The 55295-nt window shown below is 57.4% G+C and carries 64 protein-coding genes (2 of these 64 running past the window's edge); 20 read left to right on the top strand and 44 right to left on the bottom strand.

What is annotated here, in order from left to right; all coding sequences use genetic code 11:
• From AABC73_RS01850 to AABC73_RS01775, 16 genes are all read right to left on the bottom strand, one after another.
• Positions 1–2648 carry the 5' end (the start) of a tape measure protein gene (locus tag AABC73_RS01850; RefSeq protein ID WP_341522214.1) on the bottom strand. The gene continues 3829 nt to the left of window position 1, outside the view, so only the first 2648 of its 6477 coding nucleotides appear in the window; it begins with the start codon at positions 2646–2648; the stop codon falls past the left edge of the window.
• A 65-nt stretch (positions 2649–2713) separates the two neighbouring features.
• On the bottom strand, positions 2714–2935 hold the full coding sequence (locus AABC73_RS01845) for a hypothetical protein (RefSeq protein WP_341522213.1): 222 nt from the start codon (positions 2933–2935) through the stop codon (positions 2714–2716).
• Positions 2936–2976: 41 nt separating this feature from the next.
• A complete protein-coding gene (locus tag AABC73_RS01840) occupies positions 2977–3348 on the bottom strand; it encodes a hypothetical protein (protein ID WP_341522212.1) in 372 nt (123 codons plus the stop codon).
• A 76-nt stretch (positions 3349–3424) separates the two neighbouring features.
• Complete coding sequence (locus AABC73_RS01835) at positions 3425–3898, bottom strand: phage tail tube protein (RefSeq protein ID WP_341522211.1); 474 nt, start codon at positions 3896–3898, stop codon at positions 3425–3427.
• A 56-nt stretch (positions 3899–3954) separates the two neighbouring features.
• On the bottom strand, positions 3955–4341 hold the full coding sequence (locus AABC73_RS01830; protein ID WP_341522210.1) for a DUF3168 domain-containing protein: 387 nt from the start codon (positions 4339–4341) through the stop codon (positions 3955–3957).
• Positions 4338–4772, bottom strand: coding sequence for an HK97-gp10 family putative phage morphogenesis protein (locus tag AABC73_RS01825; RefSeq protein WP_341522209.1), 435 nt, complete (start codon positions 4770–4772; stop codon positions 4338–4340). The genes AABC73_RS01830 and AABC73_RS01825 overlap by 4 nt, the downstream gene beginning before the upstream one ends.
• A gap of 2 nt (positions 4773–4774) precedes the next feature.
• Positions 4775–4954 carry a hypothetical protein gene (locus AABC73_RS01820; RefSeq protein WP_341522208.1) on the bottom strand — a complete coding sequence of 60 codons (180 nt, stop codon included), beginning with the start codon at positions 4952–4954 and terminating at the stop codon, positions 4775–4777.
• Positions 4955–4964: 10 nt separating this feature from the next.
• Entirely contained in the window at positions 4965–5285 is a 321-nt protein-coding gene (locus AABC73_RS01815; protein ID WP_341522207.1) for a phage head closure protein, read from the bottom strand.
• A 1-nt stretch (position 5286) separates the two neighbouring features.
• Positions 5287–5628 (bottom strand): head-tail connector protein, encoded by a 342-nt coding sequence (locus AABC73_RS01810; RefSeq protein WP_341522206.1) that lies wholly within the window; start codon positions 5626–5628, stop codon positions 5287–5289.
• Positions 5629–5817 (bottom strand): hypothetical protein, encoded by a 189-nt coding sequence (locus AABC73_RS01805; RefSeq protein ID WP_341522205.1) that lies wholly within the window; start codon positions 5815–5817, stop codon positions 5629–5631.
• A 42-nt stretch (positions 5818–5859) separates the two neighbouring features.
• Positions 5860–7053 (bottom strand): phage major capsid protein, encoded by a 1194-nt coding sequence (locus AABC73_RS01800; protein WP_341522204.1) that lies wholly within the window; start codon positions 7051–7053, stop codon positions 5860–5862.
• Between the two features lie 12 nt (positions 7054–7065).
• Positions 7066–7725: an HK97 family phage prohead protease gene (locus tag AABC73_RS01795; RefSeq protein WP_341522203.1), complete on the bottom strand. Its 660-nt coding sequence runs from the start codon at positions 7723–7725 to the stop codon at positions 7066–7068.
• Complete coding sequence (locus tag AABC73_RS01790; RefSeq protein WP_341522202.1) at positions 7722–8951, bottom strand: phage portal protein; 1230 nt, start codon at positions 8949–8951, stop codon at positions 7722–7724. The genes AABC73_RS01795 and AABC73_RS01790 overlap by 4 nt, the downstream gene beginning before the upstream one ends.
• Positions 8951–10687 carry a terminase TerL endonuclease subunit gene (locus AABC73_RS01785; RefSeq protein WP_341522201.1) on the bottom strand — a complete coding sequence of 579 codons (1737 nt, stop codon included), beginning with the start codon at positions 10685–10687 and terminating at the stop codon, positions 8951–8953. The genes AABC73_RS01790 and AABC73_RS01785 overlap by 1 nt, the downstream gene beginning before the upstream one ends.
• On the bottom strand, positions 10647–11114 hold the full coding sequence (locus AABC73_RS01780; protein ID WP_341522200.1) for a phage terminase small subunit P27 family: 468 nt from the start codon (positions 11112–11114) through the stop codon (positions 10647–10649). The genes AABC73_RS01785 and AABC73_RS01780 overlap by 41 nt, the downstream gene beginning before the upstream one ends.
• Positions 11115–11272: 158 nt before the next feature.
• Positions 11273–11470, bottom strand: a complete 198-nt coding sequence (locus AABC73_RS01775; RefSeq protein ID WP_341524160.1) for an HNH endonuclease — start codon at positions 11468–11470, stop codon at positions 11273–11275.
• Between the two features lie 219 nt (positions 11471–11689).
• On the opposite strand from AABC73_RS01775, the gene AABC73_RS01770 reads away from it, so the two are divergent.
• The gene (locus tag AABC73_RS01770; protein ID WP_341522199.1) at positions 11690–12094 is read left to right on the top strand and encodes a hypothetical protein; all 405 of its coding nucleotides are present in this window, start codon (positions 11690–11692) and stop codon (positions 12092–12094) included.
• A 250-nt stretch (positions 12095–12344) separates the two neighbouring features.
• On the opposite strand, the gene AABC73_RS01765 is transcribed toward AABC73_RS01770, so the two are convergent.
• The 17 genes from AABC73_RS01765 to AABC73_RS01685 all read right to left on the bottom strand — a co-directional run bounded on the left by AABC73_RS01765 (position 12345) and on the right by AABC73_RS01685 (position 22758).
• Positions 12345–12722, bottom strand: a complete 378-nt coding sequence (locus tag AABC73_RS01765; RefSeq protein ID WP_341524159.1) for a hypothetical protein — start codon at positions 12720–12722, stop codon at positions 12345–12347.
• Positions 12723–12727: 5 nt separating this feature from the next.
• Positions 12728–13054, bottom strand: a complete 327-nt coding sequence (locus tag AABC73_RS01760; protein ID WP_341522198.1) for a phage holin, lambda family — start codon at positions 13052–13054, stop codon at positions 12728–12730.
• A 129-nt stretch (positions 13055–13183) separates the two neighbouring features.
• Positions 13184–13618 (bottom strand): hypothetical protein, encoded by a 435-nt coding sequence (locus tag AABC73_RS01755; RefSeq protein ID WP_341522197.1) that lies wholly within the window; start codon positions 13616–13618, stop codon positions 13184–13186.
• 400 nt (positions 13619–14018) lie between these two features.
• Positions 14019–14381 (bottom strand): hypothetical protein, encoded by a 363-nt coding sequence (locus tag AABC73_RS01750; RefSeq protein WP_341522196.1) that lies wholly within the window; start codon positions 14379–14381, stop codon positions 14019–14021.
• Between the two features lie 114 nt (positions 14382–14495).
• Positions 14496–14996, bottom strand: coding sequence for a hypothetical protein (locus tag AABC73_RS01745; RefSeq protein WP_341522195.1), 501 nt, complete (start codon positions 14994–14996; stop codon positions 14496–14498).
• A gap of 151 nt (positions 14997–15147) precedes the next feature.
• The gene (locus AABC73_RS01740) at positions 15148–15633 is read right to left on the bottom strand and encodes a hypothetical protein (RefSeq protein ID WP_341522194.1); all 486 of its coding nucleotides are present in this window, start codon (positions 15631–15633) and stop codon (positions 15148–15150) included.
• 520 nt (positions 15634–16153) lie between these two features.
• Entirely contained in the window at positions 16154–16540 is a 387-nt protein-coding gene (locus AABC73_RS01735; protein ID WP_341522193.1) for an antiterminator Q family protein, read from the bottom strand.
• Positions 16537–16821, bottom strand: a complete 285-nt coding sequence (locus AABC73_RS01730; protein ID WP_341522192.1) for a hypothetical protein — start codon at positions 16819–16821, stop codon at positions 16537–16539. The genes AABC73_RS01735 and AABC73_RS01730 overlap by 4 nt, the downstream gene beginning before the upstream one ends.
• On the bottom strand, positions 16814–18211 hold the full coding sequence (locus AABC73_RS01725; protein WP_341522191.1) for a DnaB-like helicase C-terminal domain-containing protein: 1398 nt from the start codon (positions 18209–18211) through the stop codon (positions 16814–16816). The genes AABC73_RS01730 and AABC73_RS01725 overlap by 8 nt, the downstream gene beginning before the upstream one ends.
• A complete protein-coding gene (locus tag AABC73_RS01720) occupies positions 18208–19011 on the bottom strand; it encodes an ATP-binding protein (protein ID WP_341522190.1) in 804 nt (267 codons plus the stop codon). Before AABC73_RS01720 ends, AABC73_RS01725 begins: the two co-directional genes overlap by 4 nt.
• Complete coding sequence (locus AABC73_RS01715) at positions 18995–19720, bottom strand: helix-turn-helix domain-containing protein (RefSeq protein ID WP_341522189.1); 726 nt, start codon at positions 19718–19720, stop codon at positions 18995–18997. Before AABC73_RS01715 ends, AABC73_RS01720 begins: the two co-directional genes overlap by 17 nt.
• On the bottom strand, positions 19717–19953 hold the full coding sequence (locus tag AABC73_RS01710; protein WP_341522188.1) for a hypothetical protein: 237 nt from the start codon (positions 19951–19953) through the stop codon (positions 19717–19719). The genes AABC73_RS01715 and AABC73_RS01710 overlap by 4 nt, the downstream gene beginning before the upstream one ends.
• On the bottom strand, positions 19950–20558 hold the full coding sequence (locus AABC73_RS01705) for a hypothetical protein (protein ID WP_341522187.1): 609 nt from the start codon (positions 20556–20558) through the stop codon (positions 19950–19952). The genes AABC73_RS01710 and AABC73_RS01705 overlap by 4 nt, the downstream gene beginning before the upstream one ends.
• On the bottom strand, positions 20555–21310 hold the full coding sequence (locus tag AABC73_RS01700) for a Bro-N domain-containing protein (protein WP_341524158.1): 756 nt from the start codon (positions 21308–21310) through the stop codon (positions 20555–20557). The genes AABC73_RS01705 and AABC73_RS01700 overlap by 4 nt, the downstream gene beginning before the upstream one ends.
• Positions 21311–21312: 2 nt before the next feature.
• Positions 21313–21624 (bottom strand): hypothetical protein, encoded by a 312-nt coding sequence (locus AABC73_RS01695; RefSeq protein ID WP_341522186.1) that lies wholly within the window; start codon positions 21622–21624, stop codon positions 21313–21315.
• Positions 21621–21950, bottom strand: a complete 330-nt coding sequence (locus AABC73_RS01690; RefSeq protein WP_341522185.1) for a hypothetical protein — start codon at positions 21948–21950, stop codon at positions 21621–21623. Before AABC73_RS01690 ends, AABC73_RS01695 begins: the two co-directional genes overlap by 4 nt.
• A gap of 511 nt (positions 21951–22461) precedes the next feature.
• Positions 22462–22758 carry a Cro/CI family transcriptional regulator gene (locus AABC73_RS01685; protein WP_341522184.1) on the bottom strand — a complete coding sequence of 99 codons (297 nt, stop codon included), beginning with the start codon at positions 22756–22758 and terminating at the stop codon, positions 22462–22464.
• A gap of 86 nt (positions 22759–22844) precedes the next feature.
• On the opposite strand from AABC73_RS01685, the gene AABC73_RS01680 reads away from it, so the two are divergent.
• From AABC73_RS01680 to AABC73_RS01655, 6 genes are all read left to right on the top strand, one after another.
• The gene (locus tag AABC73_RS01680; RefSeq protein ID WP_341522183.1) at positions 22845–23624 is read left to right on the top strand and encodes a helix-turn-helix transcriptional regulator; all 780 of its coding nucleotides are present in this window, start codon (positions 22845–22847) and stop codon (positions 23622–23624) included.
• Between the two features lie 164 nt (positions 23625–23788).
• Positions 23789–24088: a LuxR C-terminal-related transcriptional regulator gene (locus AABC73_RS01675; protein ID WP_341522182.1), complete on the top strand. Its 300-nt coding sequence runs from the start codon at positions 23789–23791 to the stop codon at positions 24086–24088.
• Between the two features lie 135 nt (positions 24089–24223).
• The gene (locus AABC73_RS01670; RefSeq protein ID WP_341522181.1) at positions 24224–24898 is read left to right on the top strand and encodes a hypothetical protein; all 675 of its coding nucleotides are present in this window, start codon (positions 24224–24226) and stop codon (positions 24896–24898) included.
• Positions 24889–25092 carry a hypothetical protein gene (locus tag AABC73_RS01665; RefSeq protein WP_341522180.1) on the top strand — a complete coding sequence of 68 codons (204 nt, stop codon included), beginning with the start codon at positions 24889–24891 and terminating at the stop codon, positions 25090–25092. Before AABC73_RS01670 ends, AABC73_RS01665 begins: the two co-directional genes overlap by 10 nt.
• A 107-nt stretch (positions 25093–25199) precedes the next feature.
• A complete protein-coding gene (locus AABC73_RS01660) occupies positions 25200–25406 on the top strand; it encodes a DUF4224 domain-containing protein (protein ID WP_341522179.1) in 207 nt (68 codons plus the stop codon).
• Positions 25403–26551 carry an integrase gene (locus tag AABC73_RS01655; RefSeq protein ID WP_341522178.1) on the top strand — a complete coding sequence of 383 codons (1149 nt, stop codon included), beginning with the start codon at positions 25403–25405 and terminating at the stop codon, positions 26549–26551. The genes AABC73_RS01660 and AABC73_RS01655 overlap by 4 nt, the downstream gene beginning before the upstream one ends.
• Before the next feature lie 497 nt (positions 26552–27048).
• Here the strand turns inward: AABC73_RS01655 and AABC73_RS01650 are convergent, their stop codons facing one another.
• On the bottom strand, positions 27049–27432 hold the full coding sequence (locus AABC73_RS01650; RefSeq protein WP_341522177.1) for a hypothetical protein: 384 nt from the start codon (positions 27430–27432) through the stop codon (positions 27049–27051).
• Positions 27433–27681: 249 nt separating this feature from the next.
• The gene (locus AABC73_RS01645; protein ID WP_341522176.1) at positions 27682–28488 is read right to left on the bottom strand and encodes a TIGR04255 family protein; all 807 of its coding nucleotides are present in this window, start codon (positions 28486–28488) and stop codon (positions 27682–27684) included.
• Between the two features lie 456 nt (positions 28489–28944).
• On the opposite strand from AABC73_RS01645, the gene AABC73_RS01640 reads away from it, so the two are divergent.
• The 7 genes from AABC73_RS01640 (at position 28945) to AABC73_RS01610 (ending at position 36878) form a co-directional block, all read left to right on the top strand.
• Positions 28945–30267, top strand: coding sequence for an integrase arm-type DNA-binding domain-containing protein (locus AABC73_RS01640; RefSeq protein WP_341522175.1), 1323 nt, complete (start codon positions 28945–28947; stop codon positions 30265–30267).
• 913 nt (positions 30268–31180) lie between these two features.
• Positions 31181–32161, top strand: a complete 981-nt coding sequence (locus AABC73_RS01635; protein ID WP_320401901.1) for an integrase domain-containing protein — start codon at positions 31181–31183, stop codon at positions 32159–32161.
• Positions 32158–32433: a hypothetical protein gene (locus AABC73_RS01630; protein ID WP_080932528.1), complete on the top strand. Its 276-nt coding sequence runs from the start codon at positions 32158–32160 to the stop codon at positions 32431–32433. Before AABC73_RS01635 ends, AABC73_RS01630 begins: the two co-directional genes overlap by 4 nt.
• 196 nt (positions 32434–32629) lie before the next feature.
• The gene (locus AABC73_RS01625; RefSeq protein WP_341522174.1) at positions 32630–35002 is read left to right on the top strand and encodes a DEAD/DEAH box helicase family protein; all 2373 of its coding nucleotides are present in this window, start codon (positions 32630–32632) and stop codon (positions 35000–35002) included.
• A gap of 411 nt (positions 35003–35413) precedes the next feature.
• Positions 35414–35674, top strand: a complete 261-nt coding sequence (locus AABC73_RS01620) for a hypothetical protein (RefSeq protein ID WP_341522173.1) — start codon at positions 35414–35416, stop codon at positions 35672–35674.
• Between the two features lie 379 nt (positions 35675–36053).
• Positions 36054–36341 (top strand): hypothetical protein, encoded by a 288-nt coding sequence (locus tag AABC73_RS01615; RefSeq protein ID WP_341522172.1) that lies wholly within the window; start codon positions 36054–36056, stop codon positions 36339–36341.
• A 150-nt stretch (positions 36342–36491) separates the two neighbouring features.
• Positions 36492–36878: an ester cyclase gene (locus AABC73_RS01610; RefSeq protein WP_341522171.1), complete on the top strand. Its 387-nt coding sequence runs from the start codon at positions 36492–36494 to the stop codon at positions 36876–36878.
• An 18-nt stretch (positions 36879–36896) separates the two neighbouring features.
• On the opposite strand, the gene AABC73_RS01605 is transcribed toward AABC73_RS01610, so the two are convergent.
• From AABC73_RS01605 to AABC73_RS01595, 3 genes are all read right to left on the bottom strand, one after another.
• Positions 36897–37268, bottom strand: a complete 372-nt coding sequence (locus AABC73_RS01605) for a PH domain-containing protein (RefSeq protein WP_331149016.1) — start codon at positions 37266–37268, stop codon at positions 36897–36899.
• 43 nt (positions 37269–37311) lie between these two features.
• The gene (locus AABC73_RS01600) at positions 37312–38166 is read right to left on the bottom strand and encodes a CAP domain-containing protein (RefSeq protein ID WP_341522170.1); all 855 of its coding nucleotides are present in this window, start codon (positions 38164–38166) and stop codon (positions 37312–37314) included.
• A 353-nt stretch (positions 38167–38519) separates the two neighbouring features.
• Entirely contained in the window at positions 38520–39164 is a 645-nt protein-coding gene (locus AABC73_RS01595; protein WP_065835267.1) for a hydrolase, read from the bottom strand.
• 549 nt (positions 39165–39713) lie between these two features.
• Here AABC73_RS01595 and AABC73_RS01590 point away from each other — a divergent pair.
• On the top strand, positions 39714–41279 hold the full coding sequence (locus AABC73_RS01590; protein ID WP_341522169.1) for a PAS domain-containing methyl-accepting chemotaxis protein: 1566 nt from the start codon (positions 39714–39716) through the stop codon (positions 41277–41279).
• A 27-nt stretch (positions 41280–41306) separates the two neighbouring features.
• Here the strand turns inward: AABC73_RS01590 and AABC73_RS01585 are convergent, their stop codons facing one another.
• From AABC73_RS01585 to AABC73_RS01560, 6 genes are all read right to left on the bottom strand, one after another.
• The gene (locus tag AABC73_RS01585; RefSeq protein WP_341522168.1) at positions 41307–42266 is read right to left on the bottom strand and encodes a zinc-binding alcohol dehydrogenase family protein; all 960 of its coding nucleotides are present in this window, start codon (positions 42264–42266) and stop codon (positions 41307–41309) included.
• A 41-nt stretch (positions 42267–42307) separates the two neighbouring features.
• The gene (locus AABC73_RS01580) at positions 42308–42481 is read right to left on the bottom strand and encodes a DUF1427 family protein (RefSeq protein WP_331149020.1); all 174 of its coding nucleotides are present in this window, start codon (positions 42479–42481) and stop codon (positions 42308–42310) included.
• Positions 42482–42734: 253 nt separating this feature from the next.
• The gene (locus AABC73_RS01575; RefSeq protein WP_331149021.1) at positions 42735–43502 is read right to left on the bottom strand and encodes a helix-turn-helix transcriptional regulator; all 768 of its coding nucleotides are present in this window, start codon (positions 43500–43502) and stop codon (positions 42735–42737) included.
• A gap of 149 nt (positions 43503–43651) precedes the next feature.
• Entirely contained in the window at positions 43652–44923 is a 1272-nt protein-coding gene (locus tag AABC73_RS01570; RefSeq protein WP_341522167.1) for an OprD family porin, read from the bottom strand.
• A 637-nt stretch (positions 44924–45560) separates the two neighbouring features.
• A complete protein-coding gene (gene aguA, locus AABC73_RS01565) occupies positions 45561–46667 on the bottom strand; it encodes an agmatine deiminase (RefSeq protein ID WP_341522166.1) in 1107 nt (368 codons plus the stop codon).
• 289 nt (positions 46668–46956) lie between these two features.
• Positions 46957–49869, bottom strand: a complete 2913-nt coding sequence (locus AABC73_RS01560; RefSeq protein ID WP_341524157.1) for an aminotransferase — start codon at positions 49867–49869, stop codon at positions 46957–46959.
• Positions 49870–50157: 288 nt separating this feature from the next.
• On the opposite strand from AABC73_RS01560, the gene rfbB reads away from it, so the two are divergent.
• The 5 genes from rfbB to AABC73_RS01535 form a co-directional block, all read left to right on the top strand.
• Complete coding sequence (rfbB, locus tag AABC73_RS01555) at positions 50158–51240, top strand: dTDP-glucose 4,6-dehydratase (RefSeq protein ID WP_341522165.1); 1083 nt, start codon at positions 50158–50160, stop codon at positions 51238–51240.
• Positions 51237–52112 (top strand): glucose-1-phosphate thymidylyltransferase RfbA, encoded by an 876-nt coding sequence (gene rfbA, locus AABC73_RS01550; protein ID WP_341522164.1) that lies wholly within the window; start codon positions 51237–51239, stop codon positions 52110–52112. Before rfbB ends, rfbA begins: the two co-directional genes overlap by 4 nt.
• Positions 52109–52657: a dTDP-4-dehydrorhamnose 3,5-epimerase gene (gene rfbC / locus AABC73_RS01545; RefSeq protein ID WP_341522163.1), complete on the top strand. Its 549-nt coding sequence runs from the start codon at positions 52109–52111 to the stop codon at positions 52655–52657. The genes rfbA and rfbC overlap by 4 nt, the downstream gene beginning before the upstream one ends.
• Positions 52654–53547: a dTDP-4-dehydrorhamnose reductase gene (gene rfbD, locus AABC73_RS01540; RefSeq protein WP_341522162.1), complete on the top strand. Its 894-nt coding sequence runs from the start codon at positions 52654–52656 to the stop codon at positions 53545–53547. Before rfbC ends, rfbD begins: the two co-directional genes overlap by 4 nt.
• 687 nt (positions 53548–54234) lie before the next feature.
• On the top strand, positions 54235–55295 hold the 5' portion of the coding sequence (locus tag AABC73_RS01535; RefSeq protein WP_341522161.1) for a cache domain-containing protein. It continues 754 nt past the right edge of the window; the window shows 1061 of its 1815 coding nt (coding positions 1–1061); it begins with the start codon at positions 54235–54237; the stop codon falls past the right edge of the window.

Genomic DNA, 55295 nt, shown 5'->3' with positions numbered 1-55295 from the left:
GTCGAGATACCGGACTTGGCCAGCAGGTCGTCGAGCGCTTTGGCCTGATTCTTCAGGGCGGTTGCCGCAGCGTTGGCGGCTTTGTCCACACGCTTGTTCGCTTCAGTCGTTGCGTCGAGCTGAGCGATGGCGGCGGTTGCGCGATCCACCGGCGAAGCCTTGGTGACTACAGGCGCCGCCGGAGCAGTTGGAGCAGTACCGCCGTTGGTGAGCAAGCCGTAGCCGGAAAGATTCTGGCGCGGCATGTCGGTGCCGGTCGCCACCCGGACGGTTTGGTCGATAATCCGTTGCAGTGCCGCAACCTGGCGCGTTGCGCTGTTCTCGGTAGCCTTGGCCGCCTCATCAAGCGATGTTTTCTGTGCCGCCGCTGTCTGCGCTGTCGCGTCTTCAGTAGCGTACAGGGCAACCAGCTTGAGCTTGAGCGATGCCTGCTCGACCTTATTGCCTTCCTTGATCGCTTCCTGATATTTCTTCAGCGTGTCAGTTTGATCGGCAATCAGTTTTGCCTGAGCGGCCTGGGCAGGCGTGGCCCCCATCCTGGCAGCGGTGTAAGCGGCTTCAGCGGCAGCGTTCGCGCCGAGCAAATCGCGGGTCTTGGTCAGCTGCTCAATGTATTTATCCCAGGCGGCTTTGCTGGCATCGCTTTGGCCTGAGGCCTGCTGCGCGACTGTGAGCCGTTCGGTGCTGGAAGTAGCGGCGACGTTGGCCGTGTTAACGGTGGCCAAAATCTTCCCGAGGTCGCCCGCCTTTTTGGACGTTTCTTCGTAGGCGCTCGACGATTCAGCAAGTTTCTTGATCTTGTCGTCGGTCAAGCCGGCATCTTTCCTTGCCCACTCGGTGACGCTGTCCAGGGTGCGCTGACCCTTGCGGACTTCTTCGATCATCTCGCCGAATTTGGCGCGGTACTGGTTGGCGTCATAACCGATCTGCAGGAAAGCTTCAGCGCCATCTGCGGAATATTTTCTGAGCGAGGCGCCGGCAGATTCAGTGGCGGTGATCTGCTCCTGTGCCCACTTGATGGATTGGAACCGACGCTGTGAGGCACCCAGTTCGTTGAATTTCTGGATCGACTGGTCAACGGTGGCGTTCTGGTCAATCAGCGCGTTAGTGGCTGTATCCGTGTGGCTGCTCAGTGCCAGGTAGCTGGCACCAAGCGCGGCAACAGTGAAAAGCAATCCAACCGGCCCGCCGAGCATGCCAAGCAAAGCACCGCCGGCACGGCCAGCAGTGGAGGAAATCGCGGCGTACTCCGCTTTCGCGGCCGATGCTGCCTGAGTTGCCGCAGCGTCCTTGGCCATTGCAGCCGATTCGACATTGAGCGCGGTGCCCAACTGAACCGACGAAACCTGCGCGGCACGTTTCGCCGCTGCAAGCTCAAGATCGGTCGCTGCCAGCGCTTTCGTGTACATCGCCTGCTCAGCAGTTCCGACAGAAAGCGCTGCGGTGTATGCCAACTGATCGCGCTGGCCTTGCAGCAGGCGAAGCTTCGCCACCGTGCCCTCTTCCGTGGCTCGCGCGACCGCAACATTACCTGCGGCCTCGGCCACGTGAGCCGCAGAAAGCGAGGCTGATGCGGCCGTTTCTTCGATCTTGGCGGCGGCAGCGGCGCGAGTGACAGCGGTCAGCTGTACCCATGTGACGATGTTCCCGGCAGCTTTGACGCCAGCCTCGGCAAAACCAGCCGCAACACGACCCAGCGCGGCGATCAGGACAACCCCGAGTATCTCAGCCAGAGTTCTACCATGCTCCTCAAGGGCGGCCATTGCTGCAGGAACATTTATGGCGTTCAACGCCTTCGACACGTTGTTGATCGAGTCGGCCATCGAGGAAGTGGTGCCGCTGAACGCATCAGCCTCGCCAATGATCTTGGTGAAGGATGTTTGAATGCGGGTCAGTGCAGTCCCGACCGTGCTCTGCATTTTGCCGAACAGCGCATCGACTGCTCCCTGCTGAGCCTGGAGAGCCTTGACGACAGAGTCAGCGGTCAGCTTGCCTTCAGCGCCCAATGCTCGAAGAGCGCCCACAGATACGCCCATGCCTTTGGCAATCGCCTGGCTGAGCGCTGGCGCCTGCTCCATCACAGAATTCAATTCTTCGCCGCGCAACGTGCCAGACGCGAACGCCTGCCCCAGCTGGATCAGTGCCGCGTTCGCGGACTCTGCCGAAGCGCCGCTGATCACCATGGTTTTGCTGATGGTTTCAACGATTCCGGCAACACCCTTCCCGCTCAGCTTCAGCGCGTCTTGGTTCTGGGCGATCCGCTGATACAGCTCAGCAGTGGCGCCAAGTGGCTGTCCGGACTTCTGCGCGATGGCGAACACGGCATTCTGAGCCGCTGTGAATTCCGCGCTGCTCGACGTGACCAGCTTTAGCCGGTTGGCAACGGTTGTGTAGGCTTCAGCCTGCGCCAGCAGCGCGCCCGCGCCAGCACCGCCTACCGCCAAGGCGAAAGCGCCTTTCAACACGTTCGACGCGGTTTGAGCGCTCTTTCCTACGCGGTCGAAAGCCGAGTCGACTTTGCTGAGCTGGCTGTCAATCCGGCCAGTCGCCTTGGTAACCGATGCGTCGGCCTTGTCCATTTCTTGGCGAAGCTGCGCCGTCGTGGCTTCAAGCCGGATCAGCATCCCCTGGACTTCTTGACCTGACATACACGTTTCTCCAGGCGAAAAAAAACCGCCTCAATGGGCGGTTGATCACAAATTTGTTCGCAGCGTCATGGAGACGCCGCGCTGTCCTGCGGTCGATTCATTGCAGCCGCCCGGAAACCCATGCGCGCCTCTTTGGCGGCCATTTCCTTGCTCGGCTTCTTCTTCGGTGGGCCGTTGGGGTTGGTCATTTCGAGAAAGACCTTTTTCGCTTCCCATGCCAGGAAGATCGATGGCACCGAGGCCGCCCATGCTTCGCTGTCGGACCAGCCCAGCCAGCCGGTAGCCATGCCGTAAACCTCATCGACATAGCTCCGATTGGGGTCAGGCTTTACTTTTTTGGGGCTTTCGTCGCCGCCTCAGCAGCCGCAGCGTCAGCCGCCGCGAGGTCTTCCGCGCTCTTTGCGGCAGGGTTCAGCAGCGCCACGACGTAGTTGATCAGGGAAGGCGTCACTTCACCGATGCCGAAGTCGTAGATCTCTTCTTCCAGCGCTTCGACTTCCTTCGGCTTCAGCGTCAGGTTTGCGCCAGCGATGATGACCCGGGCGGCCGCGCCCAGTTGCAGCTTTTGCAGCTCCTGCAGCGCAGGCGAAATACCGCCGAAGAAGCGTTCAAGCGCGCGAACGGCTTTCAGGTTGAAACTGAGGGTGTAGATCTCGGTGCCGACTTCAACGTCAACGGTGCCGTAGTTGGTCTTGGACATGTGGGGGTATTCCTGGAATTAAGAAGGGAGAAAAAGCTGCGCAGCCGAACGGCCGCGCAGTGAAGCGATCGGCGGATCAAGGCGCGACAGGCACTTCGTAGATCCCGGAGTTGATACCCACGGTCACGTTGCGCTTGATCACGTCTTCGGCACCGCCCACGCCTTTGCGGGAGCTCATGACCTTGACGGCGAAATAATCGACCAGGCCGTCGACGTACTCGACTTTCACCGGGTAATCGAACTGGGAGCGGTCTTTCTGAGCGGCGACCAGAGCCAGCTGGCCCGCGTCACCGGCGTCGAAGCCAATAGCCAGCTCGACCGAGCCGGCGTCAGCCAGGCCTTTCAAGTGACGGGTTCGCGAGTCGGCCAGGGCCGAGAACGTCACGTCGCCAACTTCGTCGCCGTAGTCGCCGATGTTTTCCAGTTCACCAACTTCGACGTAGGTGACGGCGGCCAGCAGCGTGATAGCGGCGGAATCCAGAACAGGGAGTTTTGCCGAGAGACGCGGACCAATGGAAAGTCGCGTACCGGCAGCGGTATTAACAGGCATGGGTAGTCCTCCTGAGGACAGGTGATGTAGCCGCAGCGCGGCCGGAGTGGCGGAAATTAGTGTTGAGTGATGATGCGCAGCGTGACGGAGCCCATGTAGGTGGTGCCGTCAGCGTCACGATTTGATTCTGTGCGGATGACGCGAACTGATACCGCGTTGCCCGTGCTGAGCGGCAGTTTCACTTCGTCCAAGGCTTCAGCAATCTCAGCATTGATGCGCTTAACCTCGGCCTGGCCTTGGTGATCGCTCCAGACACTGAGGTAAAATAGCCGGCTCTCCCGCTTCTTGCCTGAGATCGGCGAGGTGTTGTCTACAGCCTCATAATCAAGCGTCACGTAGGGACACGGAGTGCCGCTCTCTACGGCGTCGAATACGGGAACTGTCAGGGCCGCTGACAGGCGTTCAAACAAAGCCACTTGCAACGCCCAGCTTGGATCGCTCATTTGGCCTCCGCAGCTTTGCGCAAGGTTGAAGCAACCGCCTTGGTGATCAGGTCGATAATCTGCTCCCGGTTCATGTCATACGACGGACGCAGCCACGGATGCGCGGGCCGAGCAGCGACAGTGCTGTCGCCCCGGATGTACTGCTTCGTGCCGTATTCAAGGAATCGGCCGTAGAAGAACTTCCGATTGTCTTTCTTCCCACGAATACCAATCTGCGCATCGAGGCCGCTTTTCGAGACAAATGCCTCAAGCTCATCCTCGATATGCTCCGAAGAGCTCGGATCGCGTGGAATCAGGCGTTGCTGAGTGGCGAGCACCAAGTTGGCAGCCTGGACCATCGCCGGGCGCAAATCGCTTTCCATCTGGTTATCGATCCGGCGCAGCAGCCCGCGCAACTTGAAGTTGCCCTGCACGCTTGAGCGCCGGGCCACGATCAGGCCGTCTTCTTCGCTGGTTTCTTGTCGGCCACCGGTTCAGCTGGCACTGGCAAGACTTCTTCGGCTGCGCGGCGCGCGATCAGATCGGCGCCGGTGGCGGCGTCAACGACGAATTCATCGCCTGGCATCTGGACGCCAGTCGGCCCGGACAAGCGGGACAATGCTCGAATTTTCATGGTGAAAACCTCAAGGGTTTGGAACGTTGGAGCACACCAGCCGCAGCATGGAGCGCTTGTTGTCAGGGAGTGCCGCCTCGATCAGGTACGTGGTGCCGGAATGGACAATCCTTCGCCCCGCCACCAGGTCAGCCGCTGGACGAACCAGGATTTCGGCAGTGACCAGAGTTTTCACTTGCTGAGCGATTACGGCAGAGCGCCCACCAGGTGTTTCAATCGCTGCCCAGATTTTCCTGAGCTCTACCCAGCCTTTTGAATAGCCGCCACCACCGTCAAAGACGCGCTGCTCGGACTGAAGCGAGCAATGGTTACGCAATGGCCCAGCCCTCATATCAAACCCCCATATTTGCGCGGTAAGGCATGAGCAGGAAGGTGGAGCCCATCGGCATTTGAGTAACGCTGACGCCGGTGGCCACGTCTTCGCGGTTTGCGTAGAGATGACCAGCAAGCAGAAGGCAGGCAGCGGTTATGGACGGGTTCACCACAATCGGGTTTTCGCCGGCCAGCTCAGCTGTAACGTCCGCGTCCAGGGCCGCCTGATCTGGGTAGACGCTGCGCCCCATGAAACGCACCGCGCTGTCTTCCGCCGCGTCCAAGTACAGCTGGACGAGATGCCGGTCGGTTTCCTCCGCTCGGACATGGAGCATTGCGTCTTCGATAGCGATCAGGCTCATTTATTTGTTCTCGGGTGCGCCCTTCAAGGACTTGTTCGAGGCTTTTGGCTCGGCCTTCTTCTCAACCAGGACGCCCAGCTCGACGAGACGCTTGGCTTCGTTCGGATCGAGCTCGCGGTCATCGCCAGGCATATACATCCGGTCGCCCAGGTGCTGCCTGTCAACGGTATAAATCGCTTTCTGACTCATGATTCACCTCGTTGGGGCTGGTTTTACCCAGCCCCGGCTTGATCAGACGGCAGGAACAACATTGCCGTAGATGAAGGCTTCAGGGCGATACACGGCCAGTGCAAGGCGCTCCTCTGCCAGGATGGTTACCAAGTTCTTGACGAAGTCGTCTTCGTTCTCGGTAGCCACTTCCACGCGGGCCATCCAGCGATCAAACAGCTGGGCGCCCATTCGGAAAGCACCGGTCAGGAACTTGCCGGAAGCCATCGCCTGGGTAGAAACCACCGGCAGGCCCCACATGGTCGGAGATGCAACGCCTTGGGGCTGGCCGATGATGTAGCGACCTTCGCTGTCCTTGGTCAGCTCGATCCGCGCCCAGTCGATAGGGTTCAGAACGTGGCCTGTAGCCGGGAACTCTGCGAGCACCGCCTGGAGCATCGCAAGGCGAAGCGTATCCATGGTAGTGGCGCCAGCCAGAGCAAACGGCGCAGCGAAAGCCGTAGCCTGAGGCACGATGCCCAGCAGGTTCTGGCCGGTACCGTCGCCATTGAGCAACTGCTGTTCTTCCTTGTAGGCCAGGCCGTAGCGCAAACGGCCGTCGATGTAGCTAGCCAGCATCGGAGCATCCGACAGAATCTGGCGAGACGCCTTGACGTAGTGCGCGATCACCTTCGCGGTGGTGCTGATCAGATCGAACTGGAGATCCGATTGCGGTTTTTTCGCTGCTTCTGCTACAGCGGCCGCTGCGTTGGTGAAGCCTGTTTCACGGACGTATTCCAGCGCGTTACCGTCCATGCGACCAGGCGTGATCAAGTCACGTACGGTCAGGCGACGGTCAGGCTGAGCAACGATGCCCGGCAGGCGGCTGGTCTGAACGGTCGCGCCAGCCGAGCCAGCAGCGTTGGCCGTTGCCAGGGTGATGGTGGCCTTGAATTGCATATCAGCGCGACCACGCTGGGAGCCAGATTCAGCCAACCCCTTGAAAGTCTGCGACTCAACGAACTGCTCGCCGAAGGTTTTCTGCTCCTGGCCGCCTTCATCTTCGCCGTGGCGCGCGAGCTTCTGCTCGAGTTCGTCGACGCGAGCCTTGAAGCCGTTCATGGTGGTCAGCGCGTTGTCAGCCTGCTCTTTCAGGTCGACGGTGATTTTCTCACCCGCCGCCATCTTGCCGGTGATGTCTTCGCCGAGCTTCTTGACCTCATCGGTCGCTTTTTTGAATTCGTTGGTCAGTTCAACGAGTTGATTTTCGTCAGCCATGGGAGTGAATCCTTAATTAGATTTGAGAATCGCTAGCGCATCGCTTAGCGTTTTGTTCGCTTCGGTGTCGCCGGACTCACTCCGGAGCAACTTGACCAGGCCGCCACTTGCGACGGCGGCAGCCTGGGTTTTCGAAAAGCCGGCCTCACGCAGGAACTTTTCAAATTCTGGGAGGCTGGGCAGCGCGCCCTCCTCCAGTGCAGATTTCACCGCATCGATGGTCGCTGCTTCGTTCATGGGGAAAGTGACGATGCTGACTTCGAAAAGGCGCAAATCTTTGAGGTTTCTCACGCCGGTTGCGCGGTCCCGGTCAGCCCCGCGCACGCCGTAACCGATGGACATGCCGTCCAGGGCGCCGGCTTTCATAAGAGCGTGGATCTCGCGGGCACGCTGCACCTCGCCGACCAGCAGCTTGCCCTCGACATAAAGGCCCTTTTCGTCCTCTCGAAGGACCGTGTAGACGCCGATCGGCTCGTTCCGGTCGTGATTCCAGAGAACCGGTGGCATCCGCTTGCGGCCTTCCCATTCCTTGATGGACTTGGTGAAGGCGCCGGCGTGGACGATGTCGCCGCCGCCGTCCACGTTGCCGAACACGGAACCGTAGCCAGAAAAAAGGCCGTCATCGCTGACAGCCTTGATTTCAAAATGTAAATCCAGGGTCTTATGAGTCATTTTGGTTCCTCGGGAGCCCCGATCTTGTCGATGGTGGTCAAGTTCAGCTGCGCGGTGAGTGCGTCCGCACCCTCAACAGGCGGGAAATCTTCAAGCGCCCGGACTTCATTGCGGCTCATCACCCCGTTTTGCAGCATCTGGGAGTAGAAGCTCGACCGGGCGGCAGAATCAGCTCGGAGCAGACCCTCGACCGCGAATTTGGGCCGGTAAAGACCGCGCTCTTCGGGGAGCAACAGCTTTTTCGCGATGGCCTGCTCGATCCGCACCAGCGTTGGCCGCAGCGAGTAGGTCAGGAATCCCATGTTTGTTTGCTCCAGGCTGGAGGCCCAGCTGGACGCCTTGTTTGTGTGGCCGACAAGCTGAGGAGGCACGCCGAACGCGCGGCAGATTTCCTCAATGCCGAAATATCGAGACTCCAGCAGCTGGGCGTCGACAGGATTGATGCGAATGCCTTGGGCAGATGCCGGCTCCATACCCGCCTCAAGCACCATCCATTTACCAGCGTTCTCCGGCAGACCGAATGTGGACAGTCCGGCGCGAAGTCGATCACGCTGTTCCTGAGCCAGCGTTGCAACGCCAGTCTTCAAGAATCCGCCAACCTTCAGGCCGTTCTGGAACTCGCGAGTGGCCGCTTTGTTCGCATCCATCAGGCCGCCCAGTGTTTCGGCGGCGAACTGGATCGGAGACAAGCCCATCAAGCCGTCCAGGGTGAAACCCTTTAGATGAAGGATCTCCTCTTCGGCATACTCTTTGACGTTGCCGCCCTTCGTGTATTCGTAGACCAGCTTCCCGCTACTGGTGCGGCGAACAGTCATCTTTTCAGGGTTGAGCGGCACCAAGGCCGTCACGCGTCGGCCGATCCAGACGATATGGGAAAACGCATTGCCCCAGAGGTCCAGCGATGCCAGCTGCGACTCCCAGAATTCGCTCGCAGTCATGTCCGCGTTCGGCGAAGAGTGCAGCAGCCGGTACAGCGGATGCTCTTTGGCGTGCGATTTGTCTTCGCCACGCAGATGCAAAGGCAGCGATGCGACCGTCTGGGCGCGGAGTCGTACGCACGCCCACACCGCCGACAGTTTCAGCGATGAGTCGGCGCCCACTACCGAGCCTGACGGCGTGGTATGTGATTCGAAAGGCACGGCCCGCTCGCCATCATCGAGGCGCGTTCTGCCGCTGAAGCGGCTCCAGAACCGCTGCCAGAAGCCAGAATCGTTGAGGTCTGCCATTAGGCGATCACCATATTGTCTAGAAAGTCATTTACGTCTGGAGCGGCGTCAGCTTCTTTCGCTGCGATACCCACGGCCATGATTGCGGCGACGATGAGGTCGATCCTGCCGATAGCCTTCTCTTTCGAAGGCTTCCGGTTTTCAGCGTCGTCCGAAGTGGTCACCGCGTTGTTCGCGCACCAGTTCATGACGGGGTTGTTCGGGTGGGCCAGGTCGTTGTTGAGCAGCATTTCTTCGAACCGCTCAACTGCTGGGCTCATTTCCTTGTATCCCTGGCCAAAAGGGATCATCGGCGGCAGGGTTATGCCGTCGTCATTAGCCATGGCGATGAGGTCTTCAATGCGCCAGCGGTCATAGGCGACCGCGATGACCTCGAAGAAGCTGCACAGCTTGGAAAGCCGCTGAAGGATTACCCTTTTGCTGATGGCTCGCCCTGGTGTCGTCTCAAGCACGCCCCGAGCCTTCCATTCGACATAAGGCACCCGGTCCTGCTCTGCCTTGCGAGCGAGCCCTTCATCGGGGAGCCAGGCGAAAGGAACCAGTAGCCACTTCTCGCCCGGTTTTAGCGGCTCGACGAGGAAGACCAGGCCGGTAAGATCCTGGGTGCTGGACAAATCGAGCCCGGCATACGCCCGCCGGCCGCGCAATTCATTCCAGTCGAAATCAAGCGCGGCGCCTTTCCAAACGTCGGTGCTGATCCAGGGTGATTCGGCGCCGGTCCACTGGCAGAAATTCAAGCGGCGAACCATTGCCTCTTTGCTGGGCATGCCGCGAGCCTCGGTTACCTGTTCTCGCAGGTACTTCATACCGGGCAGATCTGCGTCTTGCAGCGACGGATTGGACTTAAACCAGCAGCCCTCATCCTGAATCGGGTCATCACCTTCATCCAGGGAGCAGATGAAAGAGAAAAATGCATCATCAATCAGTTCGCCGGAAGCAACCCGCGAGCCGTATTCGTGATAACTCCAGCACGGCCCAAGCTTGTTGGAGCCGCTGTTGGTGATCATGAAGATCATCGCTTGCTTCCGGCTCTTAGTGCCGGCGCGCATCATCTCCACGACCGTGTTGTTTCTGTGTTCGTGGACCTCGTCGATCAGCGCCATGTGAGGGCGCGGTCCGGACTGCCCATCGTCCGAACTGATTGGACGAAAGAACGATCCGGTCTTCAGATAGGCAAGGTTCCAGATGTTCTGGCCGGTGCCGCTGGTTGTCAGCCGCTTGGACAGTTCCGGAGACTGCTGAACCATGGCCACCGCATCGCGGAACAGGATCATGGCCTGATCTTTCTTCGTCGCCGCCGCGTAAATCTCTGCGCGGGCCTCGCCGTCGGCAACCAGGCCGAACAATGCAACACCCGCGGCTAATGGCGACTTTCCAGAACCCTTGCCGGTTTCGACATAGGCGACACGAAAGCGGCGGTAACCGTCTGCCGATTTCCAGCCAAAGACGCTGCCAACAATGAAGCACTGCCAGGGCAGCAATTCGAAGGGCTTGCCTTCGTAGTCGCCACCGTTGAGCTTGAGCACGGTCCGGTAATACCGAATCGCTTTAGTTGCCGCCTCTACATCCCAGACAAGCCCGCGTTTTTTACCTTCTTTCAGATCCTTCAGGTGCCGTGCGCAAGCGTTTCTAATATCCGGGCCGGCGATCCGCGCGCCGCTGTCGACCTCGGTCGCGTATTGGGTTGCTCGGTCCTCAACCGAAGAACTCCGCGAACTGGTCTTCTTTTGGGTCATCGTCTTTTATTTGAACCTTAGAGCGGGCGGCCGGGGTCAGGCCGAACTCGACTAAGTAGCCCTTGAAGCGTCGATCAGCGTCGGCGAGCATGGAAACAGCGGGGTTGGCCTTGATGACCGTCTCGCCTTGGGTACTGGTCGTTTCGTAGGTCCGGCCATCCCGCTCGACGAGATCGCGCAGTTCGAGGATGTCGGCGTAGCAATCGCAGAGCCGTTCAAGCGCGAAGGTGTCGGCCTCGGTCAACACGCCCATGCGATCCAGCATCACGGTGAGTCGGCCCCAGGCGACTTTCCCTGCGTCGGTCAGGTGATCTGGTGGGCTGGGAATAGACCGGGCTGGCTTCGGCTCCTTTTTGTTCAGCGCGCGCTTCCCCGGATTCCCTTTTACGAGCTTCAGCGTCGTGGGAGTGGGTCGTCGTCCTGCCATGATTTCATTCCGAAAAAAAACTATTCATTTCGCGGTCGCGCAAGAAAAGGGCGGGAGACGATTTCCGGCTTCAAGACTTCTGAACTCTTGTCCCGCCCCGCCCCACTTCGGTGCATGCACCAGAATAGGGCGTCTCGACTGAGATGATTTCGCATTCATCAGATGGGATAGCCATCAGGCCCGATGGTCTGCTTGTGGTGGAACCCCATGTCCTGCGCGGTCTCCTTCTCGTGGCATCCGTTGACCCCGTTGCAGAGCACTTGGCAGTTCGCCTCAGTGTCCTCACCATCCTTGAACAGTGGCACCTTGTGATCGAGCTCAAAGCCAGATGGATAGTCGGTGAGCCGTCGGCACATTGCGCAGCGTGGGTCTCTGGTCCAAATGCTCAGTCGGCGCTTCTGCAGCGCTCTGCCCGAGATCCGCTTGGTTATGTCAAAGTATCGGGACTGTGAAGTGAATGATTTTCCAGGCGAAGCCATCTATTGAGCCCTTGCGATAGTGGCCGCATGCCGGTATTGATATACCTCAACCATTGATGGGAGCTTCAAATGATACTGTGTACTGATGGAACGATCTTGCCGCTTCATACCTATACCGCGGGGGTAGATCGGACCGATACGGACGTAATACTTATACTTTCGGCCTCGTCCGCCATTAAATTCGCCAAAGATCATTTTGTGCACGATCTGATGGTCGGACCGGACCCAGCAAAAATTGCGAGATTTTCCGCGTTTTTAGCGGAAGTGCCGCAACGGGAAGTCGAAATGCCGGTGATCTTCTACAAGGTTTTTCCCTTCGTATTTTTTGAGACCGGACGTCATAGAGCAACAGTCCTTGGCGGTATGAATCAGACTGTTCCCGTCCTAACTAGTGAAAAAATAGCTAACGCACTCTCAGACCACTGGGGCAGCAAGACTATCGCGCTTACCGAATACGATTTTTCGGCCTGTAAGCTGACCAAGTTCGTGAGCGCACCATAGCCGCAGATTATGTGGTTGCTGAGGTTGTGTGCCGAGTCAGAATCCAAGCCGACTTGTTAGTAACCGCTGCGCCATAACTGGCTCTACCCCCGGTTACTTGCTCTTGCTGCGCACGATCTGGGCGTCGACCTGATCGGCGCAGGTATCGAGTAACTTAATGGCCTGATCCTTCAATGCCCAGACATCTCCGTTGTCTCGCAAGTCAGCGTCGTCAGCGTCTACCCGCTCACATGGCACCAGTTCGGGCGCTTCAATTCGTAGCGCGCTGGTCTTTGTTACTACCGCTGGCTTTGCTGCGCAGGCCGTCAGGCAAAGGCTGAGCAGCCCAATCACGAACAGGCTTGCTGTTGCGCTTGAGATCTTCAAAGTTCTTCCTCGCCTGCTTGGCTTTGTCTTCGCTGGCCTTGATGCGCTTGACCAGGTCCGCGCTGTACGCGGCGTTACGCCTAGCTTCGGCCTGTAGCGTGGTGATCGTCGCCTGGCTCGCCTCGTTGGCTGCCACGGCGTCAGTCTTGGCCTTGGTTTCAATGCTGACCTTGCCTTCGAGTGCGAGCACCCGGTATTGCTGAATACCGACCAGGAGAACCCCGACCAGCGCAATCACACATGCCAGGGCGATGGACTTCAATGCGCTCATGGGGCGTCCGCCTTTCGGCCAAGGAACTTGATGATCAGCTCTCGGATCGCCGTGACCCCAACGAAGCCAATGGTTCCGCCGGCGGCGACTGACAGGCTCGGCGGCCAGGCCATCCATTCAATGACGCTGCTGGCTGACAGACTCAGCGAGCCGCAGATAAGCGCCTCAAGCACGATCCGCCATTTGTTCGCTTCCTTGGCTTCGTAGAGGACACGCAACAGCGAGACAGTGGTCGCCATGATCGCGCCCTGCCATAGCGGTGTGCTGATGACGAGGTACAGCTGCGCCCAGAAATCAGGATTCTTTTCTGGCATGGACTTCATCCGGTGTCCTCCCTTTGGGGAGCAAATTGAGTCGGCCCCCGCAGCACTCCCAGCTCGGAGCAATGGGTGTGGCAGGGCCGAAAACGAAAAAGCCCAGCTCGGTGGCTGGGCTCCTCAAAACATTGCTGCTTAGTACCGCTCTAACTTTTGCGTCTCTCGCTTGTTGCAGCGGATGCAGGAAAGCGTTTTGTGCGTATCGTTACGGGAGACCTCGGTCATGGAGTGGTCCTCTTTTTTGACTTGGGTGAATCCACACCGAGTGCATTTTTCCTGCACTTTGCAAAAATCATCCCTTCCCATGTCAACGAAGTCTTCATGCTTTACCTTTGAATCTTCGTGACCACAATGCTCACAGTTGCGGATCATCGTGCAGGTATGGTGGTTTTTATAGGAGAACTCTCCATGCTCATGCTTGTGCTTGGTTACATGCTCAAAGCAATCAGGACACGTCTTCTCAAGCAAGCAAGCCGGGCCATTAACTGCCTTGGCGTAATCTCCGGCGTGCATGCCGACTCCGCATTTAGCCTTGAGAGCAAGCTCCTTGACCTTGTCGAAAAATCCCATTTAGAGCTCCGGCGCATTGAACTTAAGCCCCTATGTCGCCCGCAGAGCTGAAATCTTTAATTCAAGCGCCAGCAAATGCCGAGGCTCGAAATGCGCGTCATGTCTTTCCATCAGCCCATCGATGCCGCCTCGGGGGATGGAGCAAGGACACACTGGCTGCCGGTGTTTCTCTGTAGATCGCACTAACCGGCTAACCAATGTCCAGGCCCGCCCGAAGGCCCACCCTGGCAATGGCCTGCACACAAAAGATATAAATTGGCCGCAGCAGCACTCCCAGCTTAAAGCGAAGGGCGTGGTGCAGCCAAAAACGGAAAAGCCCCGCACGGTGGCGAGGCTTATGAAACGGGAAAAGCAAAGCCCAGCGTGGTGGCTGGACTCGTTCTGCAAAAAATGTTTAGTTCTAAACGGTACGGCTATTGCGCCAGTAAAGAAACGCAAGGCCAACCGGCGCGACAAATATCGCAAACGACCAGCACGCGGACATCGTGATTGCTTTCACTGTCAGCATAAGCGCCGCGTTCACGTAGAACACGTTGTCGCCCATGACGTAACCCACAACGCTCTCGTAGACAAACCGAGAGTAGGGATACAGCAACGTGTTGATGACAACGAAGAAAACCATACCTGGCTTAGCAGCGATGCCGCCATGTCCGTTACTTACGGCCCAGAACAGAAAAGCTGCAAACGCTGCAGCAAACAGAAAATGGCGAGCGTAGTAACGGCCAGTCAGACCACCGAAGGTCCTTGTCAAAAATGAGTGCATAAGATCCATCTCAAAAGCAAAAGGGTCAGATAGCCACGATATCAACATCGTGACTGATAGCTACGCACTTGGGCAAAACCCCGCACAGGGCGGGGCTCTTTGAGTATAAAGGCATCAAGAAGGATTGAATATTCCCAGGGTAAAACCGTTAACGCACTGGACCTTGCCCCGCCATAGCATTCCACCACCCTTTACCAACCACTGCCCGCTTTCGCGCAATGAACTAGCACCGTCTAAGTGAATGAACTGCGGGGCTAAAGCATATTCACCGTCCAGCACGTCATCTCCTGAGGACGAATTTTGAGCGAATGCTTCACCGAAAGCTCCAAAGTCAGCCTCGGGATAAGCCGCCTCTAGCGCAGATTGAAAGCTCTTGCCGAACTTTTCAAAATAGGCGCCACGACTGATCAAGTTGCCGGTAATGATCCCTGTCGAGGTGAACAACGTGATTCCCACACTCACAAGGGCATCATTCGTCTCGACCAGATCAATCAGGCGTTGGAGCTGCGGATCTACTCCAAATCCTTGAGTACCATAAAGTTTCTTAACAGGATCCGTCAGAAACTCTGTTGCATTTTGATAGTGAGTCTTAGTTGCCGAGTTTTCCTGCTCCATGAATCTCTCCTAGCTACTTACCAATTGGGAGCTCGGAGCTTATGTGGCTATGAGCTATGCGTGCAATCAAGATAGAAAACCCCGGCTCAGGTAAGGTCGGGCTTTCTGTTTGCGGAAACAGAAAGTCCCGCATTTGGCGGGGCTGATGTGGCTAATCGAAATATTCTGGATCGTATTGCAGAAACAAATTAACACCCAACTCTTGGAACAGCGGGCCGAATTTCCGCGCCATGGCATCTTCTGCTGACACGCTAACCTGCTTACCAGTGTCGATAATGGTGAAAACGTAATCTGTCTTGCCTTTCTTTATAGCGACTCTGAAGAAAGCCTCTTTGCTCTCACGGCTTATTTCTGGATTTTCGAGAACAACCCGTATCACCAGAAGTAGCTGCCTGTCGCTCTGCGGAAGGTCTTTTGCATGTCGCTTGTAAAAAGAGGATCCGGTGCCCTCTCCTATCTGGACGTATTCCTGGAAACCTCCCTGATCATCCCACCACCCTGCACCGTCGGTGCCGAGAAATTCTGTATAGGAAATCGGTAGCGATGTCGTTACGCCCTGAAGAGCTTTCCAGTATCTCGCTTCAGCTGCCTCATATGAAGCTATTCTTGAAAGCAGAATTTCGTATTCTTTTGACACGGTCACCTCCATTTGGAATGGAAAACCGTGTCACATCGCGCGCCAAAACGCCATCAATAAATCCGGCTCACATATTGCCGGGTTTCCTGTTCGCGGAAATGAAAAACCCCGCATCGGGCGGGGTTTCCATGAAATCAAATCGACTACGAGGTCGGTGGGAATTCTGTCGATATACAGGAGTTAGGTATCCAATTCGCCGGAATTGCGTCGGCGAATGATTGCGCCTCGCCCTGAGTTGGAAACTGATTCCCTATTATCGCTAGGTTGAGCACGACGACATATGCTTCAGTCCACCCCTTCGACTGCAGGTGGTAACCCATCCCGTCTCCTTCCAGTTTAACGACTTGCCCTGGCATAGCTCACTTCCCTTTTGAGATTGAGCGGCGAGTCTTACATGCAGAGCACCAATAAAAAAGCCCGACACAATGGCCGGGCTTCTCTTCATCTGTCTACGTGTCGCGCTAGCACAGGTGAACACCGTGCCATGAAAACAGGTCTTGATCTGTACGGAAAGACTTATTTATGCGGCATTGGCAGAACGATCCATATTCCCGTCAATCCAGGCGACGCCGGCCTTGATCAGCTCCCAGGCCTTGCGCTCAGACATGTTGTTCGCCCTGGCAATACGATTGGCTGGCCACTTCGCCCCGAAGTAATACCAGACGAAATCGCCCATCTGCTGTTCGCGCTTGGTCAGCCTGGCAAGCGTGCCGTCCACGATCAGCGCCACGTCGTCCGTGATGACGTACGTTTGAGAGCTTGGCGTCGGGTTGAACTGATCCATGACCGCCCCGAGTTGCGAAACGTACCGGGGAACACCCATCCCCGACATGCGCCATGAGCCCCACTGCTCCAGCAGATACTCAGTGTCGCCCAGTGGTTTGTCGATGTACGTTCGCTTCTTCATGCTGCTTTCCTCGGAGTGGGTTCGTTCATGCCGAAGAGTTCTTTCAGCAGCTTTTCAGCGATCTTGCTTTTGGCGTTGCCCTCGTCAATCCAGAGTCTGGCGAACTCCTCAAAGCCAATCGTTGCACGTGACCCGTGCCAGTCCGCAACAATGTCCATGAATGCCGCTGATCCAATCCGACCGTTGGTCTTTTCCAGCAGTTGCCGGTTACCCAGCTTCAGAAACTTGCATTCGATTGCGGTCAGGCTCTTACGCGGCAATGCCGCAGTGACGTTACTCATGATGTTTTCTCCCCTTGGCGCGCTCGGCGAAAGGTCGGCCCATCTCGACCACCTCCTGACTGAACTGGCGGTTACCATCGAAGTTGACGAAGCGTGCAAACTGCCCTTGGCGCTGAACGAGGCATGAACCGGCCGGAGCCTGGCGTCCCTTGTCGAGGATCAGCTCGGAGACGCCGTTTTGACCCGCATCGCTCTCTGTGTCGTGGTGAACTAGCAGCACCAGATCGGCGTCCTGCTCCACCTGCCCACTGTCGCGAAGGTCGCTCGCCTGAGGTTTCTTGCCTACGCGCCCTGTTGAGTTCCGGTTGAGTTGGGCCAGCACCAGTACCGGCACACTCAATTCCTTCGAAAGATTCTTCAGCGCGATAGAGATCGCCCCCACGGATTCAGCCCGGTTGGCCGCCTTGCGGTCGGAGCCGATCAAGCCCAGATAATCGACCATCAGGATGTCCAGCCCCTTCTCGCGCTGGAACTGAAGCGCCTCGGATCGGATGCGTCCGATGGTCATGCCTGGCTCGTCGTTGAGGTACAACTCAGCGTCACGGATCTGGCCGACAGCCATGCCGATACGGCTCCACTCTTCATCCCCTAGCTCTTTGGCGTTCTCCATGCGGCGCAGATCCACGCCACCCAATGACGCAATAGCGCGGGTGGTCAGTTCGGCCTCGCCCATTTCCAGGCTGTAGATCAGGCCCACGCCTTTCCCGTTGACGGCAACGCTCTGCATGATCTGCAAACCAAGCATCGTCTTGCCTGACCCTGGCCGCCCAGCGATCACCACCATGCTCTTGGGGCGCAGGAAGCCAATCAGGTTGTCCAGTTCGGTCAAGCCCGTGGAAAGCTTGGGCGGTGACCGGTCGTTGACGTGATCATCCATCCCATCGAGGACGACCGGAACCACCTCGCTCATGCGCTTATAACCGGTGCGCGGCGCCCGTAGTTCACGCAGGTCAGCCATGGATTGCTGAGACGCGGCGATAACATCACCAAGCGGCTCGCCATCCTCAACCCGCTGCGCGGTGATTTGCCCGACGTTGATGATCGCGCGAACTACCGCCCATTCGTTCACTTGGGCCGAGTACGCCTTCCAGTTGGCAACCGACGGCACCTTGTGGCTGATCTCTGCCGCGTAGGCCATGGTGCTCTGCCCGCTTGGCAGCGTCCGCTGGATGGCTCCGACAGTCACGGCGTCGACCGGCATCCCCCTTTCTAGGCAATCCTTGATCGCGTCAAACAAGGACGCATTGTCCGGATGGTAGAAATCCGCCGACGTGTGCCTGGCCACAATGTCGTCAACCAGACTTTGATCCTGATTCAGCGATGCCATCATGATCGCGCCAAGTACGCCATGCTCCGACTCGGGGTAATACATCTCGCGTGAAATCATCATGCGCGCCCCCTTGCGGATGCCCAGGTGAATCCGGCCAGCAGCGCACGGTTCTCGCGTAGGCGATCCAGCGCACGGTCGCCGATGTACTGGCCGAGGCCTTTGGCGTCCATATTCGAGATCACCATCGACGGCTTGATCAGTTGATATCGCCGGTCGATCACTTCGTGCAGGACACCCAGCTCGTAGGCGGTGCCCGCTTGGGCGCCGACCTCGTCGATGATCAGCAAGTCAACACTCGCCAGCTCGTCGATCACATCGCGCTCGGTGTACGTCGCGCCTTTGGTCATGACGCCCTTCGACACTCGGATGATCTCGGCGGCAGAGACGATCAAGGCTGTCGCCGCCAGCTCGGTTATGAGGTGCTTGGCGATTGCGGCGGCAAGGTGGGTCTTCCCAGTGCCGAGATTGCCCAACAGCAACAGGTTGCGACCGTCGCGATAGTGGTCCTCGAAGCCTTGGGCGTATGCCCGGCAAGTTTCCAGCGCCTTAACCATCTCGGAATCGCCGCCGTTGGTGCGGTAATTGTCGAAGCGGCATTCAGCAAACCGGGGAGTGATGCCCGAGCCTACGAGCGCGCTGTTGAGGCGTTCGGCCTTCTGGCGAGCCAATGCCAACGCGTGCTCACAGCTGTCGCTCGGGGCGGTGTTCAGGTCGGCCCAGTAGCACCGACGGCAGCCTTGGACGGTTACCGATCCGTCGAACTGCTCAACGTTAGCGAATTCGACCTTTCCGTGCTCTTGGCATTCACCGGCGACCATCTGGACGGCCGGCTGGCGGATGAAGTTAGAAACGTGGCTCATCAGCAGCCCCCTTGTACATGTCGGCGGTGTGCTGCGGCAGATCGCGGAAGCTTGAAGGCGTGCCAGTAGGGCCAACCTCATCGTTCCACTTCTCTCCGTTGAGCCAGGTCGAAGCCAGTGGCACGTATTGACCGCCGTTCTTCGTCCAATCCGCCTGCAAGCACTGCTTGCCAAGAGCGGTGATCAGTGTCTGGCGCAGATTTGAACTCGGCTTCAGCTTCGCCCAGGCCTTTTTGGCTTCCTTGAGTGACCGCTTTTTCGGGTACAGCTTCCAGAACTGATCAAAGCCTTCCAGCTCGTCTGGCTTGCACAAAGGTTTAGGTTCAATGACTGGTTCAGAAGAGTGACTGGTTCTGGGGGCAGCTCCTGCCCCACCCCCTGGGTTATCTCCTGCCCCAGGTGGGTTATCTCCTGCCCCACCCCCTAGGGCAGATGCTGCCCCACCATCAAGGGAGAGGTGGAAAAGGTTGGACTGATTCAGCTCTCCCTTTCGGCGGTACTCGCGACGCAAAAACCCGGCCTTTTCCAGCTCGCGGATATGCACCTTCACCGTAGAACGACCGATCTCGCACTGGTCAGCAATGTGTTGGTAGGACGGCCAGCACTCACCCTGATCATTCGCGTTATCGGCGAGCTTGATCAGCACCAGTTTGCGCAGCGGGTTCCCGACCTTGGTTTTCATGGCCTTGACCATCGAATCCATGCTCATAGGTCGAGCTCCCCGGTCACGCGCCGAACGAAGTCGTCATAGTTTTCAGCCATGACGAACCCGGCCTGCTCCAGCATTTCACGGTGAGCCTTCGCGCCGCTGTACATGAGCCAGCGCTTTTGCTCCGGCAAGTCTTTGAACGCGGCGTAGGTTGGCCACGGCCCGACGATGACGGGCGCAGCCTGGGCTGCCCTGGCGCTCTGACGGGGTAGATCTTGAGGTCGAAGACTCATTGCAGCGTCTCCCCTTCAGGGCAGCACATACCAGCCAAGATTCCCGACAGGTCGTTGATCGCTCCTCCCGACATGCGGATGACGAGCATCCGCAGGGCTGTCAGGGAATTGCTCAGCGGCACCACTACCCGGCGGAAGTCTTCAGGGGAAAGCCTGTGGTCCGCGCCAAGCAATTCGGTCTGACCTTTGTCCGCGAGGTTGAACGACATGCAAGCCAAGGTCAGGTCGGTGAATTGGTCGTAATGAACCGGCGTCAGTAGTTCGGTTTGAGGGATTAGCGTCGGAATAGCCGGAACTTCAGTCGGCTCACCACTCAGCAAAGCGGCCCGCATTGCATCCCAGTGCTGATCGGACACCGCCCTGGCGTCCGCCCCTGTCTTGCGCTTGAACAGCACTTTCAGCGCGTAGTACGCCCGTATCAGGTCGACGTGAGTGTCGTCTTCCTTCTCAATCGAGTACTCGGGTTCGTTGATGACGTCGAGCGCGTCTTTGACCACCTCGAAGCACTTCAGCAAAAGCGCTGCATCGGCAAACTTCTCGAAATGGGGCTCGTCTATGATTTCCACGGCCATCAGAGCTGGGACCGGATTGGATGTCTTACTCATGACGGCACCTTCTCGACCAGACGAAACCGGCCCTCAAAATATGGGTGGGTTGCCTGAGTGGCGGTTTCCATGGTGGATTCGCTGACGAAGCGCTTGAAGGCGGTGGTGACCACAGTTTTAGACCAAACCAGGTACTGGCTGCCGAGAGCTTCCTCGTGGCCGTTGCGCACCATCCCCGCAGGGTTCGGAAGATGTGGCCAGTCCTTCAGCACATAGTCGACTACTGCACCAGATAGGCCGTAGAGCTTGTTCATCGCAGCCTTAACGCCGGTCAGCGACAAACAGTTAGATGGTCGGTGATCCCACACATGGAAACGTTCCATGTTTTCGACCTTCTGCTCGACGCGCACCAGGTCCGCTTGGTGCTGGGCCTGTTGGCGCTCAAGGCTGACGAGAATGTTTGCACTTGCAGCGATCATCTCGGCTTGGGTCATCGGCCGTTGGTAACCGCCAGTTTTGCGTATGCTGGGTAGCACCTCGCCGACGACCCATTCTTCGAAGGCTTCGGCCGCAGGCATGCGGGAGCGCATGACTAGGCGGTAAACATCACGCTCAGGTATGACTTTCGTCATTTGCTCGCCGCCAGCTGAAGGGGTGAGCGTTTCCCTCACCCCTTTACAATGAGTACGCACGGCTTCATGAGGGTTCGCATACTCAAGTAGCTCCGCAACGTCCTTCGCGATAAACCATGGCTCGCCTTGGTCGTCGGTGATCACGCGAATGTTGGCGCCTTTGAAGTTGAAAGGGATCAAGTTCATTGAGCAGCCTCCGAATTGCGCGCCACGTTTTCGGTACCGCCATTTCGTGGCGCGGACTGGTCGCTGCCAGGCATCAAGGCATCGAACTCACCAATCGAGCTCTCAATGCCAGGCAGAGCGGTGTCGCTCAAGAACTGGCACAAGGTGACCAGCTCAAAATTGTCATTGCCGTGGGTCGTATTGAGCGCCATAGCGCGGGCGACTGCGCCGATCCAGTTGAGATAGTCCCGAGCGACGCCGAGTTGAAAGCTGGCTTCTTCAGCGACTTCAGCTAGCGGCTTGACGGACTGTTTTTTAACGGCGCTCATTGACTGACCTCCGATGCGTTTAAGCGCCGGCTTTTCTGAACAGACCAGATAAGCGCACTAACCGTCTCAGCAAGAAATGCCATTGCCTTTACACCATCGCAGTACGCCAAATCGCCCATATTGATAGTGTCGTGCAGGTTGTTGCACAGCTGATGTAGGCCCGAAGAAAGAATCTTGGCAGTCTCAAGTGCGTCTTCGGAAGCGATTCCGGCTACGACTTGAAAAACCTGCTCGCCCCTATTGGCGATTGGGGTATCCAAAAATTCAGTCTCGATTGTCAGTAGCTGTTGCGTAGCGTGTTCCGCGATGTTATTTTTTGAACTCATTTTGGTTTTCTCTAAGCAAAGTGACCCCACGCTTCCTGCTGGTAACAGGTAGCGACTTGACTGCTCAGCTAAGGCTGGGCTTTTTTGTGTCTGTCGTTTGGGTAAGTCGACAGAGTTTTTTGCGCTGGCTCGCTATGGCGGATCGGTATTGGAGGGCTTGAGCGCCATGTCACGCTTCCTTGAAAGCGCAATCGGCGCTTTTCCTGCTTGTGGGAAGAATTAACTTAACGAGCGAGTCCAGGCTTTCAAGGGCAAATCGACATTTTTTCGACAGGCTTTGGAACGACATGCCCTGGCGCCACGGGTGCACAAAAAGAATATGCTCTGAGGTCTGGGCACACGCATCCCAACTCACCGCTTTCACTCTCAGCCGCATTTGCGGAGTCTTGATTATTCGCTGACGGCAATGCTCGATAGTCTGCGCACAGAACGCAGACCGACCAGCGAATGATCCGCGCCTACCACCCACTGTGTAAGTCCATAAAATTGGCTGGTAATCCATACAGTTCCCCTAAGGCAAACCACTGGATGGATGAACAGAGCCATCAGGCCCAGATGCACAAGGTTTGTTTTTGACGGAAGATTTGTTCAAGGTTTGCAGAGCTTCGGCCCTGGCAAACAGCGGGCAGAGATCTGAGGCCGACACCGCCCCGTTGGATTCGATTTGAGCGCGCAATGCCTTCTCGGGGCTGATTTTTTGATGGCCAGAAACCCAATAAGAAACTGTCGGCTGCGACACGCCCAGCGCTTTCGCTGTCGCGGTCTGGCTTCCGAAGTGGGCAACAAGCTCACTGATAGGATCGCTCACAAATTCAACTCCAAATAAGTCCTTTTATAGACTGCACAGAAGAAGACTTCTTTGCAACCCCATAAGCAATTTTATAGGATCAGTGAATGAACTTATCCGAACGAATAAAATTGGCCCGCAAGAACGCTGGCCTTACCCAGTCTGGACTTGCCGAAACTGTAGGCATTGCGCAGACAGCCATCAGTCAGCTTGAATCTGGGAAAACGCTGCGGTCGTCGTACCTGATTCAAATTGCAAGGGCCTGTCGGGTGAACAGCATCTGGCTGGCGTCAGGCGAAGGCGAAATGCTCTCCCCTGAAGATATCTCTACATATCTGAGCAGCGAGCTTGATGAGATATTACGTGGAGAGCATGAGGATGATGCCGCCCTGAACAATGCGTTGCGTGAACGACTTGAAGAAGTGAGAAATGCGAGCCGATTCGTATCGGCCAATACGCTTCTCACGAAGGAGATACCCTATCTCGTTGAGCTTGACGACCCGACGGACCCCTCCAGGACGGTAGTAGAGATAAGCGTGAATCTCCATCTCGACCTGAACGATGAGGTTCTTCTGAAGCAAGATGTGCAGCCGGAGCACGTTGTTGCGGTAGCGATATCCGGTAACTCAATGGCTCCGGTTTTGCAGGATGGGAGCACAGTCGTCGCGCACATGCTCGAGACCCAGGTTGTCGACGGGCGTATGTATGTGCTTAACCACGGCGGACAGATCAGGGTGAAGTCGCTGTACCGGCTACCTGGCGGAGGAATTAGGGTGCGCAGCTACAACACGGCCGAGCATCCTGACGAGTCATATTCGTCACGAGAAATGGACGAGGCACAGATCCGAATCATGGGCCGCGTCTTCTGGGGAGCCTCATTTTACTAGCTTCCTCATAACCACGAAGCCCGGTTCGCCGGGTTTTTTTGTGTCGGAAGTTTGGAAAAAAAGCTTCCTAGTAGAAATATCTAAAAAGTTAGTTGCTCACTTCTATAAATGTGCTTATATTCCTTTCATCAGCAACGCACATGGACCGAAAGCGGGTGAGTGAAATGATCAAATTTAAAGACCTACAAGGCACCAAGGGCGTCTTGGCCGAGCAAGAGTTACGAGCTGCGTTGGCAATATGTACAGGGCTCGCGACCAAGGAAATCGCTCGAGTACTTGAGTGCGCCCCCGGCACAGCCAAGAAGACTATCGAGCGCATATTCTTCAAGCTTGGCGTATCCAGCCGCGCAGCTCTAGTCGCCGAAGCGTTCAAGCGCGGGCTGATTAGCTTTGCCTGTACGGCCAATCCTAACCCTGAGGGGCAAGAAAACACTGATCAGCACGCTGGCGTTCTCATCGCATGATCTGAGCAGCGGCGTGCGCTCTCAGCGGTAGCGCAGTCCAGTGCTCAGACTCGATCTGACGCAATAACCAAAGTCCATTTTGCGAATGCCAAAAACGCGGCCGGGTATCGGCTTGCCTGAAATAAGGAGCAACCCATGCAGACATCCCAACGAATCACAGTCGTGCTGAAGCCTCGCGAAGGCGAAGAGATCGGCAACGTCGCCCCATTCCTCAGCCTTGGCTCGACGGTATTGATTGGTCGCACCGGTGCCGTTGTTGCTTCGCTCAGCGCCGGCGACAAACTCGAGCACGCCGAGCGCCTGGAAAATCAGATCGTGCTGGCTGAATCAGCAATGCGGCGCGGGGTTGTTATGCACGACCAGGATCATCTGCCGGCCCTGCGCCGGGTGATCGATCACGTCCCAACGCTTTATCTTCAGGTCGCCGATTCGATCAAGCAACAAGCCTTGGACGACGGCGACGACGAAGCGACAGCAGACGAAGCTGCTGGCCAGGCCATCCGAGTGCTGGTTACGTTCAAGCAGCGGCTGGAAAAGCTGCTGGAGCCAGATCTGCTGGCTACCCAAATCCCGGGTAGTACAACTACCGCAGAATCCTCGGTAGTTGCCCCATCTGTTCACATCGACGACCGAGTCAAAGCGGCAGTAGCTGAGCCATCGTTTCTGACGATCATTTTCAAGCTCCCAACGCTCAATGCTGCAGCACCATTGATAGCTCAACTCCCCTACGGCCGGAAAGCGCTTGGTACGGATGCGGAAGTCTTCGGGCTGACTACTGGAAATCTGATGGAGCCGCAGCCGTGTCCGTAAATAAATCTGCCGGCCCCCGGATCACTTTGCGCAACGATCTGGAAAAGCTGGGCGACCGGCTGATTCAGTTTGGCCAGGCACTTCAAAGCGCGGAGACAACGGTGGGCCAACTGACTGCCTTGGCCAGCCGTTGCGGTATCCAGCTGAAGCTGCGCGCAGTGGCCGAATCAGGGGATGCAGATGCCGTTACTTGACCGTGCGCGCCACGAAACCCGCATAACGAAATCGTGGCGCGTACTGACGCGTCAAATTTGAAGATCATTAAAACCTGACGAGTCAGGATTAAATCCGAGGGCTATCCATGAGCGCGGCCAGAGTGCTGGAGTTCGAAGACCTGCAGCGTGTTACCGGCTACAGCCGGCGCTCCGATGTTGAGCGGGCATTGCGCTCCCAGGGCATCAGAATGTTCATTGGTCGCAAAGGTCCGTGGACTACGCTTGATCTGATCAACCAGGCGGGCGGCCTCAAGCCTGTCGAATCTGACAACTACGACGCAGACATCATATGAAACCCGGCCCTAAGCGTCAGTACAGCCCGAAGATCCCTGGCCATATTGATCAGACAGCTCTACCTCGCGGCGTGTACTTCGACCACCGCGGCGCGGGTTGCTGGTATCTGCTGTCGACCAATGAGGCTGGCAGGCGGCAGCGGAAGAATCTCTGCGGGGCGAACGTCACGCTGTCCCAGCTGCACAGGATCATCGAGGAGATGAACGGGATTGACCGTGACAGCCTCAAGTATCTCTGCGAGCAGTTCCACGAGAGCACCCAATACAAGGCGCTCAGCCCTAACACGCATGCCGATTACAGTTATTCGCGGGACGTACTTCTCACCTTCCCTACTAAGCTGCAGAAACCGCTGGGGGATTTGGCTGTGAAGAAGTTCACGCCGGCGCTGGTGCAAAGGATCATCGATAAGATCGCCCAGGAGGGCGCGCCATCAAAGGCGGCACACGCCCTGCGCTATTTGCGCCGAGTGATGCAGTGGGGACGTAACCGTGGATTTGTTGAGGTGAACCCGGCGAAAGGGATCGAGGCACCGAAAGAGCGGAAGCGGCGCAGGCTCCCAGATACCACAGTCATGGTCGACCTAATCAAGTATGCCCATCAGCAGGGCAAGCTGACTCGCGGCCAGGCTGGTGCCTGCTCGCCATATCTTTGGTACGTGATGGAAATCGGGTATCTGTGCCGTCTGCGCGGTATCGAAACGATTACGCTTACGGATGAGAATGAACTTGAAAAAGGCGTGCTGACCAACCGCCGCAAGGGCAGCCGTGACAACATTGTTCGATGGACACCGCGCTTACGCGCCGCGTGGAGCGCCGCGAAGGCTATTAGATCGGAGATATGGGCGAGAAAGAAAGTGCCTGTGCCAATGCGCGCCGATCAGCGGATGCTAATCGTATCGGCCACTGGTCGGCCTCTATCGAAGTCAGGGCTAGATACAGCATTTCAGCGCCTTGTCGTTCAGGCGATCAAGGCAGGTGTTATGACCGAAGAGCAGCGATTTGGCCTGCATGACTTCAAGCGCAAGGGTATTACCGACACGGTAGGCACCCGGGCCGACAAACAGGAAGCATCTGGGCACCGCGATGAATCAATGATGGATATCTATGATATGAGTGTGCCTACGGTTAACCCGTCATCTGACTGAGTACGCGGGCGGGCTGCGCCCTTCGATCTCTCCGGTCGGCGATACTATTGTTATATCTAGGGCATTGGAGATCTGACGGCTAAGCCCCTTAGAGACCTCCTTGTTAGGCTGTGCGCGTACCGCTTGGGAAAAGGGATAAATTTCTGCATGAGCTGGGTTGCTATCTGTTGCCTGCTCAAACACCTCAAAGTACACGGGATCTGGATTACCCAATCCGATAGCTTTGATTTCCCCCACAGATATTATGCCCACCGCCCGAACCACAACGGGAGTTCCTGGCTTCTCCACATCGGATTTTAGGTATGAGAGAACCTCGGAGAAGGTCAACCCGTTGTGACGGGTCACAGAAGTATTGTTTCTTTTGAAGCAGCCAGGTGAACCACGCTGCACTCTCTCATCCCATTGCGGGGTAAAGAGCGCGCGGGCTACAACCTCTGAGCTGTCGAGCGCAACTAATTCCTTAGAGCTCGAAAAAATCCCTTCAGTCAAACAACCACCTACGCCTGTATTAAGTTTTTATTGGCAAATCGGTGGTAAAGATCTGGGTCATGAATCGCAAACCGACGATCTTCCAAGTCCGAAGAAATTTCGGCATAGCCATCGAAAAACGACATATCAATAAGGGACCCAGTGCGGTCCTCCCAGTTGATCAATATTTCGCCCTCGTAGCCAAGGAAAAAACCGATATCGTCGGAGAAGCGACCCGCTGTCCTGAAGAACGTCTCCAAGGATGACAACGAGTCAAGAGACATCGCCTCGGCGTCGCTACCATCCCAACCAGCGTCGGTATCAGCCAAAGCTCGAAGTCGAGCAGCCACTTCTGCGCCCAAAGAAGAACCGATGCTTTCGATGTAGCTTTTCTTGGCGATATCCTCGTGCATCTCTGTGAGGCTTAGCGTCATGTATGGAGATGGCAATCTATAAGACGGCCGAAAGGATGCTTCTACGCATGCAGCCTCAAGCCGTTCTATGACATCTTGAAGTATGCGAAAAACATCGGTCCCGCACGTCATCGCCCACTCTATGAACACCTGAATGTCGAATTTTGGAGTAGCTGTCTCGGAGAAGCGAGAGCTGCTCGAACTGAACGTCGCGTACCGAGGGCTAAACCCCGATGCAAGAGTCGCCATTTATTGACCCTCCGACAATTTCATTTTTTTATGAATTGGACGTGTCATTCCTACAAAGCTCTTGTGAACGACCGCCCGGGCCTCATCCAATGCTAGCATCATGCGCTCTACATTTCCGTCGTAGGGCTCAGTAACCGTCACAACGTTCTCCATCAAATAAACTCGTTCGCCTGACAACTCGCCTTCAGCGAACTGAATTTGCAAAAAGCCAAACGCAAGCGGAGTTACTAGGTGGAGCATAGGGACCACGGTAGAACCATCTACGGATATAGACCTCAAGGCTTCAGGAACAATGATCTGGATCCCCAAAACCTCTTCCAAAAACTCCCGATGCGTACGGCCCTCGGTCAGTTCCTCTTTGAAAGCGTCCACATAGCGTAGCGAAACGGTGAAGCCGCCAGCCCTATCAGGCTTGGCAGTAACCAGCGCTTCCAAGCCCATCTGAACAACAGGTCTAAACTGATCCCAGCTGTTGTAGGGCTGTACAGCATTAACCGTAAAAATCCCAACCCCGGCCTGAAACAGCGCAGAAGCGCTCTTGTCCTGGCCAGACACTGAAGCTCCGCCTTTCTGATAGCGAATCACAGGGTGCTGATGAATTAAAGGGAAGCCGACCGGAACCATTCTCTCTGAAGCTCCATACCCTCTGTCAGCCAACAGGGGCAACAGTCGAGTGAAGAATTCTTCGTAAGGATGGGTCCCTGAATTGTGGAAAAACGGGACATGGGAGGACGCGCCGGCCTCAACCATCCACCGTATTTCCGCAATGAGCTCCACGAGTGGTGGAGATTCAAATCGCTCTTTCATCCCTGGACTCAGCTAAAAAAGGGGAGCGAATTCTCCCACATCCGTCAGACCTACGCTACATCCCTTTCGTTCTTATCCACAGCATTATCCACAGCCAATTTGAGAATACTCGACGTATGAAATCCTGCATAGGTCCACGTACATAAAAGCTTATCCTGCAACTGAAACCGGCCTTGCAGCGCACCTCACACGTACAACAAACCTGCTATGCGCCTTAAAATCAACGGCCCGAGGGGCTGACTTGTAATCAGTAGGTCCCGGGTTCGACTCCTGGTGCCGGCACCATACAAGGTTCCAGAGAAGGCTTTCAAAATCTCTGGAACCCCCGAAAAACCGGCCTTCTGGCGGGTTTTTTCGTTTTGGGGTTCTGTCGAGTTACGTCAAAATCTGGTGGATTCCAGCCGTTTTAGGGGTAATGTTAGGGGTAAGGTAATTCGATAAAGGGGGAGTACCCTTATGTCGCGCACCACTGCTCCACTCTCCGACTCGGCTTGCCGCTCAGCCAAGCCCACTGACCGCGCCTACAAGCTTTTCGACGGCGACGGCCTCTACCTTCTAGTCCAACCCAATGGCCGTAAAGGCTGGCGTCTCAGGTATGTCAAACCTGATGGACGCGAAGGACTGACCTCGTTCGGCAGCTACCCCGTGGTCGGCCTCGCCGATGCGCGCAACAAGCGCCTAGAGGTCAAGCGGATGCTGGCGAAAGGCATCGACCCCATAGAGACCAAACATCAAGCCAAGACGCAGGCCGCAATCAAAGGCCGAACCTTTGAAAGCGCTGCACTGGAATGGCACAAAGCGATGTCTGCCAAATGGGCACCGGGCCATGCTAAGACGGTCCTGAGCCGCCTCAAAACCCATGTATTCCCGCTGATCGGCGCTCGCTCTATTGTCGATCTGGACACCCATGACCTGATGCAACCTCTGGAAGCGATCCAGAAACGCGGCACGATTGACGTCGCTTTAAGGGTACAAAACTACCTGCAAAGCATCATGCGCGAGGCGAAACGTGCTCGACAGATCGCGGCAAATCCTGCCTCCGACCTTGAAGGTTTGATCAAAGCCCCGAGGGTGATTCACCGCCCTGCTTTACCCTTATCGCGTCTGCCTGAATTGCAGGAGCGCATCGACACCTACAGAGGCCGCGCACTTACCCGGCTGACGGTCATGCTCTCGCTGCATGTGTTCGTCCGCTCCAGCGAACTGCGCTTCGCCCGCTGGAGCGAGTTCGACCTCAAGCGCGGCACCTGGGAGATACCGGACACTCGACCCGCGTTGGACGGAGTACCTTTTTCAACAAGGGGTACGAAGATGGCTGGGGATATCCATTTAGTACCCTTATCGCCGCAAGCAGTGGCGCTACTCGAAAAAATCCATGCACTCACAGGCAAATTCGCATTGGTCTTCGCAGGGGATGCCAAACCCTGGAAACCCATGTCCGAAAATACCGTGAACAACGCGCTACGGACGATGGGATACGACACCAAAACCGATATCTGCGGGCATGGGTTTCGTTCAATGGCCTGCAGCGCACTGATCGAGTCCGGACTGTGGTCCGAGACCGCCATTGAAAGGCAGATGAGCCACAAGGAACGCAACAACGTCCGCGCCGCTTACATCCACAAGGCCGAGTTCATCGAGGAGCGCAGGCTGATCATGAACTGGTGGAGCCGGTACCTGGAGGCCAACCGGCAGGAGCATGTCACTCCACACGAATTCGCGAACCAGACCGGACCGAACGTCACTCGCTTAAAAGCAAAACGTGGCGCAACTGAGTAAGCGCTCGGTCTTTATATCTCAGTGATCCGCTTCTCCACGCGGGTCCATCCAAACAGGGCTGCAAAGCCGCCCTGCTTGGATGGACCTCACTTAAAAAATCTGAAGCCCACACAACTGTCTATGGAAAACCACTGATTTCCACCGGTGGATAATTTCATCCACAGCCGCAGAACTCCCGAAAATTCGAGCCTTGACCCGAATTATCCACAGGCGTAGAAAAGATCGGGCAAAGCGCTGTCGTTGACAGCAACCCAGGTAGCCAGAACCTTTAAGGCTACGCCACACCGTGGTGGCTCTCCCAAAGTGCGATTAGCGTCCGGCGGCTCGCACGGTCACAGCGATGTGATGGATGCCTACTTTTACCAGAGTGCCCACTGCGGCAACTCACACCCCTTCGTAGCTGCCCTGCAGCAACCTATCCGCTTGGCCATTTCCTTGCGCCAACCTGTGCCCGTCTCTTTCTCCCGGAAAGAGACGGGCGCTCCTACCACTGCTGCAGCCCACCTCGTACAAGGCATTGCGGCATTTCCCCTCGTGACAATCGGCGTGACAAACACCGAATGATCACCAGCAACAGCGATGCAGATGATGGTGCCGCAACCCAGGGAATGGACTGCACCTGACTGACAGTCAGGCACGCCCCGGTCATCGCATCGCTGCCTTCACCCGACTCAGGATCTCGCGGCATTGGTCTCGTCAGCCAGTGCAGCCTCCACCCGCCCACTTCTTCGGAAGTGCTCAGGAGGCCAGATCATGAGATGTCCAAGCTTCCGGTCGTAAAGAGCCGCCAGTCCCGCGTTAGTGGACAACCCTCACAGGTCGCAGGGGCCTTGATCCCTGATAACACTCAACATTCTTGGCGGGATGACGTGGGGAAAGTTTTAAAAGTTTTGGCTTCGAGAGGAGTTCGATCATGGCATTGGTGGGCAGGCGAGATGGACGCAATTTTGGCTATGGTCGGCAACTGAGCTATGCCGGGCCGCAGGCATTGCGGGACCTGTTTGGCGGCGGGCATTACGGCACGGTCAAAGCGCACAGTGATCGATGGCAGGCGTTTGTACGGTGGTGTCGGTCGGAAGATGGGCCAGGGCTTAACGATGCGCGGCAGATTGATCGACAGACGTTGCTGAACTATGCCGGACATCTGCGTCACCAGGTTGAACAAGGCGCTATTTGCATCGCCACCGCGCAAAACCGATTGTCCAGCGTGAACCGAACCATGGCGGCGCTTCGCGGTGATCAGTATGTGAAAGTGCCTAGCCCTAGCAAGGCGCTGGGAATGCGGCGCACCAGTGTTCGTCGCTCGCAGCCACAAGGCCAAGACCCCGAACACGTGAAGCGGATCGTCGACGTGCTCTGCGAACACCAAATGCCGCGCGCCGCGGCCATCGCGCAGTTGGCGCGAGCCACCGGCATGCGTATGCGCGAGGCCATTTTGGCCGACCTGCCTCGATTGCAACGTGAAACAGAGCAACTTGGCAGAGTTAACATCCAGGATGGCACCAAAGGTGGCCGCTCAGGTGCATCGGGACCTCGTTGGATTACGGTAGATGATCATGTTCGTGACGCACTGAGGTTTGCCGAACAGGCCTCGCCCGACGGTAGCCGCAACCTGCTTGCTCCGAACGAAAGCTACCTTGATTTCCAACAGGGAATCGTCCGCCCCGCACGGAGCATCCTCCATCAGCACAACCTCAAAGGCTTCCACGAATTGCGCGCGGCTTATGCATGCGAACGCTATGAGCAGATCACCCATCACCTAGCGCCCATCAACGGTGGCAGGTGCAGGCGCCTCGATCCACGCCTTGATCGAGAGGCACGCTTACAAATCAGCTATGAGCTGGGACACGGTCGAATCGACGTGGTATCGGCGTACATCGGTGGTCGGGTATGAATAAACCATTCGATATGGAGATCTTCTTGGCTGGGGCACTGACTGGAGCACATGCCACACGCGAACGTCACATCCGCCAGGCCAAGACTATTCAAGCAGCCATTTCTGAACGCTGGAACCGAGATAATCCATGGACATGGCAAAGAAAGCATCTCGTTTGGTTTTTGAACCACCACATGAACTCAAACTCGAAATCGACGCGCTACTACTACCTGCTGACCACAAGCCTGATCACTCTGCGCCTAGGAAAATCCTGGAATTTTCAACGTTAGCCAAATGCCAGCAACCGCGCGCTCTGTATCCCTAACTGGCAGATTGAGCCAGCCAACGATTTGATTGGGATTAGGGCGGGCCTCTTGAGCCCCTGAACCTAACCTCTGTTGTTTGATAACCTCTATGTTTTACTGATGGACTGAGGGTTGTAGCTCGAGGCTACAGGCTTCACCTGAGACGTAGAGGCTGAAGGCGGTGATAGACACTAGTCTGGTGGCGAAGCTAAGGGCTGAGAATGCAAGATTGGTTGCCTTGCTGGATGCTCATGGCATCGAATGGCGCCCGCCTGCTGAGCCAGTCAAGATAGCGATTGTCCAAGCAGAACAATCACAGCAACTCGATACTGATGGAAAGCTTGCCCTATTCCGAAGCTTGTTTCGTGGTAGGACGGACGTTTATCCCATCCGCTGGGAAAGCAAGGCAGGCAAATCAGGATACGCACCCGCTTGCGCAAACGAATGGAGGCCTGGCGTTTGTGAGAAGCCACGAATTAAATGTGGCGACTGCGGTAACCGCCAGCTGCTTCCGCTGACCGATGAGGTGGTCTATCGCCATCTGGCGGGCGAAGTGGTCGTTGGTATCTACCCCCTACTCTCTGATGACACTTGTTATTTTTTGGCGGTCGACTTCGATGAGGCCGAATGGCGTGATGATTCCAAGGCTTTTGTGCAGTCATGCCATGAGCTGAACGTCCCGGTGGCGCTGGAAATATCGCGCTCAGGCCAAGGGGCTCATGGCTGGATTTTCTTTGAGCGTAATGTTCCTGCCTGCGATGCGCGCCGCCTCGGTGCCGCAATCATCAGTCATGCCTGTGAGCGCACCCGGCAGTTGGCGCTCAGCTCCTATGATCGACTGTTTCCAAACCAGGACTACATGCCCAAAGGCGGCTTTGGAAATCTCATCGCGCTCCCGTTACAAAAGCGGGCCAGGGCCCAAAACAATAGCGTTTTTGTAGACGACTCGCTTGAGCCTCATCCTGATCAATGGGCCTTCCTGGCATCGATTCAGCGCATGAGTCCAGAAGATATCCAGCCCGTTATTATCCAGGCGATGGGTAATCGGGACCCTCTAGGGGTCGCCTATGTCGATGACGAAGGTGATGCAGAACCTTGGAAAGATCGTGAATCGAGATCACGTAAATTGACATGCCCGTTGCCTGCTGCTGTCAACATCACGCTGGCTAATTTAATTTACTTTGAAAAGTCGGAATTGCCACAGCCATTGGCAAACCAGCTTGTCCGGCTCGCTGCCTTTCAAAATCCTGAGTTCTACAAAGCTCAGGCCATGCGCATGTCAGTGTGGAACAAGCCAAGGATTATCGGCTGTGCCCAGAACTTCCCCAAACATATTGCGTTACCACGTGGCTGTTTGGATGCTGCGCTGGAGTTTTTAGAGGAAAACGGGGTTACCCCTATTCTTAAAGACGAACGCTTCGCGGGCGACCCCATCGACGTGACCTTTCTCGGGACCCTGCGTTCTGACCAAGAGGCTGCTGTCAGCGCAATGCTAAGTCATGACATCGGTATCCTCTGTGCACCGACAGCTTTCGGTAAAACGGTGAGTGCTGCTGCGTTGATTGCCGCACGAGGCATTAACACGTTGGTGCTTGTGCATCGGACGGAACTGTTAAGGCAGTGGCAAGAGCGCTTGCAGGCGTTCTTGGGAGTCGGGAATGGTGTTGTTGGTACTCTTGGGGGCGGAAAAGCGAAGCTTACCGGCATCATCGACATTGCCGTAATGCAGTCGTTATCGCGAAAAGGCGAGATCAGCGATCAGGTAAAAAATTACGGCCAGATCATCGTTGATGAGTGTCATCACCTATCAGCAGTGTCATTCGAGGCACTACTGAGGAGCGCGACCGCGCGGTACGTACTGGGACTCACAGCAACCCCAGTGCGCCGAGATGGGCAGCAGCTCATTATTTTCATGCAGTGCGGACCGATCCGACATTCTGCTGCTCGACCAGCGAGTGCGCCCCATGACCTATCTGTCGTGCCTCGATTGCTGCCCAAACCAATAGTGGTCCCCGACGGCTTTGGGATTCAGGACGTTTTTCGGCGTCTAGCCGACGACTCTGAGCGGACAGCCAGAATCGTCTCGGAGATTGAGCTGGCGTACAACGAGGGTAGAAAAATTCTAGTGTTAACGGAGCGGACGGAACATGTGGATGCCCTTGAATTAGAATTGAAGCAGCGCGTGCATAACCTTTTCACGCTTCATGGGCGAGTGCCTAAGAAACAGCGAATTTCCCGTATGCATGAGCTTGAGTCCCTTCCCCCTGATGCTCCACGAGTGCTGTTGGCAACAGGAAAACTAGTAGGTGAAGGCTTCGATCATCCGCCGTTGGACACGCTGGTGCTGGCAATGCCCATCTCATGGAAGGGAATCCTTCAGCAATATGCGGGGCGGTTGCATCGATCACATGCCGATAAGGCCGACGTGCGAGTGATCGACTTCGTTGACGAGGGTAATGTCGCGCTGATGAGGATGTGGCATAAGCGCCAGGCGGGTTACAAAGCGATGGGCTACCGCATGGCTGATTCCATGGCCACCATGGACCTACTCTAACTCTAACGTGGTTGACAGTTGACACATCAACGGCCCAACTCTCATAGACGAATGGCCGGCCGCTGTGGGGGCAACTCCGGCCCTTCGCCGTTAGTCACGTCAAGCAAGATCCTCAGGCGTACGAGGACCTTGAGGTAGTTTTAGAGGTAGACTTGCACAGGTCTTTAAGTATTAATCAGCTAATTCAATAACTTATTAGATCGTTCGACTCCTGGTGCCGCACCATACGCAGTAACGAGAAAGGCTCACCGAAAGGTGGGCCTTTTTTGTTTTCCAGATGTTTCGCGCTTTAGGCCAACGCTTCTAACCACCTGGAATTGTCGGTAAAAGGTAACCCGCGCCCTGATTCTGAGCTTCAGAACAGGGAAATGACTACTTTCTACCCACTGGACCGTTACCGCTGGAGAACCAATGAGCTTCTACATGATTACCTACGGGATGACTCAAATCGAAGAGCTCTTCGTTGGCGAGACTGAGGAAAATACCGTAGCAAATGCGCGGGAACTCATCGACCAATGGCCCGAATACGCAGAGCTTTCAGACGAAGAAATCGTTGAGCTAGCCAAATCTGGACAAATGGAATTTGACCTGGTCGAGATTCATGCCCCTTGGCCAATCGACGACACCAATCGCAGCCATCTCATTGCTCTTTATGAACAACAATACAGCTGAGATGCCCATGCCCTACATCAGAAAACCACCCCCAAATCCCCGCAATCAAGAAACATCCTTCGGCAATAAATCCGGCCTTCTGTAAGACGATTCTGAATTTTGCGGATATCCTCTGCGACGCTTGTGGATGCCTGACGCTGCGGCTAATTTCCTGCCTGTCGTTGAAATCAACGGCCGGGTTTAGTCGCCTGATCTACCAGCAAGCTTGTCCGCCTTCATGACCGTATCCACAAGATCGGCAGGCGATTTATGGCGGCTGTGCACGGGGCACCTTCGGGTGCGCTGGGTTTGCTTGGTCCCCGGTCGACTAACCCGCGCTCAGCCGCCACCCATTGTTTAGTCGCAATGAGTGATGGCTCAACTAATCCAAGGAGTCACCATGCTCAGATCCACATCGCATCCACCCGAACACACAGCTCCACAAACCAAACCATTCGAAATCGGCATGAGCCTGCTCACCACAAAGCCAGGCGTAAAAGTCGAAGACGCCCTCATAACCGCCTCGGAATACCTCACCTGCGCGGCCGCCACCGCTTATGAATCTGCGGACAACAGCACCAAGGAATTCCGGGCACTCGCGCGAGCTGTGATGCATCAGATTGAGGCGGCGCGGGTTTTGGTGGAAGCGGCGGTTGCCGGATTGGAAGCGGAGAGTAAAACGTCGTAAATTCAGGTTTCTTGCGGCGGCTTGAAGTGCTGGCCTCGTGAAGCGAGGCTCGCCCGAGATTGGTCTTTCTGCCGCGAATGCGTTGTTTGATCTTACGCTTTCGCGGGCAAGCCTCGCGCCAACGAGTTACGCGCAAATTCGAGGCAGCCTATGACCACCTCAACGCTCACCGACATCTATAAAGCCTACATCGCCTGCCTGAACACCCAAAACTGGCCCGCTCTCGGTAACTTCGTTCACGAAGACGCGTTTCACAACGACCGGCCGTTCGGGCTTTCGGGTTATCGGGAGATGCTGGAAAACGACTTTCGGCAGATCCCGGATTTGCAGTTCAACATTCTGTTGCTCGTGGCTGACGCCAACCATATTGCTGCCCGCCTCGGTTTCGATTGCAGCCCGAAGGGTGAGTTTCTTGGGCTGGCGGTGAACGGGAAGCGGGTGCGCTTTACCGAGAATGTTTTCTATCAATTCCGCGACGGGAAGATTGAGCGGGTCTGGTCGGTGGTCGATATAGCGGCTATCGAGGCTCAGCTGTAGAGCTTCGACAGCGGGCGGTCAGTCCAGCAGGTAGCGGGAGATGTGTTTGGAGATTTCGACAATCGAGGTTCTGCCGGTGAATTCGAATTTCACTTTGCCCAGGGACGAGAAGTAGATTTCCAGTTCGGAGTCGAGGTCGAAGGTTCCGGAGGTTTCTATGGAGTAGGCGACGATGTTTTTGTACGGCAACGAGGTGAAGTCTTTTTTGCTGCCGGTGATGCCCTGCACGTTGACCGAGATGATGCGTTTGTTGGTGAACACCACGCCGTCGCGCATGGATTTGTAGGCGTCGATGACTTCTTCGTCTTCCAGCAGCAGCGACTGGACGCGCTCGGCGTATTCGCTGTTTTGTTTGAGTTTGAAAAAGCCCTTGTTGTTGAAATCCAGCATTGGTCCGTCCTCGCTTATGAAAATCCTGCGCCGAGCATACCCATCAAGGCGCGCCGAATACCATCGTCCAGTAAACCCCGGCATGGCTGCGGGCGTTGGTGCCGTAAGCCGCGCCGACCTGGGTGAACATCGGGTTCATGAGGTTGGCGCAGTGGCCGGGGCTGGCGAGCCAGCCTTGCATCGCGGTGGTTGCCGAACCTTGGCCGCTGGCGATGTTTTCGCCAACTTGACGACCGCCGTAGCCAGCGGCTCGGGCGCGGTCTTCGGGCAGGTCGCCGTTGGGATCGATGTGAGCGAAGTAGCTTTCATTGGCCATGGCCAGGCTGTGTTGTTGCGCGGCGGTTTCCAGTGCAGCGTTCCACGCCAGCGGGCGGGCGGCGGCGTAGGGTTTGCGGCCACACATGCGCGGTTGAGCGCGGGCGGCGTTGACCTGGGCGAGCAAGGTTTTGCCGGCGGTTTGTTTGTCTTCCAGGCGACCATCGAGCAGAGGTTTGGCCAGCACCACGCGCCATTCGTTCGCGGCGCGGGTGATGCCGATGTCGGCGAAATCGGTGTCGAGCAGCGCCGCGCAATAGCGGCGCTGGAGCATGTCGAAGGCGGCGTCTGCATCAGGCGCGCCGACCAAACGGATGGTTCGCACCGACACCGCTCGATAGCCGGACGCTTTGAGTGTCTCGCGCAGATCGCCGCCGAAGCCGATGGGCAGTGCGAGTTTCGACTTCAGCGCCAACGGCGACAGGGCGCGGGATGTGTTGCTGGCGCAGCGCGAGGGTTGGGCGCGGTAGTCGTTGATGGCTTGGGCGAGCTGCCCTTCTCCACCGGCCTGGGCTGAGCCAGTGAAAAGCGCGAACAGGGGAATCAGGCAGAGCAGGAGATAAGAACGAGCGGTTGGGCGCATGGGGCGGCAGCTCTGATGGGACGGCGAGGAAGATGATTCGTGAGCGGGTGAATTATGGCGGGCGTATGACTGTGGTTTTTGGCACAAGTTGCACGACGGGCGGGGGATTATTGAGGGGGTTGTTGAAGCGGTGCGGATGGTTTGGAAACTACTGCGCCTCGGGAATTTCTCGCGAATGAATTCGCTCCTACAGATTTAGCGTGCACTGCGAGGGACGCGAGCTTGCTCGCGAAAGGGCAGTTACAGCCGGTAATTATCCAGTGTCTGAGCCAATGTCTTCGCGAGCAAGCTCGGCTCCCACCGAACGCAAAACGCCCCCAGTTCGGGGGCGATTCGGTCAGGCGTTTAGTGGATCAGACGACCTTACGCTGCGGCGCGCCGTGGACCATGGTGTAGGCGTAGTCGACGCCCATGCCGTATGCGCCGCTGTGTTCCAGGACCAACTCCATGACCGCTTCGTATGTTTCTTTGTGCGCCCAGTCACGTTGGTATTCGAGCAGCACTTGTTGCCAGGTAACCGGTACTGCGCCAGCCTGGATCATGCGCTGCACGGACATGTCGTGGGCTTCTTTGGTGGTGCCGCCGGAGGCGTCGGTGACGATGTACACCTCGTAGCCTTCTTCCATGGCTTCCAGGGCCGGGAAGGTCAGGCAGACTTCCGTCCACAGCGCGGCGATGATCAGTTTTTTGCGGCCGGTGGCTTTGACCGCTTCGACCAGTTTCTTGTCTTCCCAGGAGTTCATGGAAGTACGTTCGATGGGCTGTTGATCCGGGAACACGCCGAGCAGTTCTGGCCAGATGTAGCCGCTGAAGCTTTTGGTTTCAACCGAGGTGAGGATGGTCGGCACGTTGAACAGTTTGGCGGCCTTGGCCAGGCCAACGGTGTTGTTTTTCAGGGTCTGGCGGTCAATCGACTGGACGCCGAAAGCCATTTGCGGCTGGTGGTCGATGAGGATCAGGGCGGAGTTGGTTGGGTTGAGCAGTTCGCGGATCGACATGGTTTTATTCCCTTTAAACGTTAGATTGAGTAGCTGAGTTCGGTTGCCGCGCTTCAGCGTTTGGCTGTGTTCTGCGGCGTTGGAACAAAGATACCGCCAGCACCTAATCGAGACAATTACCCAAAACCCGGATTCATTGTTTCTATTTTAGGGACAATATTTAAAACCTGTTAAATGCAACGTGGGACGCGTGAAGTGGCTTCTTAGTGGGTGCGTGGCTTCACCGTTCATCATCCCGGCTGAAGAACTTTACAGTCGGGCCGATAGGACAGTTTCAGGCGCTAAATGAATTCGGCACAGGTCTGGTGAAGATTGGATAACGGCCAAGTGCTACTTATACTTCACCTCGCTGTGACGTGTGACCCTCACTTCAAGCGTCTAAAGAATCAGCAAAAATGCCCTGTTTGAAGTCCACATGGGGCATCCTCCAGAACAATCTGCAAATATATGTTTTTAAAGGGCTTTTCCTTTAAGACTGAAATTCCTGCGACGCAGAAGCCATTGCTATCGAATGGATTCCACAGGTTCTCGATATACCTTTTATGGACGTTGAAGATGGCCAAGCATGTGACGCAAACCGAGCAAACCTTTCCTGCCGAACAACGTTTGATTTCAGCGACGGATACCAGCGGCAAAATCACTTACTGCAACGATGAGTTCGCGAGAATCAGTGGTTATTCCCAGGCAGAAATCATCGGTAGCCCGCACAACCTGGTTCGCCATCCGGACATGCCCAAGGCTGTTTTCGGCGTGATGTGGGGCTATTTGAAGGCGGGCAAAAGCTGGATGGGCATCGTCAAGAATCGCTGCAAGAACGGCGATTTCTACTGGGTCAGCGCGTATGTAACGCCGATTCTGGAGAACGGGCGGCTGATCGGTTATGAGTCCGTGCGGGTCAAGCCGACTCGCGAGGAAATCGCCCGCGCCGAAGCCTTGTATGCGCGTTTGCGCGAAGGCAAAAGCGCGGTCACCGGCGCCCGTCATCTGGGTGTGTTTGCCAGCATCATGGTGGTGCCGGTCGTTGCCGCAATCATCGCCCTCGCCGTGAATAATTCCTTCCCCGGTATCGTCGCTCAAGTGGTAATTGCGGGACTGTTTGTCGCTCTGGGCGCTTGGGCTTATCTGCGCGGCGAGCGGCAGCTGTCCGGCATCATCAACAGCGCGCCCAATGCATTTACCGATCCGGTGAGCGCGCTGACTTACAGCGACGCTTATGGCTCTCAGGCGCGGGTGGAGATGATTCTGCTCAGCGAAGACGCGCGCCTCAAAACCGCGTTGACCCGCCTGAGCGATCTGGCCAATCAGGTTTCCGAAGCGGCGGGGCATTCGACTCAACTCTCCTCGAAAACCGAGCGCGCCCTGCTGGAGCAACGCGCCGAGACGGACATGACCGCAGCGGCCATGACGGAAATGGCGGCCTCGATCAACGAAGTCGCCCGGCATGTGCAGCACACCGCATCCGAAGCCACGACGGCCAACGAGCTTGCCGAGCAAGGCAGCAGAGTCGCCGGCACTTCCCGCGAGGCGATCCAGCGGCTGGCGGGCACGGTTACCAACATCAGCAGCGCCGTCGATAACCTGGCCAATGAAACCCAGCAGATCATGTCGGCGGCCGGGGTTATTCAAGCGATTGCCGATCAGACCAACCTGCTCGCGCTCAACGCAGCCATCGAAGCTGCCCGGGCTGGCGAACAGGGCCGCGGCTTTGCGGTGGTTGCCGATGAAGTCCGCGCATTGGCGGGCAAGACGCGTGAGTCGACCCAGCAGATCCAGGCCGTCATCGCCTCCTTGAAAAAGGGTGCCGACGACGCGGTGAGCATTGCGCAGTTGGGTATCAGCGAGGCTGACAAAGGCGTTGCCCAGGTGATCGAAGCGCAGGACGCTTTGCAAGGTATTCGCGAAGTGATCGGCCGGATCAGCAGCATGGGTCATCAAATGGCGACCGCTTCGGAAGAACAGGCACACGTAGCCGAGGACATTTCCCGGCAGATCAACAACGTGGCCGAGACCTTCAAACGATCCGCCAGCAACGCCAGCGCCGCCGTGTCGCGCGGCACTGAACTTGAGGCAGCGTCACGCGGGCTGCGTGCGCTGGTTGAGCGGTTTAATCGCTAAGGCAAAGGCCGCTCGTTGGAGCGAGGCTCACGGCAACAGAATCACCTTCTCTCCTGCGCCCTGGTTTACCTCGGCGTAGCGTGCCAGGCCTTCGCTGAGCGGTGATTCGAACAGGCCGGTGGGCAGCGGCAAGCTGCCTTCGTCGAAGAATCGGCCGAACTGGTCGAGCATCTTTGCGCAGGCCTGGCAGTCGTACAGCAACGAGTTGATACCGACCACCGAGCCGCCTTTGCGATACAACGCCAGCGCGGGCAATTGCACGTGGCCGTCTACCGGTGCGGCGATGATGGCGATGCGGCCGAATGGCGCCAACGCACTCACTGCGGCGGGCAGCCAGAAACCGGTGGTGTCGAAAATGACGTCGGCGCCGCCCTTGTAAATCCCGGTGATTTGCCCGGCCAGTTCCTCAGCCTTGTCCAGCAATATGGCGTCGAAACCCTGATCCTGCAGCGTCTTGAGCTGTTCGGGACGACGTACCGCGCCGAGCACCTGAGCGCCAAGAATCTTGCCCAGCGCCAGCGCTGCACTGCCGACCGCGCCGTTGGCACCAATCACCAGCAAACGCGTATCGGCACCGACCAGGCTGCGTTGCAACGCATCCCATGCGGTGGTGTATGGCACGCCAAGGCTGGCGGCCTGGCTGAAGCTCAAATGTTTGGGTTTGAGGGCCACGCCCTTGGCCGGTAAGGTGAGGAACTCAGCATGGGAGCCGTCACGATAGAAGCCCGGCTCTTTGCCAGTGCCCCAGACTTCCTGGCCGAGCAACGCCTGCGGCCCTTCCACCACGATCCCGGCGAAATCACGCCCCGGCACGCGCGGCAACGTAGTGTACGGAAAACGACCCAGCACATTTTTGACGTCGCTGGGATTCAGGCCAGCGGCTTTCACCTGGATCAGCACTTCATCCTGGCCGGCAATAGGCTTGGGCAGTTCGACGTATTGCAGTGCGGCGAGGTCGCCGGTTCGGGAAAATTGCAGTGCTTTCATGGAAGGCCTCTCGTGAAGTTTTTGCGGCGCGATTCGAGAAATCAGGACACCCAGCTGGCAAGCAATTGCTTGCCCATGGGCCATATTTTTTCGCCCAGCAACATGCCGGTCAGACCAACCAACGCCACGGCGGGCGGCGCAGGCGAACGGAAATCAAGCGCGCCGTAGAGCAGGCCGACGGCGATACCAATAACGATGGAAATGAGATAGCTCATGGTGAACTCCGGGCAAACTGGAATGCACAAAGTTTACGAGCGGTAGGAAAAAGCTATCGGTCAAGGACTTCGGAATATCGGCCAAATCTTGTAGAAGCGGCTTTAGCCGCGAGAGCGGGAGGTCCGACGAGGCATCTGCTGCGACTGGACTGGCCTCCTCCCGGCTAAAGCCGGTCCTACGGATTTCAGATAAGCGGGTATTTCGACGGCGCCACGCCCAGCCTCCTCCCGGCTAAAGCCGGTCCTACGGACTTCAGATAAGCGGGTATTTCGACGGCGCCACGCCCAGTTCGCGGCGGAACATGTCGCTGAAGCTGCTGGGTGAGTAGCCCAGTGAGCGGGCGATGGTGCTGACCGGCACGCCCTGGATGATTTCCGCCACGGCGGTGGCCAGTTGCACTTGTCGACGCCACTCGGCGAAGCCCATGCCCAGTGCGCTTTGAAACAAACGGGCCAGCGTGCGAACGCTGGCCCCGGCATTTTCCGCGTGCTGCTCGAAGGCAATCGTCAGCGACGGCTCACTCATGACCGCCTGACACAGGTTCATCAGGCGGCGGTCGGATTGATCCGGCATGGGGATTTTCAGGATGGATCGTTTGGCGCGCTTGAGTTCCAGCAGCGCCAGTCCGACCAATGCGTCGTAATACTCCGACGCTTGTTCGTGATCCTGAGCGACAAGGCCGAGGATCAATTCGCGCAGCAAACGGCCGACTTCAAAAACCTGCACCGTGCTTTCGAGGGTTTCGGCAATGGCCGGACGCAGGTAGATGTTGCGCATTTCCAGGTCGGTGACAACGCGAATGCCATGCAACACACCGGGCGGCAACCACACCGCCCGTTGCGGCGGAACCACCAACGCTTCCAGCGGCGTTTCGACCCACATCACGCCGGACGTGGCGTACAACACCTGACCCCAGACGTGCTCATGCGGCTCGATATACCGCCCACGCGGATAAGTACGCGCCAGCGGTTGCACGGGCACGGCAATATCGGAAAGATCGGGAGGCGTCGCGAGGGCCATGGGGTGACCGGATCAGGTGCTGGGATGGCACATGGTAGCTCAGGCCCGAGCCCCATTGTGGAACCACTTGTGCAGACTGTGTGGGAGCGAGCTTGCTCGCGAAAAAGTCTTCGCGAGCAAGCTCGCTCCCACGGAGTTACACCATCACATCAGAACACGCTGATCGGATAATCCACGAAGATCCGCGTTTCGTTGCCTTCGCTGTTGTAGTTGCTGGCGTTGTCGGACACACGCAGGAACGAGTTGCGCAGGCGTACGGACAAGTCTTTCGCCGGGCCGCTCTGCACCACGTAGGTCAGTTGGCTGAAGATTTCACGCTCTTCGCCGCTGCCGCGATTGGTGCCGTCGTCGATGTTGTCGCCGCGCACGTAAGCCATTTTATAGCTCAGGCCCGGAGTGACCACGGTCGACAGGTTCACGCCGTAACCCGCCTGCCAGGAGCGCTCGTCCTTGCCGTTGAAGTCGGACCAGTACGAGTTCGCCAGGTAGATGGTGTTACCACCATCACCGAAACCGCCGGCGTTGCGATAGCCGCCGTAGTTGTAGCCGGTGTCGCCGGTGCTGCGCTGATGGGCGATGGTGAACGAGTGGATGCCCACTGCCCAGGTTGCCGCCAGGCTCCAGATCTTGTTATCGCGCTCGCCGCTGTCGGCGATTTCCTTGTCCAGTTCAGTCTTGTAGCCGTTGAAGTCGAAGGTCAGCGACTGGTCTGGCTGCAGGGCAAATACGTAGTTCAGGTTCAGGTACTGCTTTTTCAGCGTGTCTTCGTCGTCGGAAGCGTAGAACGCTGCGCTGAACGCATCGGTGAATTTGTAGCTGGCACCGTAGACGTTGATGCTTTTCAGATCGCCACTGTCGCGACCTTCGGCACTTTTACGCGTCTGCTGGGTGAAGCGACCGACGTTGACGACCAAGCCGTCGATCTCTTTGGAAGTGATCAGCGTGCCGGTGTAGCTTTCAGGCAGCAGGCGCGAGTTGTCGTAGCTCAGCACCGGGAATTCAGGCATCTGGTCGCCGTACTTGATCACGGTGTTGGAGATGCGCGCTTTTACTGCGCCGCCAAAACGCGACAGGTCATCCGCCGCTGCGCCGCTGTCACCCTGCTTGAAGAAGTCGATCCCGCCCGCGCCGCTGCGACCCTTGCCGCCATCCAGACGCAAGCCGTACAGCGCGAACGCATCGACGCCCACGCCGACCGTGCCCTGCGTGAAACCCGAGGCGAAGTTGGCGGTAAAGCCCTGGCCCCACTCGGCCTTGTCTTCGCGGCCATTCTTGTAATCGCGATTGATGTACGCGTTGCGCAGGAACAGGTTGAGGCTGCTGTCCTCAACAAACCCCTTCGAGTCGGCCTGGCCGTTAGCCATAACCTGTCCAGCACTGATCAGACCCAGTGCGAGCAAGCTGATACGTGTAGTGAGCATCGGTAATTCCCTTTCTGCGGATTGATCACGCGCCGTGGCGACGACTTGTTCAGTCGTTTGGCCTTCCGAAAAACAGGCTCCGAAAGGCCGGCGCAATCATCGCAGTGGACTACTGATGCATGGCATTAGGCCACGGGCGGAGGACGCGAATCCTAGACGCAGGCTTAAAAGGTGTCAATTTGCATGTAACACCTTTATACATCCGACCGCTCTAGAACGAGCTGTTGGAGTCTCGATGCACGTTGATCAGTGCTTCCAGCTCCGCTTCTTCCAGCAAGCCGACCGGGTAACGCTGAAGAAGCATTTTGCGTACATCCGGTCGTTGAGGCGTTCGGATGTTGGTGGTCCTTAACCAATCCGCCATTACCTGGCGAGCCTCGCTACTAGCAGACAAACCGCGAGCGTGGTGCTCTAGAGCTGCGTTCATAGGGACAACCTCTGTAAGTCGTGAGGGCTAAATGTACGGGTGCTTTATGACAGACGAGAGACGCGGCAAACGATTAAACACTTCGTTACAGATCTATCCAAAAGCATAGACCAACAAACCGCGCCCCATAAAAAAGCCCATCGAGTGAGGGGCTAGTGAGAGCAAGATCGGGACCAACTGTGTGTCCGAACTGAAATATCGGCCGACAATTCAGACCCGGTGCGGGGCCGGTTGCTGCTGGGTCAGGCAGTGAATATTGCCGCCGCCCAATAGTAATTCGCGGCCCGGAACCATCACCACTTCATGCTCGGGGAACAGCGTTTGCAGGATTTTTCGCGCCGTTTCGTCCAGCGGATCGTCGAAGCTTGGGGCGATAATCCCGCCGTTCACGATCAGGAAATTCACATAGGAACCGGCCAGACGCACCGAAGGGTTGCGTTCCTGACTGCCATGCACCTGATCAACGCCTGCGCATTCTTCATGCGTAGCGAACAATGGGCCGGGAATCGGCATCTTGTGCACGATGAATGCCCGACCCTTGGCGTCCCGATTGTTTTCCAAAATACTCAATGCCGCGTGGCAGCGTGAATAGTTGGGGTCTTCGGGATCATCCGTCCAGGCCAGTAGCACTTCGCCGGGGCGCACGTAGCAGCAGAAGTTATCGACGTGTCCATCCGTTTCGTCGTTAAACAGGCCGTCCGGCAACCAGATGATCTTGTCGACCGCCAGGTTGTCGCTGAGCACGGTTTCGATCTCTGCGCGGGACAGGTGCGGGTTGCGATTGCGATTGAGCAGGCACTCTTCGGTGGTGATCAGCGTGCCCTCGCCATCGACGTGGATCGAGCCGCCTTCCAGCACGAAACCCTTGGTCTGGTAACGCGGGCAGCGCTCGATTTCCAGAACCTTGCTCGCCAGCTGGGAATCCATGTTCCATGGCGAATACAACCCGCCGTCGAAACCGCCCCAGGCGTTGAAGTCCCAGTCCACGCCGCGCACCTGGCCGTGGTCATTGATGACGAAGGTCGGGCCGGTATCGCGCACCCAGGCGTCGTCGCTGCTGATTTCCACGACGCGAATGTTCGGCACATCGAGTCGCGCGCGGGCGTTATCGTATTGAGCGGCGGAAACGGCAACGGTCACCGGCTCGAAACGCGCGATGGCTTTGGCCACCGCGACGTGAGCGGTCTGCACCGGTTTGCCGCCCAGACGCCAGTTGTCCGGGCGCTCGGGCCAGACCATCCAGGTTTGAGTCTGCGGCGCCCATTCGGCCGGCATGTAAAAGCCGTCGGCGCGCGGCGTGCTATTGAGCGTTGTCATAATTCAGGACTCCAGCGAACCGTCGTACAAAGGGCTTCTCACCATAGCAGGCGTGCCATGACAATCTGGACGCCTTTATAGACGATAAAAATCGGGGTTGAAAGCCTGAGCACAGGCCAATATCAAACTTAACCCAAGATAGGCCGATATTAATCTGGATAAGCCCCTCATTTGTGGGAGTGAGCTTGCTCGCGAAAGCAATCTTTCAGATACAAAACCTGTCGCATGTACTTCCCCCTTCGCAAGCAAGCTTGCCACAAAGATCATCATTGGCTCGGCGAACGCAGCCTCAGGCCAGCTCTGCCAGCACCTTCGACACCATATCCACAAAGAAATCCACACTCTGCCGGGTGGTGACCATCGGCGGTTTGATTTTCAGGATGTTCAGGTAGTCGCCGGTGGGCTGCATGAAGATGCCCAGTTCCCGCAGGCGTTCGCATAGATAGGCGGTTTCTTCGCTGGCCGGTTCCAGGCTCTGGCGATCACGCACCAATTCGACGCCCAGATAGAACCCCATGCCGTGTACCGCGCCCACCAACGGATGCAGATCGATCAGCGCTTCCAGCCGCGCCTTGAAATGTCCGCCGACAATTTCAGCGTTTTCCCACAGTTTTTCCTCTTTCATTACATCAAGCACCGCCATGCCGATGCGACAGCTGACCGGGCTTCCTCCGGCTGACGAGAAGAAATACCCCTCGGCTTCCAGCGCCTCGGCGATTTCCCGGCGGGTGATCACGGCGCCCAATGGCTGGCCGTTGCCCATGCCTTTGGCCATGGTGATGATGTCCGGCACTACGCCCTGCTCTTCGAACCCCCAGAAGTAACGGCCCAACCGGCCATAACCGACCTGCACTTCATCGGCAATGCACACGCCGCCCTGCTCCCGGACCTTCCGGTAAACCTGCTGCAAGTAGCCCGGCGGCAAGGAAATCCCTCCGGCGTTGCCGTAAACCGGTTCACAGATAAAACCCGCCACCTGCCGCTGTTGCGCAGCCAACTGCTGCAACACCTGCTCGACACTGCGCACGTACTGCGGCGCGCTGTCCGGGCCGCGAAATTCGCCGCGATAGCTGTTCGGCGCCGTGACCGGATGCACCCAATCCGGCCGGGTGCTCAAGGCTTGCGGGTTATCCGCGATGGACGTGGAAACCGCATCCGCCGCCACCGACCAGCCGTGATAGGCCTCCAGTACGCAAAGCATGTCGCGCCCGCCACTGAACGCCCAGGCCAGACGAATCGCCAGGTCGCAGGCTTCGGTGCCGCTGTTGACCAGAAACACTCGATCCATGCCTTGCGGCGCCAGCTCCAGCAGGCGTTCGGAAAATTCGGCGATGGCCGCGTAATGAAAGCGTGAATTGGTGTTGAGCAGCGACCATTGCCGACTCGCTTCGGCCGCCATGCGCGGATGGCCATGGCCGAGGACCGCTACGTTGTTGAGCATGTCCAGATAGGACCGGCCCTGCATGTCGATCAGATGATTGCGCCAGCCGCGCTCGATGTGCGGCGGCGCCTGGTAATAATGCTTTTGCGAGCGGGCGAAACTGGCATCGCGACGCGCCAGCAGCGCCGTCGAATCCGGGAGCGGCGGCGCATCGCAGGGGAAGCCCAGTAGCGTCGAAGGCGACGGGCACAACGCACGCCACGCAGCGACCCAGGATGGCGTGGCAAATAACGGCGGGTTCAGTTCGGGCACTGAACACAGCTGCACGATCAACGAACCGGCGCTTTGGCCGATTTCGTCACCGGCGACCAGCTTTTGTCCGGATGCGAGGCCCGAAGCAACACCCCACACACGCAGGCTCATCTCATCGCCAACCAGCAATAGCGCGGCATCGGCGGTCCTGCGCACGCTGCAATTGAAGGGCGCATGCAACGGGATGTCATCCGGCAGGCTCAACTCCACGTGCAATGCGCAAGTTTCGGGCTGCTTCGCACTGTCAATCAGGGTGCGCGACAGGCGATATTCCCCGAAGCGGCTCGCCGCCTGACCGGTTGCCTGCGCGGCCTGCATCAACAATTGCTCGTCGATGCCATCTTGCTGCCAGTTGCCAGCCACGAAATGCTCGCTCAGCACGCCCAGATCCACCAGGCGGAATTCCCGGCCGATCAGGCTCGGTAGCAACGGGAAATAAATCGGCTCCGGGGCCTTGGCCGTCGCCATGCCCAGCGCCGCGAGAATCGCTGCTTCCATCAGGGCAATCGGCACTGAAGTCGCGAGATCGAAGATGCCCCATTCGCTGTCGATATTGGCCTGGATGTACGCGTTGTCCGGTTCGACCCTGGCCTGCTGTTCGCTGCTGAGGACCAACACCGCCGAACGTGCGACGATCAGCGGCCAAAGTGCCTGCAACTCTTCAGGCTGCAAGGGATTGATCGCGTGGTAGGCGCGAATCGCCGGCAGGATAAACAGCGGATCGCCATCCGCGTGGTGCAGCAGCGCCGCGCAGGTGATGGAAAGGTCGGCAATGCGCCAGGTCGTGACCAGATCGCCGAAGTCGATCAAACCCTGCAACTGCCATTGACGCTGCGCGTCGCGCGTCCAGACCACGTTGTATTCGGTGATATCCAGATGCACGGCCTGCAACGGCAGCGCGGCAATCAGCGGCAGCAAACGATCCTGCGCCTGCTCGGCCGCTTCGGCGATACAGGCGCGGTTATCAGCGTCTTCGATCACGGGTAACAAGTGTTTGATCAGCGCCATCGCATGCCGGGGATCCCATTGCAGGATGCGCTCCAGCCCCGGATGTTCGAAGCCCGCCAGCGCTTGATCAACCTGGGCGCACAGTTCGCCAAGGCCAACCACAACATCAGTCGGCAGATGCGCCAGATGGCTGAGTGACTGCCCCTCGATAAACTCCAGCAGGCGCACATGCACGGGCTTTGCGTCGATTTCCAGCGACAGCAGCTGCTCGGTATTTTTGCTGCTGACCAGGCCCGGCACGCGAACCTGCGAGTGCGCCGCCAGATGCCCCAGCGCCGCGTGTTGGGCGTGCAATTCGGCAGGCGAATACGCGCCGTGGCAGATTTTCAGGATGTAGCGGCGACTGCCGGTGTCGAGCAGGAAATTGCGGTCCTGCTGACTGCCCAGCGCCTTCAACGTGCCGCTCAGGCCGTAGTGTTGATCGAGCAGTTGCAACGCCTGCTCTGTGGTGATTTCCGGACATGGCAGGCTGGAACGGCGAATCAACGTGGCGAGGGGCATGAACAACCTCAAATGTTGTTGGACGGGCTTGCCTGGCCCGGCCGACGAGGGCAAATCAGGCATGGCTTGAATGCTTTGACCCACAACTATAGTTGCGTCGGATTAACGACACCAATCGGGACGCAGTAGAATCGCCATCGCCGGTTTTATGACGCACGCGTCGGGGGCCAATCAATTCTTTTCATGACCCAAGCGACCATTCTTGCTTGATGCTGCTTGCGCGGGCCTGCTCACGCCCACAAGCTATGCTCCATACGTCTTACGACCAACAAGGAAGAAGGCCAGCTCATGCGAATACTTGTAACTGGCGGTGCGGGCTTCATCGGCTCGGCGCTGATCCGTCATCTGATCCAGAACACCGAACACGATGTGCTTAATTTCGACAAATTGACCTATGCCGGTAATCTCGAATCGCTGGCCAGCATCGCGACCAATACCCGCTATGAGTTCGTGCAGGCCGACATCTGCGATCAGGCCAGAGTCAGTGCCGTGCTTGAGCGCTTTGCGCCGCACGCCATCATGCATCTGGCCGCTGAATCCCATGTCGACCGCTCCATCGACGGCCCGGCGGAATTCATTCAGACCAACATCGTCGGCACTTACAGCCTGCTGGAAGCCGTGCGTGGCTACTGGCTCAAGCTGCCGGAAGCCGAACGCGCCGCGTTTCGCTTCCATCACATTTCCACCGACGAAGTTTATGGCGACCTGCACGGCGTCGATGACCTGTTCACCGAAACCACGCCCTATGCGCCCAGCTCGCCCTATTCGGCCAGCAAGGCGGCGTCCGATCATCTGGTCCGCGCCTGGCATCGCACCTACGGCTTGCCGGTGGTGGTCACCAATTGCTCGAACAACTACGGCCCGTTTCACTTCCCCGAGAAGCTGATCCCGCTGGTGATTCTCAACGCCCTCGCGGGCAAGCCGCTGCCGGTGTATGGCAACGGCCTGCAAGTGCGCGACTGGCTGTTTGTCGAAGATCACGCCCGGGCGCTGCTCAAGGTTGTGACTGAAGGTGTGGTCGGCGAGACCTACAACATTGGCGGCCACAACGAGCAGAAGAATATCGACGTGGTGCGCAGCATCTGCGCCCTGCTCGAAGAGCTGGCGCCGGAGCATCCCGCTGGCGTGACGAATTTTGCCGACCTGATCACCTACGTGGTGGATCGTCCGGGCCACGATCTACGCTATGCCATCGATGCCGGCAAGATCGAGCGCGAGTTGGGCTGGACGCCGCAGGAGACGTTTGAATCAGGGCTGCGCAAAACCGTGCAATGGTATCTCGACAACCTGGAATGGTGCCGCAGAGTGCAGGACGGCAGCTATCAGGGCCAACGACTGGGCTTCACCAACCATAAGGATCTGATCGCATGACCAAGGGAATCGTTCTGGCAGGCGGGTCGGGCACACGCCTGCACCCCATCACTCTGGGCGTCTCCAAACAGCTGTTGCCCATCTACGACAAACCAATGATTTATTACCCGATCTCGGTGCTGATGCTAACCGGCATTCGCGAAATCCTGATCATTTCCACGCCTCAGGATTTGCCGCAGTACCGCAATCTGCTGGGCGACGGCCGTCAGTTCGGGGTCAATTTTCACTACGCCGAGCAGCCTAAACCCGATGGTCTGGCCCAGGCGTTCCTGATCGGCGAAGAATTCATCGGCGACGATTCGGTGTGCCTGATCCTGGGCGACAACATCTTTCACGGTCAGCACTTTAGCGAGCAGCTGCAAAAAGCCGCGGCCCATACCGAAGGCGCGACGGTGTTCGGCTATTGGGTCAAGGACCCGGAGCGTTTCGGCGTGATCGACTTCGACGACGAGGGCCACGCGCTGTCCATCGAAGAGAAACCCAAGCATCCGAAGTCGAGCTACGCGGTGACCGGCTTGTATTTCTACGACAACGAAGTGATCCAGATCGCCAAGAACGTCAAGCCATCGCCACGCGGCGAGCTGGAAATCACTGACGTGAACAACGCGTATCTGGAACGCGGCGACCTGCGGGTCGAACGTTTCGGGCGCGGTTTTGCCTGGCTCGACACCGGCACCCACGACAGCCTGCTTGATGCGTCGCAGTACGTGCAGACCATCGAACATCGCCAGGGCCTGAAAGTCGCCTGCCTCGAAGAAATCGCCTACCAGAACGGCTGGGTGGATCGCGCCCATCTGCTCGCCCGCGCCGACTATTTCGGCAAGACCGGCTACGGCCAATACCTGTTCAAGCTTGCGGGGGAAAATCAGTGAATGTGATTGCGTGTGAAGTGCCTGAAGTCATCATCATCGAGCCACGGGTGTTCGGTGATGAACGAGGTTTCTTCTATGAAAGTTTCAACGCCAAGGCTTTCGCGGATGCCACCGGCCTGGACACCCGGTTTGTGCAGGACAACCACTCACGCTCGGCCAAGGGCGTGCTGCGCGGCCTGCATTACCAGATCGAACATGCCCAGGGAAAACTGGTGCGCGTGACGTCGGGGGAAGTGCTGGATATTGCCGTGGACATCCGTCGCAGTTCGCCGACCTTCGGCAAGTGGGTCGGCGTGAAGCTGTCCGCCGAGAATTTCCGCCAGTTGTGGGTGCCGCCAGGATTTGCCCATGGTTTCGTGGTGCTCAGCGACTACGCAGAATTTCTGTACAAGACCACCGATTACTACACCCCGGCCGCAGAGCGCTGCATCCGCTGGGATGACCCGGACCTTGGTATCGACTGGGAGCTGGATGGCAAGCAGCCGCAAATGTCGGCCAAGGATCAGAACGCAAAAACCCTGAAGGAGGCTGATCTTTTCCCATGACAGATCGCGCCGAAAAACCGCTGAAAATTCTGATTTCCGGCCAGCATGGCCAAGTCTCCCAGGCCTTGCAGCAAAGCCTGGCGGACCTGGGCGAACTGGTGGTGCTGGGCCGCGACCAGCTGGACCTGAATGATCCATTGGCGGTGATTGATCGGGTCCAGGCCGTGCAACCGGACTTGATCATCAATGCAGCCGCCTACACCGCCGTGGATCAGGCGGAAACCGATGCGACGGCGGCGTTTCAGATCAACGCGATGTCAGCGGGCGTTTTTGCCCAGCAGGCCGAAGAGCTGGGCATCCCGCTGATTCATTACTCCACCGATTACGTGTTCGATGGCAGCAAGCAATCGCCTTATACCGAAGAAGATGAAGCCAATCCCCTGAGCATCTACGGTGCCAGCAAGTGGACCGGCGAACAGGCGATCAGCGCCAGCGGCGGGCAGCATTTGATTCTGCGCACCAGCTGGGTGTACTCCACTGTCGGGCGCAATTTTCTGCTGACCATGCAGCGCTTATTGCAGGAACGCGACGAATTGAACGTCGTCGCCGATCAGATCGGCGCACCGACCTGGGCGGGCACCATCGCCCAGAGCACACGGCAGTTGATCGAACGCTGGCGCAGTGGCAATCCCGGCGCCTGGGGCATCTATCATCTGACCGCCAGCGGTGAGACTTCGTGGTTCGGTTTTGCCGAGGCGATTGGTCAGGAATTGATCAAAAGCGGCAAGAAATGCGCAGCGCTGCATCCCATCCCGTCCTCCGCCTACCCAACCCCCGCCCCGCGCCCGCTCAACTCGCGACTGGATTGCAGCCGACTGCAACGCGAATGGGGTGTGCAACAAACCGACTGGCACAGCGCATTGCTGCAGTGCCTGAGCGAGCAGCGTTAGGCATAATGCCGAATCGGCACACGCCTGGTGCTTTCGGGTCCGTAGGAGCGGATTTATCCGCGAGGCCATTGGTACATCTGACGCAGATGTAACATCTACACCATTGCCCTCGCGGATGAATCCGCTCCTACGACATCTGCTTGCTTGAGTGCCTGAGCGAGGAGCGTTAGGCATAATGCCGGTTCCGGCACACTCCTGGTGCTTTCGGGTCCGTAGGAGCGGATTTATCCGCGAGGCCATTGGTACATCTGACGCAGATGTAACATCTACACCATTGCCCTCGCGGATGAATCCGCTCCTACGACATCTGCTTGCTTGAGTGCCTGAGCGAGGAGCGTTAGGCATAATGCCGGTTCCGGCACACGCCTGGTGCTTTCGGGTCCGTAGGAGCGGATTTATCCGCGAGGCCATTGGTACATCTGACGCAGATGTAACATCTACACCATTGCCCTCGCGGATAAATCCGCTCCTACGACATCTGCTTGCTTGAGTGCCTGAGCGAGCAGCGTTAGGCATAATGCCGAAAGTACTCAATACGAATGGCCCTTGTGCTTGAACTGACGCTTTCGCGAGCAAGCTCGCTCCCACAGAATCTGCCGAGGACCTGTGGGAGCGAGCTTGCTCGCGAAAGCCTTTTGCATGGCAAAGGACCAGTATTCGAACTGACCCTCACGGCGCATGCAGATCATGATCACCACCTCCAAACTTCCGCCCCGTCCCCGCTGGCGCAGCCTGGCGCTTTTGGCGATCTTGCTGGCGCCTTTGTTGTGGCCGCTGGAGCATCTGGCCGAGCGCTATTACCGTAACGAGCTGATCAGCCAGAATCGCCAGACGCTGGACCTGTACGTGGCCAACCTGCTGGGCACGCTGCACCGTTACGAAACCTTGCCGCAGATTCTCAGCCAGCTACCGGCCTTGCGCGCGGCATTGGCGGCGCCTCAGGACGCCCCGACGATCAACGCAGCCAATCTGCTGCTCCAGGAAGTCTGTCGTCAGACCGGCGCTGAAGTCATGTACCTGATGGACCCGGACGGCACCACGCTGGCCGCGTCGAACTGGGACAAGCGCGACAGTTTCCTCGGCCGCAACTTTGCCTTCCGGCCTTATTTCAACGACGCGATGGCTGGCAATCTCGGGCGTTTTTTCGGGCTGGGCACCACCTCGGGTAAACGTGGGTACTTTTTCGCCTCGGCGGTGCGCAACGAAAATCAGGTCATCGGCGCGCTGGTGGTGAAGGTCGATCTGGACCACACCGAAACCTTGTGGGGCAAGACGCCCGAACAATTGCTGCTCACCGACCACAACGGCGTGGTGATCCTGACCTCCAATCCGGAATGGCGTTTCCGTGCCACCCGCGCCCTGAGCGAAGAGGAAAAACAGGCGATTGTCGCCATCCAGCCGTATCCAACTCGCGACCCGCGCCCATTGCTGCTCAACGAAAAGGCCTGGCTGACCCAGACCCAGCACATCGATGAAACCGGCTGGAGCGTCAATATCCTCGCCCCGCGCGCCTTGATCGACCGACCGGTACGCACGGTGGTTGCGGTCGGCGGCGCGACCTTGCTGGTGGTGATGTTGCTGTTGGGCATCATGATCCAGCGCCGTCGGCATTATCTGGACCGCATCGCCTTTGAAGCCAAGGCCCGCCGCGAGCTGGAAGTGCGGGTGATCGAGCGCACCAGCGATCTGGAAGGCCTCAACAGCCGGCTCAAACAGGAAGTGCTGGAGCGCGAACAGGCGCAGCAGGA

Origin of the sequence: Pseudomonas sp. G.S.17, from assembly GCF_038096165.1 — a bacterium.
Classification (GTDB): domain Bacteria; phylum Pseudomonadota; class Gammaproteobacteria; order Pseudomonadales; family Pseudomonadaceae; genus Aquipseudomonas.
This window is presented reverse-complemented; position numbering and strand designations above follow the sequence as displayed.

What these genes read in the sequence shown, in the direction of transcription:
- AABC73_RS01840 (WP_341522212.1), bottom strand. Translation starts at nt 3,348, where the DNA reads ATGTCCAAGACCAACTACGGCACCGTTGACGTTGAAGTCGGCACCGAG.
- AABC73_RS01730 (WP_341522192.1), bottom strand. Translation starts at nt 16,821, where the DNA reads ATGAGTAACGTCACTGCGGCATTGCCGCGTAAGAGCCTGACCGCAATC.
- AABC73_RS01675 (WP_341522182.1), top strand. Translation starts at nt 23,789, where the DNA reads ATGATCAAATTTAAAGACCTACAAGGCACCAAGGGCGTCTTGGCCGAG.
- AABC73_RS01705 (WP_341522187.1), bottom strand. Translation starts at nt 20,558, where the DNA reads ATGAGTAAGACATCCAATCCGGTCCCAGCTCTGATGGCCGTGGAAATC.
- rfbA (WP_341522164.1), top strand. Translation starts at nt 51,237, where the DNA reads ATGACCAAGGGAATCGTTCTGGCAGGCGGGTCGGGCACACGCCTGCAC.
- AABC73_RS01620 (WP_341522173.1), top strand. Translation starts at nt 35,414, where the DNA reads ATGAGCTTCTACATGATTACCTACGGGATGACTCAAATCGAAGAGCTC.
- AABC73_RS01810 (WP_341522206.1), bottom strand. Translation starts at nt 5,628, where the DNA reads ATGAGCCTGATCGCTATCGAAGACGCAATGCTCCATGTCCGAGCGGAG.
- AABC73_RS01755 (WP_341522197.1), bottom strand. Translation starts at nt 13,618, where the DNA reads ATGGGATTTTTCGACAAGGTCAAGGAGCTTGCTCTCAAGGCTAAATGC.
- aguA (WP_341522166.1), bottom strand. Translation starts at nt 46,667, where the DNA reads ATGACAACGCTCAATAGCACGCCGCGCGCCGACGGCTTTTACATGCCG.
- AABC73_RS01800 (WP_341522204.1), bottom strand. Translation starts at nt 7,053, where the DNA reads ATGGCTGACGAAAATCAACTCGTTGAACTGACCAACGAATTCAAAAAA.
- AABC73_RS01805 (WP_341522205.1), bottom strand. Translation starts at nt 5,817, where the DNA reads ATGAGTCAGAAAGCGATTTATACCGTTGACAGGCAGCACCTGGGCGAC.
- AABC73_RS01695 (WP_341522186.1), bottom strand. Translation starts at nt 21,624, where the DNA reads ATGAGCGCCGTTAAAAAACAGTCCGTCAAGCCGCTAGCTGAAGTCGCT.
- AABC73_RS01835 (WP_341522211.1), bottom strand. Translation starts at nt 3,898, where the DNA reads ATGCCTGTTAATACCGCTGCCGGTACGCGACTTTCCATTGGTCCGCGT.
- AABC73_RS01775 (WP_341524160.1), bottom strand. Translation starts at nt 11,470, where the DNA reads ATGTGCCGACGGCTCACCGACTATCCATCTGGCTTTGAGCTCGATCAC.
- AABC73_RS01610 (WP_341522171.1), top strand. Translation starts at nt 36,492, where the DNA reads ATGACCACCTCAACGCTCACCGACATCTATAAAGCCTACATCGCCTGC.
- AABC73_RS01615 (WP_341522172.1), top strand. Translation starts at nt 36,054, where the DNA reads ATGCTCAGATCCACATCGCATCCACCCGAACACACAGCTCCACAAACC.
- AABC73_RS01670 (WP_341522181.1), top strand. Translation starts at nt 24,224, where the DNA reads ATGCAGACATCCCAACGAATCACAGTCGTGCTGAAGCCTCGCGAAGGC.
- AABC73_RS01790 (WP_341522202.1), bottom strand. Translation starts at nt 8,951, where the DNA reads ATGGCAGACCTCAACGATTCTGGCTTCTGGCAGCGGTTCTGGAGCCGC.
- AABC73_RS01715 (WP_341522189.1), bottom strand. Translation starts at nt 19,720, where the DNA reads ATGAGCATGGATTCGATGGTCAAGGCCATGAAAACCAAGGTCGGGAAC.
- AABC73_RS01780 (WP_341522200.1), bottom strand. Translation starts at nt 11,114, where the DNA reads ATGGCAGGACGACGACCCACTCCCACGACGCTGAAGCTCGTAAAAGGG.
- AABC73_RS01760 (WP_341522198.1), bottom strand. Translation starts at nt 13,054, where the DNA reads ATGAAGTCCATGCCAGAAAAGAATCCTGATTTCTGGGCGCAGCTGTAC.
- AABC73_RS01595 (WP_065835267.1), bottom strand. Translation starts at nt 39,164, where the DNA reads ATGTCGATCCGCGAACTGCTCAACCCAACCAACTCCGCCCTGATCCTC.
- AABC73_RS01725 (WP_341522191.1), bottom strand. Translation starts at nt 18,211, where the DNA reads ATGATGATTTCACGCGAGATGTATTACCCCGAGTCGGAGCATGGCGTA.
- AABC73_RS01580 (WP_331149020.1), bottom strand. Translation starts at nt 42,481, where the DNA reads ATGAGCTATCTCATTTCCATCGTTATTGGTATCGCCGTCGGCCTGCTC.
- AABC73_RS01745 (WP_341522195.1), bottom strand. Translation starts at nt 14,996, where the DNA reads ATGGAGCAGGAAAACTCGGCAACTAAGACTCACTATCAAAATGCAACA.
- AABC73_RS01630 (WP_080932528.1), top strand. Translation starts at nt 32,158, where the DNA reads ATGAATAAACCATTCGATATGGAGATCTTCTTGGCTGGGGCACTGACT.
- AABC73_RS01605 (WP_331149016.1), bottom strand. Translation starts at nt 37,268, where the DNA reads ATGCTGGATTTCAACAACAAGGGCTTTTTCAAACTCAAACAAAACAGC.
- AABC73_RS01820 (WP_341522208.1), bottom strand. Translation starts at nt 4,954, where the DNA reads ATGAAAATTCGAGCATTGTCCCGCTTGTCCGGGCCGACTGGCGTCCAG.
- AABC73_RS01785 (WP_341522201.1), bottom strand. Translation starts at nt 10,687, where the DNA reads ATGACCCAAAAGAAGACCAGTTCGCGGAGTTCTTCGGTTGAGGACCGA.
- AABC73_RS01720 (WP_341522190.1), bottom strand. Translation starts at nt 19,011, where the DNA reads ATGAGCCACGTTTCTAACTTCATCCGCCAGCCGGCCGTCCAGATGGTC.
- AABC73_RS01795 (WP_341522203.1), bottom strand. Translation starts at nt 7,725, where the DNA reads ATGACTCATAAGACCCTGGATTTACATTTTGAAATCAAGGCTGTCAGC.
- AABC73_RS01830 (WP_341522210.1), bottom strand. Translation starts at nt 4,341, where the DNA reads ATGAGCGATCCAAGCTGGGCGTTGCAAGTGGCTTTGTTTGAACGCCTG.
- AABC73_RS01645 (WP_341522176.1), bottom strand. Translation starts at nt 28,488, where the DNA reads ATGAAAGAGCGATTTGAATCTCCACCACTCGTGGAGCTCATTGCGGAA.
- AABC73_RS01600 (WP_341522170.1), bottom strand. Translation starts at nt 38,166, where the DNA reads ATGCGCCCAACCGCTCGTTCTTATCTCCTGCTCTGCCTGATTCCCCTG.
- AABC73_RS01690 (WP_341522185.1), bottom strand. Translation starts at nt 21,950, where the DNA reads ATGAGTTCAAAAAATAACATCGCGGAACACGCTACGCAACAGCTACTG.
- rfbB (WP_341522165.1), top strand. Translation starts at nt 50,158, where the DNA reads ATGCGAATACTTGTAACTGGCGGTGCGGGCTTCATCGGCTCGGCGCTG.
- AABC73_RS01655 (WP_341522178.1), top strand. Translation starts at nt 25,403, where the DNA reads ATGAAACCCGGCCCTAAGCGTCAGTACAGCCCGAAGATCCCTGGCCAT.
- AABC73_RS01750 (WP_341522196.1), bottom strand. Translation starts at nt 14,381, where the DNA reads ATGCACTCATTTTTGACAAGGACCTTCGGTGGTCTGACTGGCCGTTAC.
- AABC73_RS01650 (WP_341522177.1), bottom strand. Translation starts at nt 27,432, where the DNA reads ATGCACGAGGATATCGCCAAGAAAAGCTACATCGAAAGCATCGGTTCT.
- AABC73_RS01845 (WP_341522213.1), bottom strand. Translation starts at nt 2,935, where the DNA reads ATGGCTACCGGCTGGCTGGGCTGGTCCGACAGCGAAGCATGGGCGGCC.
- AABC73_RS01710 (WP_341522188.1), bottom strand. Translation starts at nt 19,953, where the DNA reads ATGAGTCTTCGACCTCAAGATCTACCCCGTCAGAGCGCCAGGGCAGCC.
- AABC73_RS01815 (WP_341522207.1), bottom strand. Translation starts at nt 5,285, where the DNA reads ATGAGGGCTGGGCCATTGCGTAACCATTGCTCGCTTCAGTCCGAGCAG.
- AABC73_RS01560 (WP_341524157.1), bottom strand. Translation starts at nt 49,869, where the DNA reads ATGCCCCTCGCCACGTTGATTCGCCGTTCCAGCCTGCCATGTCCGGAA.
- AABC73_RS01735 (WP_341522193.1), bottom strand. Translation starts at nt 16,540, where the DNA reads ATGAAGAAGCGAACGTACATCGACAAACCACTGGGCGACACTGAGTAT.
- AABC73_RS01635 (WP_320401901.1), top strand. Translation starts at nt 31,181, where the DNA reads ATGGCATTGGTGGGCAGGCGAGATGGACGCAATTTTGGCTATGGTCGG.
- AABC73_RS01570 (WP_341522167.1), bottom strand. Translation starts at nt 44,923, where the DNA reads ATGCTCACTACACGTATCAGCTTGCTCGCACTGGGTCTGATCAGTGCT.
- AABC73_RS01660 (WP_341522179.1), top strand. Translation starts at nt 25,200, where the DNA reads ATGAGCGCGGCCAGAGTGCTGGAGTTCGAAGACCTGCAGCGTGTTACC.
- rfbD (WP_341522162.1), top strand. Translation starts at nt 52,654, where the DNA reads ATGACAGATCGCGCCGAAAAACCGCTGAAAATTCTGATTTCCGGCCAG.
- AABC73_RS01585 (WP_341522168.1), bottom strand. Translation starts at nt 42,266, where the DNA reads ATGAAAGCACTGCAATTTTCCCGAACCGGCGACCTCGCCGCACTGCAA.
- AABC73_RS01575 (WP_331149021.1), bottom strand. Translation starts at nt 43,502, where the DNA reads ATGGCCCTCGCGACGCCTCCCGATCTTTCCGATATTGCCGTGCCCGTG.
- AABC73_RS01680 (WP_341522183.1), top strand. Translation starts at nt 22,845, where the DNA reads ATGAACTTATCCGAACGAATAAAATTGGCCCGCAAGAACGCTGGCCTT.
- AABC73_RS01640 (WP_341522175.1), top strand. Translation starts at nt 28,945, where the DNA reads ATGTCGCGCACCACTGCTCCACTCTCCGACTCGGCTTGCCGCTCAGCC.